Below are 57,671 nucleotides of genomic sequence, written 5' to 3' on the forward strand. Positions count from 1 at the left end.
GGCTCGCACAAGGTGTCCCTGGACAAGGTCATCAAGACCATGAAGGACACCGGCGCCGACATGAAGGTCAAGTACAAGGAGACGGCCCGGGGCGGGCTGGCCGTCAACGTCATCGAGTGCTGACGGCACGAGTGTCGGAAACGTCTTTCATGAACGAGCGTGACCGGGCCGGTGCGGGGACGGACGGCCCCCGGCCCGTCGGCACAGGAGGTTCGCCTCACGGGTGGCGAACCCCTGCTGCGCCGCGGTTCCGTCGGCATCGAGGAGCGGTGCGCCGCTCTCGCGCCACCCTGGCGCCGTCGCCGCCCGCCAACGGTGCCGGACGGGAGCGATGCCGGCGAACGGCGGTCGTCACCCACGAGCACAGAACCGGGAGCAGGACATGGGACGGGTCACCGAGCGACGGCGCGTGCTGCGCATCCGGGATGGTGGGACGAGCACCCGCCCGGACACCCTCGTCGCGGAGGAGCCGCTGGAGATCAGACTGAACGGCGAGCCACTGGCGATCACCATGCGCACACCCGGCGACGACTTCGCGCTCGCCACCGGGTTCCTGGTGAGCGAGGGCGTCCTCGGCAGTGCCGAGGACGTGGCCAACATCGCGTACTGCGCGGGGGCCGTGGACGGGGACGGGGCGAACACGTACAACATCGTCGACGTACGGCTGGCCCAAGGCGTGCCGGTGCCCGAGGTCTCGCTCGAGCGCAACGTGTACACCACCTCCTCGTGCGGGCTGTGCGGGAAGGCGAGCCTGGACGCCGTACGGACCACCGCCCGCTGGCCGGTCTCCGATCTGCCCCCGGTCCGCGTCACCTCCGGACTGCTGGCAACTCTCCCCGATCGGCTGCGGGCGGCGCAACGGGTCTTCGAACGCACCGGAGGCCTGCACGCCGCCGGGCTGTTCGCGCCCGGGGGCCGACTGCTGGATGTGCGCGAGGACGTGGGACGGCACAACGCCGTGGACAAGATCGTGGGCCGTGCGCTGCGGTCCGGCGATCTGCCGCTGTCCCAGAGCATCCTGCTCGTCTCGGGCCGGGCCTCCTTCGAGCTGGCCCAGAAGGCGGTCATGGCGGGCATCCCGCTGCTGGCCGCGGTTTCGGCGCCCTCCTCCCTCGCGGTGGACCTGGCCGGCGAGACCGGGCTCACGCTCGTCGGCTTCCTGCGCGGCGCTTCCATGAACGTGTACACGGGTGAGCAGCGGATCGACCTGCGGTCGGCGGACGGCAGAGCACGGCGACCCGAAGGGGGAGGGTCGGGGTGAGTCGGCACGTGTCGGCGGCCGAGGGGGGGCGCGACCCTGCCTCCGGCGTCCTCGCCGGCCCGCCCCGGCCGCGACCGGGCGGCGCCGCCCGCCGCCCGCGCCGTGTGGCGATGCTCTCCGTGCACACCTCCCCGCTGCACCAGCCCGGCACCGGCGACGCCGGCGGCATGAACGTCTACATCGTCGACCTCGCGCAGCGCCTGGCCGCCCTCGGGATCGAGGTGGAGGTCTTCACGCGGGCGACGGCCGGGGGACTCCCGCCTGCCGTCCGGCTCGCCCCCGGCGTCCTGGTCCGGCACGTCGACGCCGGCCCCTACGAGGGCCTCGCCAAGGAGGACCTCTCGGCCCAGCTGTGCGCCTTCACGCACGGCGTGATGCGGGCCTGGGCCGGTCACCGCCCCGGCTACTACGACCTGGTCCACTCCCACTACTGGCTCTCCGGCCATGTCGGCAGGTTTGGTCGGTCTGTTCTTCGTCAGCGGCGCCGACGCGGCCTCGGTAGTGCTCGGCATGCTCTCCTGCCGGGGCAGCCTGAACCCCGGCCGCCCGGTCGTGATCCTCTGGGGCGCGCTGACCGGCCTGGTGGCCGCCGTCCTGCTGCTGGCCGGCGGCCTGGACGCGGTCAAGCAGGTGGCCATCATCGCCGCTTTCCCGTTCCTCTTCGTGATGATCGGCCTGTGCGTCTCCCTGGTGAAGGCCCTGCGCAGCGAGCCGAGAGACGAACCGGCGCCCCGGGTGCCGGTCGCCGCCGTCGGTGACGAACAGGCACCGGAAGACAGTGTGTCGACGACCGGGGTGGCGGACTCGGAGGTCACCGGCCGGGCGGCCGGGGCCGGTCCGGAACCGGGCGAAACCGAGACCCTGCACACCTGATGGTGGTCGGCCCCTTGACCTCGTAGCTTCCCGTCATCGATCCTCAGTTGCGTATAGTGGTTCGTGTAGCTGATTAAGCAACACATAGTCGAGAGTTTTGGTCAGAGGAGTAGCCCATGGCTCACGAGGTTCGCGCCGTCGTCGCCCGAGAGAAGGGCGCCCCGGTCTCCGTCGAGACCATAGTCGTCCCCGACCCGGGGCCGGGCGAGGCGCTCGTCGCGATCGAGGCGTGCGGCGTCTGCCACAGCGACCTCCACTACCGGGAGGGTGGCATCAACGACGAGTTCCCCTTCCTCCTCGGGCACGAGGCGGCTGGCCGCGTCGAGGCCGTCGGAGAGGGGGTCAGCGGCGTCGAGCCGGGTGATTTCGTCGTCCTCAACTGGCGTGCGGTCTGCGGGCAGTGCAGGGCGTGCAGCAAGGGCAAGCCCTGGTACTGCTTCGCCACCCACAACGCGACGCAGCCGATGACCCTGCTCGACGGCACCCCGCTCTCGCCCGCGCTCGGCATCGGTGCTTTCGCGGAGAAGACGCTCGTCGCCGCGGGCCAGTGCACCAAGGTCGACCCGGCCGCTCCCGCCACCGCCGCGGGGCTGCTGGGATGCGGTGTGATGGCGGGCTTCGGCGCGGCCGTCAACACCGGTGCCGTGGGCCGAGGCGACTCCGTCGCGGTCATCGGCTGTGGCGGGGTCGGCATGGCCGCCGTCGCGGGGGCGAGGCTCGCCGGCGCCACCAAAGTCATCGCCGTCGACCTCGACCCGCGCAAGCTCGAGCAGGCCATGGCCATGGGCGCCACGCATGTGGTCGACGGCAGGGGTGCGGATGTCGTGGCGTCGGTCCGCGAGCTGACCGGAGGCCTCGGTGCGGACGTGGTCGTCGACGCGGTCGGCCGGCCCGAGACGTACGAGCAGGCCTTCTACGCCCGCGACCTGGCCGGCACGGTCGTCCTGGTCGGCGTGCCCACACCCGAGATGACCGTTGAACTGCCGTTGCTCGACGTCTTCGGCCGCGGAGGCTCGTTGAAGTCCAGCTGGTACGGCGACTGCCTGCCCTCCCGTGACTTCCCTGCGCTCGTCGACCTCTACCTGGCGGGGCGGTTCGACCTGGACGCGTTCGTGAGCGAGACCATCGGACTCGGCGACGTGGAGAAGGCCTTCGAGAAAATGCACCGCGGTGAGGTGCTGCGTTCCGTGGTGGTGCTGTGATGGCCGGCGCACTCCGCATCGAACGCCTCGTCACCAGCGGGACCTTCAGCCTCGACGGCGGCACCTGGGACGTCGACAACAACGTGTGGATCGTCGGTGACGACGACGAGGCACTGGTCGTCGACGCGGCACATGACGCCGACGCGATCCTGCGGGCCCTCGGCGACCGTCGTCTGTCGGCCATCGTGTGCACCCATGCCCACGACGACCACGTGAACGCGGCACCCGAGCTGGCGGACGCCACGGGCGCCCACGTCCTCCTGCACCCCGACGATGAGGTGCTCTGGGACCTGGCGCACCCGGACCGGCGGCCCGACGGCGCGCTCGCCGACGGCGAAGAGCTCAAGGTGGCGGGCATCGGCCTGCGAGTGCTCCACACGCCCGGACACGCTCCGGGGGCCGTGTCCCTGTACGCGCCCGACCTGGGCGCGCTGTTCAGCGGTGACACGCTGTTCGCCGGCGGGCCCGGCGCGACCGGGCGCTCGTACAGCGACTTCGGCGTGATCATCACCTCGATCCGTGACCGGCTGCTGGCGCTCCCGGCAGAGACGGTCGTCCACACCGGTCACGGCGAGACGACCACGATCGGCGCGGAGGCACCGTATCTCGCGGAGTGGGTCGCCCGCGGCTGGTGACGCGGTGCGGCCCCGCCCCTCGGGGCGCTCGACCGCCACGGTGCCCCTCGGGCGCCGGCCGCGGCCGGGCGCCCCGCCCGGCTCGCTCCGCCACCACCCGCCCCACCACCTCACTGGACGAACCATCGTGTACGACCTCGCCCCGCTGGCCCGCTTCGGCGGGCTCGTCGCCACCGGCCTGCGCGATGTGACCAGCGACCCCGCGGCTCTGGACTCCGCCGGCTTCTGGGCGGTCGTCGCGGACTTCGAAGGCCGTCTGGTTCGCGCCCGGTTCGATGACGTGCGCCCCGAGCCACCGCCCGCGCCGGCGGCCGGAGCCTGGCGCGGACCGGCCGCCGGCGACTGGACCTCGTCCCTGGACCGCGCCGCCTACACCGCGGGCGTGCGCCGCGTCCGCGAGCACATCGCGGCCGGCGAGATCTACCAGGCCAACACCTCTGCCGAGTGCTGTCCGCGCCGCTGCCCGGACCGGCCGCCGACGCCCTGACCGCCTTGCTCGCCCGTGGCAATCCCGCGCCGTACGCCGGTACGGTCCGGCTCCCCGCGCACGGCGTCGAGGTGGCCACCGCCTCGCCCGAGCTGTACCTGCGCCGTGTCGGCCGCACCATGGAGTCCGGGCCGATCAAGGGTACCGGACGCAGGGCGCGGGACCTGCGGGACAAGGACTACGCCGAGAACGTGATGATCGTGGACCTGGTCCGCAACGACCTGGGCCGCGTCTGCGTCACCGGGTCGGTGACCGTTCCGGCCCTGTGCGCCGTCGAAGAGCATCCCGGCCTGGTGCACCTCGTCTCGACCGTGCGCGGCGAGCTGACGGGCGGCACTGGGTGGGCCGCGCTGCTGGCCGCGACGTTCCCGCCCGGATCCGTCACGGGCGCGCCCAAGACCAGCGTGCTGCGCGTCATCTCCGCCCTGGAGACCGCGCCTCGCGGTCCGTGCTGCGGCGGCATCGGCTGGGTCGACGCCGACCGGGGCACCGGCGAACTGGCCGTGGGCATCCGCACGTTCTGGATCGACCGCGCGACCGAAGGAGGGCCGGTGCTGCGTTTCGGCACGGGCGCCGGCATCACGTGGCGATCCGATCCGGAACGGGAGCGGGACGAGACCGAACTGAAAGCCTTCCGACTGTCGAGCCTGGCCTCGTCGAGGCCGCTTCCTGCGGCCGTCCGTCCCCGCGCGGTCTGAACTCCCTCCGATCGGCTCGGGACACCAAACCCCCGGCGGCCGCAGCCGCCGGGGCCGCTCTCGCGTGCCGACGCCACCTCGGCTTCCTTGCCTGGCACGCCCGCGCGTGCGCACTACCCGGGGGCTTCGCCGTCCCCGGAGCCGCCGGTGCGGTACGCCTGCCCCCCTGTCCGTTCCGGCCCCGTCCGTGCCTTGACAGGAACTTCCCACCGCCCGCAGACTCGTTGCGTCAACCGCACTCTGTTTCTCTATATGCAACGAGGTGCCATGGTGATTCCCGTGTGCCGTCTCGACGACCTGCCGCGGGGCGAGTCCTGCCGGCTCGAGACCGACCCGCCCGTCGCGGTGTTCCACACCGAGGACGGCGAGATCCATGCCATCGACGACACCTGCACCCACCAGGACGCCTCGCTGTCCGACGGCTGGCTGGAGGGCTGTTGGGTCGAATGCCCGCTGCACGCCTCGAAGTTCGACCTTCGCACCGGGAGGGTGGACGCCCCTCCGGCCAGGCTCCCGGTGCGCACCCACGAGGTCGTCGTCCGGGACGGCGTGATCCACGTCGTGCTGTCCGACGCCCCTCCGAACCTGCCGCCGTCCTGCGTGGCCGCCCGGATGGCCGGAGGCGCCGTATGAGGACCGTGGCCGTCGTGGGCGCCTCGCTCGCCGGGCTGTCCGCCGCCCGCTCGCTGCGTGGACAGGGGTACGACGGGCGGCTCGTCGTCATCGGTGACGAACCCCACCGCCCCTATGACCGGCCCCCGTTGTCGAAGGAGTTCCTCGCCGGAGCGGTCACCGAGGCCGAGCTCTCCCTCGAGGCGGACGATGAGGACCTCGGTGCCGAGTGGCTGCTCGGCGCGCGAGCCGTCGGCCTGGGGACCCGGGAGCGTTCCGTGCGACTCGCCGACGACCGGGAGGTCCGTGCGGACGGCGTCGTGATCGCCACGGGGGCCACCGCACGGACCTTGCCCGGCAGCGCCGGCCTCACCGGTGTGCACGTGGTGCGCACCCTCGACGACGCCCGGGCCCTGCGGGACGATCTGGCGCGCGGTGGTCGGCTGGTGGTCGTCGGGGGCGGGTTCGTCGGCGCCGAAGTGGTCTCGACGGCGCGCGGTATGGGCCTGGAGGTGACGTTCGTCGTGGCCGGCCCCGCTCCGCTGTCCGGCGTGCTCGGACGGGACATGGCGGCGGCCGTCTCCCCGCTCCACGGCGACCACGGCGTTCGCCTGCTGTGCGGGACCGGTGTGCGCGGGGTGACGTGCGGACCGGGTGACCGCTCCGGAGCGGAGCGGGGGAGGGTGTCGGCCGTCCTGCTGGACGACGGACGCCGCCTCCCGGCCGACATCGTCGTCCTTGGGATCGGCGCCGTCCCCTGCACCGGCTGGCTGGAGGGCTCCGGCGTCGCGCTCGGCGACGGGGTGCGCTGCGGGGCAGACGGCACCACCAGCGTGCCGGGTGTTGTCGCGGTCGGTGACTGCGCCGCCTGGTACGACCCGGCCGCCGCCGTCCATCGTCGGATCGAGCACTGGACCGGAGCCAAGGAGCGCGCGCCGGCTGCCGTCGCCGCCCTGCTCTCCGGCGGTGCCGCCCCGTTCGCCACGCCTCGGCCGCCGTACTTCTGGTCCGACCAGTACGGCGTGCGCATCCAGTTCGCCGGGCACGCCGCGCATGCCGACACGGTGACCGTCGAGGACGGCGACCCGGCCGACCGGAGTTTCCTGGCCGTGTACCGTCGCGCCGGACATCCGGTCGCCGTGCTGGGTGTGGCCCGGACCAAGGAGTTCACCCGCCGTCGGCGGCAGCTGGCCGCCGACGCCGCCCGGACCGCAACCGCATGAGCACCGCGACGTGGACGGGCCGGGGAGTTCCCGCACAGCACCCGCGCGGGCTTCCCCGGCTGGACCGGACCCTGGTCATGGGGATCGTGAACGTCACGCCCGACTCGTTCTCCGACGGTGGGCGGTGGTACGACCCGCGCCGGGCCGTGGCGCACGGCCTGGCACTGGTCGACGAGGGCGCGGACATCCTGGACGTGGGCGGCGAGTCGACCCGCCCCGGGGCGGTGCGCCCGCCGGTCGAGGAGGAACTGCGGCGCGTGCTGCCCGTCGTCCGCGAACTCGCCGCAACCGGTGTGGCCGTCAGCGTCGACACCATGCGGGCCGAGGTTGCCGCTCGCGCCATCGAGGCGGGCGCGGCGCTGGTCAACGACGTCTCAGGGGGACTCGCCGATCCCGCCATGCTGCCGCTGGTGGCGCAGGCCGGGACGCCGTACGTCGCCATGCACTGGCGCGGGCACTCCGACGGCATGCAGGCCCGCGCCGGGTACGGCGATGTTGTCACCGAGGTGGCCGACGCCTTGCGGCTGCGTGTCGATGCGGCGCTGCACGCCGGCATCCCGCCGGACCGCCTGATCCTGGACCCGGGGCTGGGGTTCGCCAAGGACGCCGATCACAACTGGCAGTTGCTCGCCCGACTGAGGGAGATCGTCGCCCTGGGCCGGCCGGTTCTCGTGGGCGCGGCGCGGAAGTCCTTCCTGGGCCGCCTGCTGGCGGACCCGGTGACCGGCAGGCCTCGGTCGGCCGGGCTGCGGGACGCGGCCACGTCCGCGGTTTCCGTCCTGGCGGCCGCGCAGGGCGCCTGGTGCGTCCGTGTCCACGATGTCGCCTCGACATCGGACGCCGTGCGGGTCACGGCCCGTTGGGGCCGTCACGCCCCGACGGAGGCGGCATGGACCCTGACGCCGTGAACCCCCGGACGTGGTCGCCGCGAGGGTCCGTGAGCTTCTTGACAGGGCTTCGGGGCCGCCCTCACACTGGCGTTGCGTTCACCGCAATTCGTTTCGTTATACGCACCGAGGTGTCATGATGATTCCCGCGTGCCGTCTCGCGGAGCTCCCGCGAGGCGAGGCCTACCGGCTCGACACCGATCCGCCGGTCTCGGTGTTCCACACCGAGGACGGCGAGATCTACGCCATCGACGACACGTGCACCCACCAGGACGCCTCTCTCGCCGACGGCTGGCTGGAGGGCTGCGAGGTGGAATGCCCGCTGCACGCGTCGAAGTTCGACCTGCGGACCGGAGCCGTCGACGCCCCGCCGGCCCGACTCCCGGTCCGTACGCACGACGTCGTCGTCCAGGACGGCATGATCTACGTCCGGCTGTCCACGGACGCCCCCAACCTGCCGCCCTGCGTCGCGGCCAGGCTCGCGGGCGGTCGCACATGAGGGCCGTGGCCGTGGTGGGTGCTTCGCTGGCGGGTCTGTCAGCAGCGCGTTCGCTGCGGAACCAGGGCTTCGACGGGCGGCTGATCGTCGTCGGCGAGGAACCGCACCGCCCCTATGACCGGCCGCCGCTGTCCAAGGAGTTCCTGGCCGGCAAGACCGGTGAGGCCGACCTCGCGCTGGAGCGGGACGGCGAGGACCTGGCGGCCAAGTGGCTGCTCGGGGCCCGCGCCACCCGGCTCGTGAAAGAGCGGCGCGCCGTGCGCCTCGCCGACGGCAGGGAGGTGCGGGCCGACGGCATCGTCATCGCGACCGGTGCGGCCGCGCGGACGCTCCCGGACGCCGGCGGCTTGGCAGGTGTGCACACCCTGCGCACCCTCGACGACGCCCGTGCCCTGCGGGACGATCTGGCCCTGGGCGGCAGACTCGTGGTGATCGGTGGCGGGTTCATCGGCGCGGAGGTCGCCTCCACCGCTCACGCCCTCGGGCTCGACGTAACGGTGGTCGAGGCGGCGTCCACCCCACTGGCCGGACCGCTCGGTGAGACGATGGGCGGGATCGTCTCCGCCCTCCACGCGGATCACGGCGTACGGCTGCTGTGCGGCGTGGGCGTCAAGGGTCTGATCGGTGGGACCCGGGTCGATGGAGTTGTCCTCGACGACGGCCGTACCGTCCCCGCCGACACGGTCGTCGTCGGTGTCGGGGCGCGCCCGTGTGTCGAGTGGCTGGAGGGTTCCGGCGTCGCGCTCGGCGACGGGGTGCGCTGCGGGGCAGACGGCACCACGAGCGTGCCGGGCGTCGTCGCGGTGGGTGACTGCGCCGCCTGGTACGACCCGCGGGCCGGGACGCACCGGCGTATCGAGCACTGGAGCGGTGCGCGGGAGCGGGCGGACGCGGCTGTCGCCGCCCTGCTGTCGTGGGGCGCGAAAGAACCGGGCGTGCCCCGGCCGCCTTACTTCTGGTCCGACCAGTACGGCGTGAAGATCCAGTTCGCCGGTCATGCGGCGGGCGCGGACAGCGTGACGATCGCGGAAGGCTCCCCGCAGGACCGTGACGTCCTGGCCGTCTACCGGCGTGCCGGGCGCCCGGTAGCCGTGCTGGGCATGAACAGACCACGTCAGTTCATGCGATGGCGCAAGCAGCTGGCCGCCCCACCGCCCTGACATGCCGACCGGCCTGCCCCGCCGTTGCCGCGGTGACCTCGGTCCGCGCCGTCTCAGCCCAGGTAACCCATGCGGTGACTGACCTCCTCGGCGCCCTTGACCAACACCGGGGCGAGTTCGTGGATGCGCTCCTCGGTGAGCCGGTAGGCGGGTCCGGAGGCGCTCAGCGCCGCGATGACCTTCCCCTCCCGGTCGCGGACCGGCGCGGCCATGGCGTGCAGGCCCTCCTCGAACTCCTCCAGGCTCCAGGAGTAACCGCGCTCCCGGGCCACGGTGAGGTCCTTCTCGAGCTTCGTCTTCGTCGACAGGGTGCGCGGGGTCACCTTGTTCAGGCCGACCTCCGACAGCAGCACGGCGCGCTCCTCGCGGGGCATGTGGGCCAGCAGGATCTTGCCGCTGGAGGTCGCGTGCAACGGGGTCAGCTGGCCGACCCAGTTGTGCGCGGTGACGGCGCCGGGGCCGCGCACCTGGTAGAGGTTGATCGCGTAGTGCTCTTGCATCACGGCGATGTTGACGGTCTCACCGATCTCCTCGGCGAGACGCTCGCAGACCGAGCGGCTCTGCTGGGTGATGTCGATCCGGCCGGTGACCGCACCGGCGAGGCGCACGAGACCGAAGCCGAGGCGGTACTTGCCGCGCTCACCCGCCTGCTCCACCAGGCCCCGTGCCTCCAAGGCGCCGAGCAGTCGGAACGCGGTGGACTTGTGTACGTCGATCTCGGCGGCCACCTCGCTGACTCCGGCCTCACCCCGCTGGGCCAGGATCTCCAGCACGGTGATGGCGCGATCGACGGACTGCACGCCGCCGGCCGGAGAACTGGTGGTTTCGTATTCCGGACTGAAGTTGCTCATGGCGAAACTATACGCCCGGTAAACATGGCGGACAGAGGTGTGCGTCGAGGGCCGGCGCGGATGCATGAGCGTGCGCAACTCGATGCATACGGTGAGGGCTCCCCTCGCCCGGATCGCGAAGGAAGGTGCGATGAGCGGCGAATTCTTCCGCGAGCTGCTGGAGGGCGTCCGTTACGAGGTGCTGCCCGCGAAGACGACCGAGGACAAGGTCCTCGCCGAAGTTCCCCGCGGCATCGCCGTCACCGTGACGGCGTCGCCGGTCAAGGGCCTGGAGCCCACGCTCGACCTCGCCACCCGGCTCGCGGTGCACGGCCACCGCGTCGTTCCGCACGTGCCCGCCCGGCTGGTACGGGACGACGCGCATCTGAAGGACGTCGTCGACCGGCTCAGGGGCGCGGGCGTCGACGACGTCTTCGTCCCGGCGGGTGACGCCGATCCGCCGGCCGGGCCCTACGGCAGTGCGCTGCCGCTGCTGCGCAGACTCGACGAGCTGGGCAGTCCCTTCTCGCAGGTCGGTATCACCGGGTATCCCGAGAGCCACCCGTTGATCGACGACGACCGCCTCGTCCAGGCGATGTGGGACAAGCGGACGCACGCCACGTACATCGTCAGCAACCTCTGCTTCGATCCGGTGGTTCTCGGCGGCTGGGTGGGCCGGATGCGACGTCGCGGCGTGACTCTGCCCCTGCGGATCGGCGTCGCGGGGCCCGTGCAGCGGACCAAGCTGCTGTCCATGGCGGCGAAGATCGGGGTGGGGGAGTCGACCCGGTTCCTGACCAGGCACCCCTCCTGGTTCCTGCGCTTCGCGGCCCCCGGCGGCTACTCGCCGAACCGGCTGCTCGCACGCAGTGCCGGAGCGCTCGCCGCACCCTCGGCGGGAGTGGCCGGCCTGCACGTGTTCACCTTCAACCAGATCGCCGAGACCGAGCGCTGGCGCCGTGCCCTGCTCGACCGGCTGGGCGGCTGAGCCGCAGTCGGCGCGAGCCGCACACGACAGGTGGCAGGTCCCGGCAGGCCCTCGGCGGCCTGCCGGGACCTGCCGTGTTCCGGCCCGTTCTCCGACGTCACGGGCCCCTTGACACTCACCCCCTCGACGGGCACATTGAGTTGCGCAACGCGAACTCTGTTGCGCAGAAAGCAACCAGAACGTTTCTCAACGTCGGAGGTGCGGCGATGGCGGGACCCCGGGTGGTCATCATCGGAGCGGGCGTCGTGGGAGCGGCGCTCGCCGACGAGATCTCCGAGCGAGGCTGGACCGAAGTGACGGTGGTCGACCAGGGCCCGCTCCCTGCCACGGGGGGATCGTCGTCGCACGCGCCGGGCCTGGTCTTCCAGACCAATCCGTCGAAGACCATGACCGAGATGGCTCGCTACACCGTCGAGAAGTTCAGCTCGCTCGAGGTCGACGGGAAGCCCTGCTTCCTCCAGGTCGGCGGCCTGGAAGTGGCGACCAGCCTCGAGCGCGTCGCGGAACTCCAGCGGCGCCACGGCTGGCTCACCTCCTGGGGCATCGAGGCCCGACTGCTCGGCCCCGGGGAATGCGTCGAGCAGCACCCGCTGGTGAACCCGGACAAGGTCCTCGGCGGCCTGCTGATCCCGACCGACGGACTTGCCAAGGCGGTCCTCGCCGTCGAGGCGCAGATACGGCGGGCCACCGAACGGGGCGTGCGTTTCCTCGCCCGTCACGAGGTCCTGGACATCCGGCACAGCGAGAGCCGGGTGACCGGCGTTCTCACCGACCGGGGCGAGATCCCCGCCGACATCGTCGTGTGCTGCGCCGGTATCTGGGGCCCGAAAATCGCCCGCATGGCCGGCATGAACCTGCCGCTCACGCCGCTCGCCCACCAACTGGCCTGGACCGGCCCCGTCCCGGCGCTGGCCGGCCGGACCGAGGAGGCAGTGCTCCCGATCCTGCGTCACCAGGACGCCGACCTCTACTACCGCGAGCGCTTCGACGGCCTGGGCATCGGCTACTACGGCCACCGCCCCATGCCGGTCTCCGCCGACGACATCCTGTCCGTGGACGACGCCGAAGAAATGCCCTCGGTGCTGAAGTTCACCGAGGAGGACTTCGAGGACGCCTGGGCCGAAACCCGGTCACTGCTCCCCGCCACCCGGGAGGCCAAGGTCGAGGAAGGCATCAACGGCCTGTTCTCGTTCACCACCGACGGCCTGCCCCTCCTCGGCGAGTCCCCGGACGTCAAGGGCTTCTGGGTCGCGGAGGCCGTGTGGGTCACCCACTCCGCCGGCGTGGGACGGGCCATGGCCGAGTGGCTGGTCGACGGCCACTGTTCGTCCTTCGACCTGCACGAGTGCGACGTCAACCGCTTCGAGCCGCACCAACTGGCCCCGGAGTACGTGCTGGCCCGCGACTGCCGGAACTTCGTCGAGGTCTACGACATACTGCACCCCCTCCAGCCGCCGGAGGACCTGCGTCCCCTGCGCACCAGCCCCTTCTACGACCGTCAGCAGGAACTCGGCGCCTTCTTCCTGGAGGCGAACGGCTGGGAGCGCCCTCAGTGGTACGAGGCCAACGCCGGCCTGGTCGAAGGCCGTTCTCTCGGGAGGCCCAACGATTGGGCGGCGCGCTTCTGGTCGCCCGTCGTCGGCGCGGAGGCCCAGGTCACCCGAGAGACCGTGGCCCTGTACGACATGACGGCCCTCAAGCGCCTGGAGGTGAGCGGGCGGGGCGCCGCCGCCTTCCTGGAGCGGCTGTGCACCGGCAAGGTCGACAAGTCCGTCGGCTCCGTCACCTACACCTTGCTGCTCGACCGCGACGGCGGCATCCGCAGCGACATCACCGTCGCCCGGCTGGCTCCCGACCGCTTCCAGATAGGCGCCAACGGCAACCTGGACCTCGACTGGTTCACCCGGCACCTGCCCGCCGACGGGTCCGTCGCCGTCCGTGACATCACCGCCGGAACCTGCTGCGTCGGACTGTGGGGGCCGCTCGCGCGGCAGGTGCTCCAGCCGCTCACCGACGAGGACTTCTCGCGCGAGGGCCTGAAGTACTTCCGGGCCAAGCAGGCGTACATCGGCTCGGTGCCCGTCACCGCCATGCGACTGTCGTACGTCGGCGAACTGGGCTGGGAGCTGTACACCACCGCCGACCAGGGCCGGAAGCTGTGGGACACCCTGTGGGAGGCGGCCCGGCCGCTGGGCGGCATCGTAGCGGGCCGCGGCGCCTTCAACAGCCTCCGACTGGAGAAGGGCTACCGCTCCTTCGGCACCGACATGACCTACGAGCACGACCCCTACGAGGCCGGGGTCGACTTCGCCGTGAAGCACGACAAGGGCGACTTCATCGGCAAGGCCGCACTCGAGCGGCGCAGGGCCGACGTGCGGCGCAAGCTGACCTGCCTCACCATCGACGACCCGCACGACGTCGTCATGGGCAAGGAGCCGGTGTACGACGGCGACCGCCCCGTCGGCTATGTCACCAGCGCCGCCTTCGGCTACACGATCGGCAAGGGGATCGCCTACGCGTGGCTCCCGGCGGAGCTCGCCACCCCCGGCCACACCCTGCGGATCGGCTACTTCGACCGGCGCGTCGAGGCGGTCGTCGCCGAGGAACCCCTGTTCGACCCCACCATGTCCCGTCTCCGTGGCTAGCGCACAGGGCCGACGTACGAGGAAGAGGAGCACTGCCGGTGAACGCACAGCTGCTCGACGGCAAGGCGACCGCCGCCGCCGTCCGCCGCGAACTCGCCGAACGGGTGGCCAAGCTGACCGCCACCGCCGGCCGCCCGCCCGGGCTCGGCACCGTCCTGGTCGGTGACGACCCCGGCAGCCGCGCCTACGTGGCGGGAAAGCACCGGGACTGCGCGCAGGTGGGCATCGCCTCCCTGCGCCGTGAACTGCCCGCCGACGCCACCCAGCGGCAGGTCGAGGAGATGGTCGACGAACTGAACGCCGATCCGGCCTGCACCGGCTACATCGTTCAGCTCCCCCTCCCACGCCACCTGGACGCGAACGCGGTCCTGGAGCGCATGGACCCGGCCAAGGACGCCGACGGCCTGCACCCCGTCAACCTCGGCAGGCTCGTCCTCGGCATCGACGCCCCGCTGCCCTGCACACCGCGCGGCATCGTCGAACTGCTCCGCCGCCACGACGTGCCGCTCGCGGGAGCGCGGGTGTGTGTGGTCGGACGGGGCATCACGGTCGGGCGGCCCATCGGACTACTGCTCACCCGCAGGTCGGAGAACGCCACCGTGACCCTGTGCCACACCGGCACCAAGGGGCTGGCCTGGCACGTGCGCGAGGCGGACGTCGTCGTCGCCGCGGCCGGCTCGCCCGGCCTGATCACCAAGGACATGCTGCGCCCCGGCGCGGCCGTCCTGGACGTCGGCATCACCCGCACCGGACAGGGGCTGGTCGGAGACGTCCACCCGGAGGCGGCCACGGTCGCCGGGTGGCTGGCGCCGATGCCCGGTGGGGTGGGGCCCATGACCCGAGCCATGTTGCTCGCCAATGTCGTCGAGGCAGCCGAGAGGAACCTGAGCACCGTATGAACGCGCTGAACACCCCCTTGGCGGAGCTGGACCCCCAGGTCCACGCCGCGCTCCGCGCCGAACTCCACCGCCAGCAGTCCACCCTCGAGATGATCGCCTCGGAGAACTTCGCATCCACCGCCGTGATGGAGGCCCAGGGGTCGGTGGCGACCAACAAGTACGCCGAGGGCTACCCCGGCCGCCGCTACTACGGCGGCTGCGAGCACGTCGATGTCACCGAGCAGCTGGCCATCGAGCGGGTGAAGTCCCTCTTCGGCGCGGGCTTCGCCAATGTGCAGCCGCACTCGGGTGCCCAGGCGAACACCGCCGTCTTCTTCGCCCTGCTCCAGCCCGGGGACACCGTCCTCGGCCTCGACCTCGCGCACGGCGGGCACCTCACCCACGGCATGCGCATCAACTACAGCGGCAAGATGCTCGACGTCGTGCCGTACCACGTCTCCGAGGCCGACAACCTCGTCGACATGGACGAGGTCGAACGCCTCGCCAAGGAACACCGCCCCAAGATGATCATCGCGGGCTGGTCGGCCTACTCGCGGCAGCTGGACTTCGCGGCCTTCCGCAGGATCGCCGACGAGGTGGGGGCGCTGCTGATGGTCGACATGGCGCACTTCGCGGGCCTGGTGGCCGCCGGACTGCATCCCAACCCCGTGCCGCACGCGCACGTCACGACCACGACGACGCACAAGACCCTCGGCGGGCCTCGCGGCGGAGTCGTCCTCACCGACGACCCCGACCTCGCGAAGAAGATCAACTCGGCGGTGTTCCCCGGCATGCAGGGCGGGCCGCTGGAGCATGTCATCGCCGCCAAGGCGGTCGCGTTCAAGATGGCCGCGTCCGACGAGTTCGCCGAACGCCAGGCCCGGACCCTCGCGGGCGCCCGCATCCTGGCCGAGCGGCTCACCCGGCCGGACACGGCGGCCGCCGGAGTGCGGGTCCTCACCGGCGGCACCGACGTGCACCTGGTCCTGGTCGACCTGCGCGACTCCGAACTCGACGGCAGGCACGCCGAGGACCTCCTTCACGAGATCGGCATCACGGTCAACCGCAACGCCGTGCCCTTCGACCCCCGGCCGCCCATGGTGACGTCGGGGCTGCGTATCGGCACCCCCGCGCTGGCCACCCGCGGCTTCGGCGACGAGGACTTCGCCGAGGTAGCCGACGTCATCGCCCGGGCGCTCCAGCCCGAGCCCGACATCGCGGCACTGCGTGCCCGCACCGAGGCGCTGGCCGCCGAACACCCGCTCTACCCGCACCTTTCCGAAGCAGAAGCCGGAGACGCCCGATGAGTCCCCGAACCCCCGGCGCCGACCTCCCGGACCACCCCGACTGGCTGTGGCGTACGCCCGAGCCCAAGCGGTCGTACGACGTGATCATCGTCGGCGGCGGTGGCCACGGCCTGGCGACCGCCCACTACCTGGCGAAGAACCACGGCATCACAGACGTCGCCGTACTGGAGAAGGGCTGGCTCGCGGGCGGCAACATGGCCCGCAACACCACCATCATCCGGTCCAACTACCTGTGGGACGAGAGCGCCGGCATCTACGAGCACGCGCTCAAGCTGTGGGAAGGGCTGGAGGACGAGCTCGACTACCCCATCCTGTTCTCGCAGCGCGGCGTGCTGAACCTCGCGCACAGCCTCCAGGACGTGCGCGACAGCGTCCGCCGCGTCGAGGCGAACCGGCTCAACGGCGTGGACGCCGAATGGCTGGACGCCCGGCAGGTCCAGGAGGTCTGCCCGATCGTCAACATCTCCGAGGACGTCCGCTACCCGGTGCTGGGCGCCACCTACCAGCCGCGCGCCGGCATCGCCAAGCACGACTACGTCGCCTGGGGCTTCGCCCGCTCCGCCGACGCGGCCGGGATCGACATCGTCCAGAACTGCGAGGTCACCGGCATCGACGTGGTCGACGGCAGGGCCGTCGGAGTACAGACCACGCTCGGCCCGATCGCGGCGGGGAAGGTCGCGCTGTGCTCGGCCGGACACACCTCCGTGCTCGCCGCGATGGCCGGCATCGACCTGCCCGTCCAGAGCCACCCGCTGCAGGCGCTGGTCTCCGAACTCCTCGAACCGGTGCACCCGACCGTCGTCATGTCCAACGCGGTCCACGTGTACGTCAGCCAGGCGCACAAGGGCGAGCTGGTGATGGGCGCCGGCATCGACGCGTACAACGCCTACACCCAGCGCGGCGCCTTCCACATCATCGAAGAGCAGATGTCGGCCGCCCTGGAGCTCTTCCCCGTCTTCGCCCGCGCCCATGTGCTGCGGACCTGGGGCGGCATCGTCGACGTCAGCCCCGACGCCTCACCGATCGTCGGGCTCAGTCCCGTCGACGACCTCTACCTCAACTGCGGCTGGGGCACCGGCGGCTTCAAGGCCACCCCGGGCCTCGGCTGGGTCCTGGCCCACACCATCGCCCACGACAGCCCCCACCCGCTCAACGCACCCTTCTCGCTCGACCGTTTCACCACCGGCGCGCTCGTCGACGAGCACGGCGCGGCCGCGGTAGCCCACTAGGGAGCCGAACCCATGCTTCTCATCCCATGCCCCTGGTGCGGGCCCCGTGACGAGGCCGAGTTCCACTACGGCGGCCAGGCGCACGTCCCCTACCCCGAGGACCCCGCGGCCCTGACCGACGAGGAGTGGGCGCGCTACCTCTTCTTCCGCGACAACCCCAAGGGCCCGTTCGCCGAACGCTGGAGCCACGCGGCCGGCTGCCGCCGCTGGTTCAACGCGGTCCGGGACACGGCGACGAACGAGGTCCTGACGGTCTACCGCCCCGGTGAGGACCGCCCGGCGACGACCGAACGGCGCCGCGTGGCCGACGGGCCGCTCGGAGTGACGTCCGCCCCGCGCCCGGTGACTTCTCAGGCCGGTGCGGCCCGTCCGGACTCCGAGGAGGGGGCCCCTCCAGGGCCGAAGCGGGGGGCCGTCGGCGCGGCCCTCGGCGCAGCGGAAGGGGCTGAGTCCCTCCCGGCCGGGACGGGCACGGGCGCCGGTGGCGCGGAATTCTCCGGCGGCTCCGCCGCGGGCCAGCCGTTCCGTCACCCCACCCGCGGCCGGATCCGCCGCGACCAGCCGCTCACCTTCACCTTCGACGGCATCGAATACCAGGGCTACCGAGGCGACACCCTCGCCTCCGCACTTCTCGCCAACGGAGTGATCCGGGCCGGCACGAGCATCAAGCTCGGCCGCCCGCGCGGCATCTTCTCCGCGGGGGTCGAGGAACCCAACGCCCTCGTCCAGATCGAGGCCCCCTTCCCCGAGCCGATGCTCCCCGCGACGACGGTCGAGCTGTACGAGGGCCTGGTGGCCACCAGTCTGCCCGGCCAGGGCCGCCTCGCCGCCGAACCGGACCCGGCCCGCTACGACGCGGTACACGCCCACTGCGACCTGCTGGTCGTAGGAGCGGGTCCGGCCGGTCTGGCAGCGGCCGCGGCGGCCGCGAGCAGCGGGGCCCGCGTCATCGTCGCCGACGACCGGCCCGAACCGGGCGGCAGCCTGCTGGGCACGGGCGAACTGCTCGACTGGGTGGCCGAGACCGGGCAGAAGCTCGCTGCCGCACCCGAAGTGCGAGTGCTGCGCCGGACGACCGTGTTCGGCCACTACGACGACAACCACCTGCTGGCCGTCGAACGCCGCACCAACCACCTCGGCGCACAGGCCCCCGAGCATGTCTCCCGCGAGCGCGTCTGGCGCATCCGCGCCCGGCACGTCGTCCTGGCCACCGGGGCGCACGAGCGCTCACTGGCCTTCGCCGACAACGACCGCCCCGGCGTGATGCTGGCGGCGTCGGCCCGCGCACACGTCAACCGCCACGGCGTCCTGCCCGGCCGCCACGCCGTCGTCTTCACCACCAACGACAGCGCCTACGCCGCCGCCGTCGACCTCGCCGAGGCGGGCGTGGAGATCGCGGCGATCGTCGACACCCGGTCCGAACCGGGCCGGTGGGCGGACCGCGCCAGGGCAGCCGGGATCGAGGTGCTGCCCGGACACTCCGTCATCGGCACGGAGGGCGGAGAGCGGCTCACCGCCGTGACCGTCGCCCCGTACGGGGAGTCCGCGCCACGCAGGGAGTTCGCGGTGGACCTGCTGCTGGTCTCCGGCGGCTGGAACCCCGTGGCACACCTGTTCAGCCAGGCGGGCGGCAAGCTGCGCTACGACGACACGCTCGGTTCCTTCGTCCCCGGCACCTGCCGCCAGGCCGTCGAGGCGGCCGGCGGCGCGAACGGCACCCTGGACCTCGCCGGGGCACTCGCCGAGGGCGCCGCGGCGGGCGCCCGCGCGATCGAGGCCGCGGGCTACACCGCCGCGGAGCTCCGCCTGCCCGACGTGACCGCCGTGCCGCCGTCACCGCCCATGCACGTCTTCCTCGTCCCCGGCGAGGCCGGCGCGCCCCGCTTCGTCGACCTCCAGCGCGACGTCACGGTCGACGACCTGGCCCGCGCGACCCGCGCGGGTCTGCGCTCGGTGGAGCACACCAAGCGCTACACCACGGCAGGCACCGCCAACGATCAGGGAAAGACCTCCGGTGTGCTGTCCAGCGGCATCGTCGCCGAACTGCTCGGCGTGGACATCTCCGCCCTCGGCACCACCACGTTCCGGCCGCCCTACACGCCGGTCTCCTTCGCCGCCCTCGCCGGTCGTGACCGGGGCCGGCTGCTCGACCCCGTCCGGGTCACGGCGCTGCACCAGTGGCACGTCGACCACGGCGCTCTGTTCGAGAACGTCGGGCAGTGGAAGCGGCCCTGGTACTACCCCCAGGGTGGTGAGGACATGGACGCGGCTGTGTTGCGCGAGTGCCGGGCGGCCCGGGAGGGCGTGGCGTTCATGGACGCGTCCACGCTCGGGAAGATCGAGGTGCAGGGCCCGGACGCGGGCGTGTTCCTGGACCGCCTGTACACCAACATGATGAGCACCCTGAAGGTCGGCATGATCCGCTACGGCGTGATGTGCCGTCCGGACGGGATGGTCTTCGACGACGGCACCGTCATCCGCCTGGCACCGGACCGCTTCCTGGCCACCACGACCACGGGCAACGCCGCGGCCGTGCTGGACTGGATGGAGGAGTGGCTGCAGACGGAATGGCCGGAACTGCGCGTGCACTGCACCTCGGTGACCGAGCAGTGGGCCACGGTGGCCCTCGTCGGCCCGCGCTCCCGGGAGGTGCTGGCCGAACTCGCGCCGACGCTGGCGGTGGACAACGACAGTTTCCCGTTCATGGCGTGGCGGGACACGACGGTCGCCGGCATCGAGGCGCGAGTGTGCCGGATCAGCTTCTCGGGCGAACTGGCCTACGAGATCAACGTGTCGCCGTGGGAGGCGCCGGCACTCTGGGAAGCGCTGTACGAGGCGGGGCGACCGCACGGCATCACCCCGTACGGCACGGAGACGATGCACGTCCTGCGGGCGGAGAAGGGCTACCCGATCGTCGGCCAGGACACCGACGGCACGGTGACGCCGCAGGACCTCGGCATGAGCTGGGTGGTCTCCAAGAAGAAGCCGGACTTCGTCGGCAAGCGTTCCTTCGCCCGTGCCGACACCGTCCGCCCCGACCGCAAGCACCTGGTCGGCCTGCTGCCCGAGGACCCCGGGACCCTGCTCCCCGAGGGGACGCACCTGGTCACCGACAGTGTGCTGCCCGCGCCGCCCGTACCGATGCTCGGCCACGTCACCTCCAGCTACCGCAGCGCGGCGCTCGGCCGGACCTTCGCGCTCGCCCTGGTCAAGGGCGGCCGCGACCGCGTCGGAGAGCGGCTCTACGCCCCCGTCGGCGACCGGATGGTCCCCGTGACCGTCGCCGGCCCCGTCCTCTACGACCCCGAGGGAGCCCGCCGCGATGGCTGACGCCGTACCTCCCGTCCCGCGCCGCAGTCCCCTGGCGCACATGGCGGACCGCCTGGCCTGCGTCGGCAGGGACACGGGCGGAGCCCTGGAAGTCGCCGAAGTGCCGATGCTCGCCCAGATCAGCGTGCGGCTCGATCCGAAGGGGGCGGCAGCGGACGCCGTCGGGCTGGTGCTCGGCCTGCGACTGCCCGTCGAACCCGACACGGCCGTACACGCCGGGAACCTGACCGCTCTGTGGCTCGGTCCCGACGAGTGGCTGGTGCTCGGGCCGCCGGGCAGCCGGCAGGACCTGGAGAGCCGCATCCGGGAGGCCGGCGGTGACGAGTTCGTGTCCGTCGTCGACGTCTCCGCCCAGCGGACCACCCTCCTCGTCGCCGGACCACGTGCCCGCGACCTGCTGGCCCACGGCTGCTCGCTGGATCTGCACCCGCTTGCCTTTCCGGCCGGGCGCTGCGCCCAGACCACCCTGGCGCGCGCGCAGGTCGTGCTGGTCGCGCCGGACGGCCCCGGGGCCGGGTTCCGGGTGCTGGTCCGGTCGTCCTTCGCCGGCTACCTGACGGACTGGCTGCTGGACGCGTCCACGGAATGGAGGGCCTGAGGCCGGACACGCACCCCCCCCGGCCGCGCGGTCGACGAGAGGCCCGGCTTCTCACCGCCGGCCGCGCCCGTCCCGGTGGACCGCTGTGGCTCGACGCGGACCACCGGGACGGTTGTCGTCGCCGTTCGTGGCCGCTTTCCCACCCCCGGCCGCCTGCTCCCCTCCGTCCGTGCAGCACACGGAAGGCCGCCGGATGTGCGGCGGCCTTCCGTGTGTGTTCCTCCGGTAGCGGTCGTTCAGCGGAAGACGACCGTGCGGTTGCCGTTGATCATGATCCGGCTCCGGCTGTGCCACTCCACCGCCCGGGCGAGGACCTGCGCCTCGACGTCACGGCCCAGGGTGACCAGGTCGTCCGGGCTCTGCGAGTGGTCCACACGGACGACGTCCTGCTCGATGATGGGACCCTCGTCGAGGTCCGGGGTGACGTAGTGAGCCGTGGCTCCGATGAGCTTGACCCCCCGCTGGTGGGCCTGGGCGTACGGGCGTGCGCCCTTGAAGCTCGGCAGGAACGAGTGGTGGATGTTGATCGCCCGGCCTTCGAGCTGCTTGCACAGATCGTCGGACAGGATCTGCATGTAGCGGGCGAGGACCACGAGGTCGATGTCGAGTTCGTCCACGAGCTCCAGCAGCCGCGCCTCCGCCTCGGGCTTGGTCTCCGGAGTCACCGGGACGTGGTGGAACGGGATTCCGTGGCTCTCGGCGAGCGGTGCGAAGTCGCGGTGGTTGGAGACGATCGCCGGTACTTCGATGTTCAGCGCGCCGATGCTCCAGCGGAAGAGCAGGTCGTTCAGGCAGTGGCCGAACTTCGACACCATGATCAATGTGCGGGTGGGGGTCGCCGCGTGGTGCAGCTGCCAGGCGATCCGGTACGCCTCCGCCACCGGTGCGAAGCCGGCCCGCAGAACTTCCAGCGGCGTGCTCGCGTCCGAGACCTCGAAGTGCACGCGCATGAAGAAGCGGTCCTGGAGCCGGTCGTCGAACTGCTGGCTTTCCTGGATGTTGCCGGAGTGCCGGACGAGGAAGCTCGTGACGGCGTGGACCAGGCCGAAGCGATCAGGACACGAGAGGGTGAGGACGAACTCGCGGTCGGGGTGGGGTCGAAGAGACACTGAGCCCTCCTGAAGTGCGTATTACGCAACCGTGAGATTGATACGCAACATAGTCCGGCCGCAGCGGCTCATGGTCAAGGGGTGGATCCGGCGTTGGTCCGCGACGAGTTGGCGCGCCGGATCCTCTCTGTCGCCACGGCTCGCGTCTTCCCCGGGGCCGTGTGGCGTCGGCCTGCCGTGACCCCTTGACAGCGGTCCGGGCGGGCTGCACTGTTTGTTGCGCAAGTTGATGTGCGTTGCGCATAAGGCAACCAAGCCATGAAGTCCGAGGGGGCCGGCCGCGATGGCTGACACCACGACCCGTCGCAGTCCACTGGAACACGCCGATCGCTTCGCCGCCGTGACCCGGAACTCGCGCGGATCCCTGCGCCTGGCGGGACTCCCGTTCCTCGCCCAGGTCACCCTCCGGCTCGACCCGAAGAGTCCGGCCGCGGAGGCCGTCGGCCTGGCCCTGGGGGTGCCGCTGCCCCTGGCGCCGAACACCGTCAACCGCGGGGGTGAACTGGCCGTGCTGTGGCTCGGCCCCGACGAGTGGCTCGTCGTCGGGGCCGGCGCGGCGGCCGGCCTGGTCGAGCGACTGCGGTCCGCGATCGGCGACGAACACGGCGCGGTCGCAGACGTCTCCGCACAGCGCACAGCGCTGCTGGTCGCCGGGGCCCGATCCCGCGACCTCCTCGCCCGCGGCTGTTCTCTCGACCTGCACCCTCGGGTCTTCGGGGCCGGCCGCTGCGCGCGAACCACCCTGGCCCGCGCGCAGGTCGTCCTCGTCGCCCGTGACGGCCTCAGGCCCGGGTTCTGGGTGCTGGTCCGCTCCTCCTTCGCCGGATACCTCGCCGACTGGCTCCTGGACGCCGCCACGGAACACGTCGGGCGGCCGACCCTCCAGGCGGGCCGAAGCGGCCCCTGACCTCCCTGCCGTCGGACGACCTACCGCCCACGACATATCCCTCGAGGTGAACAATGACTACGACCGACCTGCCGGAGAGCCTGATCGCGACCCTCCCCGGTGATCACTACACGGACCCGGAGATCTTCCGGCTGGAGCAGGAGCGCATCTTCGAGGCCATGTGGTTCTGCGTGGCACGCTCGTCGGACCTGGCCAAGCCCGGTGTCTTCAGGACCGTGGACGTCGGGCGCGAGAGCATCCTGGTGACCCGGTCGCGGGACAAGTCCGTCCGTGCCTACTTCAACGTGTGCCGGCACCGGGGCGCCAAGCTCTGCACGGAGGAGTCCGGCGAGGTCAAGCGGGCGTTCCAGTGCCCGTACCACGCCTGGACCTACGACCTCGACGGCAAGCTCGTCGCGGCTCCGAACCTGACGAAGATGCCCGACGTGGGCCGGACCGAGTACGGCCTGGCGAGCGTGGCGGTGCGCGAGTGGCTGGGCTACGTGTGGGTGTGCCTGGCCGAGAACCCGCCCTCCTTCGAGGAGACGGTGACCGCGGACGTCATGGCGCGCCTGGGCGACGTGGAGTCCATCGACCGCTACGGCGTCGAGGGCCTGGAGGTCGGCAGGCGGATCGTCTACGACGTTCGCGCGAACTGGAAACTGATCATCGAGAACTTCATGGAGTGCTACCACTGCGCGACGATCCACCCCGAACTCACCGAGGTCCTGCCCGAGTTCGCCGACGGCTACGCCGCCCAGTTCTACGTGGGACACGGCGCCGAGTTCGGAGACGACGTCCAGGGTTTCACGGTCGACGGATCGGAGGGACTGGACCGCATCCCCACGGTCTCCGAGGACCAGGACCGCCGGTACTACGCCATCACGGTCCGACCGCAGGTGTTCGTCAATTTGGTCCCCGATCACGTGATCTTCCACCGGATGTACCCGGTGGCGGTCGACCGGACCATCGTGGAGTGCGACTGGCTGTATCTGCCGCACGTCGTGGAGAGCGGCAAGGACGTCAGCAGGTCGGTGGAGCTGTTCGACCGGGTCAACCGGCAGGACTTCGACGCGTGTGAGCGCTGCCAGCCGGCCATGAGCTCCCGTCTGTACGCCAAGGGCGGCGTCCTGGTGCCGAGCGAGCACCACATCGGCGAGTTCCACGAGTGGGTCCAGACCCGACTGGGCACCCGGCTGTCCCAGTAGTCGCCAGGGGTGAGCCGGCAGCCCGGGAACGGTGCCGGGCGCAGAGCCGGATTCCTGCTCCGCCCGGCACAGGCTGCCCCGGCCTTCCCCGCGACACCCACTGCCCTCCCGTACCCCCGTACCCCCCTTTCCGACACAGCGGAGCGCTGCCGATGACCCGCAAGGCACCTGCCGAGGACCCTGGTGACTCCCGTCTGCGGGTGGGGCCGCCGAAGGACTACGCCGCAGGCATTCCGGCGGTCACCTCCTCGTTGCGCCACGCCCACACGCAGATGGGTGCCCGCCGCAGTCTGCTCACCCTGCTGAGCGTCAACCAGAAGGAGGGATTCGACTGCCCGGGATGCGCCTGGCCGGAGCCCGAGCACCGACATCGTGCGGAGTTCTGTGAGAACGGCGCCAAAGCGGTGGCGGAGGAGGCGACCGTGCGCCGGGTCACCCCCGAGTTCTTCGCCGAGCACACCCTGGACGCCCTCGCCGAACGCAGCGACTATTGGCTTGGCCAGCAGGGACGCCTCACCCGTCCCATGTACCGCCCCGTGGGCAGCGACCGGTACCGGGAGATCTCCTGGGACGACGCGTTCCAGGTCCTCGCCCGGGAACTGCGAACGCTCGACTCACCGGACCAGGCCGCCTTCTACACATCCGGACGAGCGAGCAACGAGGCCGCGTTCGTCTACCAGCTCTTCGTTCGGCTGTTCGGCACCAACAACCTGCCGGACTGCTCGAACATGTGCCACGAGTCCAGCGGTTCCGCCCTGGTGGAGACCATAGGCATCGGCAAGGGCAGCGTCCGGCTGGAGGACCTGTACGAGGCCGACCTGATCCTGGTCGTGGGGCAGAACCCGGGGACCAACCACCCCCGGATGCTCTCGGCCCTGGAGAAGGCGAAGAAGCGCGGGGCCCGCGTCATCTCGGTCAACCCGCTGCCGGAGGCGGGGCTCCTGAGGTTCAAGAACCCCCAGCGCCCCTCAGGCGTGGTCGGCGGCGGAACCCGGCTGTCCGACCGGTTCCTGCAGATCAGGCTCGGCGGCGACCAGGCCCTGTTCCAGGCCTTCAACCGCATGCTCCTCGAGGCCGAGGACGACGCTCCGGGAGCAGTGCTCGACAGCGACTTCATCGCCGCGCACACCCACGGCTTCGAAGCCTTCGCCGAGCAGGCCCGCAAGGCCTGTTGGGACGACATCCTGGAAGCCACCGGTCTCCCGGCGCAGGAGATCGAGGAGGCGTTCCAGGACGTGCTGGCGGCCGAGAAGATCGTCGTCTGCTGGGCGATGGGCCTCACCCAGCACCGCCACTCCGTACCGACCATCCGCGAGGTCGTCAACTTCCTCCTGCTGCGCGGCAACGTGGGGCGCCCCGGCGCCGGACTCTGCCCGGTGCGAGGCCACTCCAACGTCCAGGGCGACCGGACCATGGGCATCCACGAGAAGCCGGAACCCTCCTTCCTCGACGCGCTCGGTGCCGAATTCGGTTTCGTGCCCCCCGCCCACCACGGCCACGACGCGGTGGAGACCATACGGGCGATGCGCGACGGGCGGGTTCGGGTCTTCGTGGCGCTCGGCGGCAACTTCGTCGCAGCAGCCCCCGACACCTACCTCACCGAGCGGGCCCTGCGCACCTGCGACCTCACGGTGCAGATCTCCACCAAGCTCAACCGCTCCCACGCGGTGGCCGGCCGCCAGGCGCTCATCCTGCCCTGCCTGGGGCGCACCGAGGCGGACCTTCGGCCCACCGGGCCCCAGCTGGTGACGGTCGAGGACTCCATGGGCATGGTCCACCTCTCGCGAGGACGGCTCGCGCCGGCGTCGGAAGCCCTGCTGAGCGAGGTCGCCATCATCTGCCGGATGGCGCGGGCGGCCCTCGGGGACGACGCTGTGCGGGTGCCCTGGACGGAGTTCGAGGCGGACTACGACCGCATCCGGGACCGGATCGAAAGGGTCGTCCCCGGCTTCGCGGACTTCAACGCCCGCGTGCGCGAGCCGGGCGGCTTCGCGCTGCCCCACCCACCCAGGGACGAGAGGCGCTTCCCCACCACGACCGGGCTGGCCAACTTCACCGTCAACTCACTGGACGTGCTGCGCGTGCCGCAGGGACGGCTCATCCTCCAGACCCTTCGCTCGCACGACCAGTACAACACCACCATCTACGGCCTCGACGACCGCTACCGCGGCATCCACCAGGGCCGCAGGGTGCTCTTCGTCCACCCGGACGACCTCGCCGCACACGGCCTGTCGGACGGCGACCTGGTCGATGTCGTCAGCGAGTTCTCCGACGGTGTCGAACGCCGGGCACCGTCCTTCCGCACGGTCGGGTACCCCACGCCTCGTGGCTGCTGTGCGGCCTACTTCCCGGAGACCAACGTCCTCGTCCCCCTGGACTCCACGGCCGAGGTGAGCAACACCCCCACGTCCAAGTCCATCGTGGTCCGGCTCGAATCGAAACCAGCTACGTGATCCACCCGCTCCCGAGTCCCGCCGAGCGCCCAGTTCCGCAGCCGGCTGGGGTGCCCGCCGGGGGGTCTGTCAAACGATCGGTGTAACTGGGGTAGTTGGGGCTACTGGCGGGCGGCTGACAGGCGGCCGTCGAAGGTGATGTCGAAGGCGTTCAGTGCGGTCTTCCAGCGCATGGTCCAGCGGGCCTGGCCCTTGCCCGTGGGGTCGAGGGACATGATCGCCATGTAGACGCACTTGAGGGCGGCCTGCTCGTTGGGGAAGTGGCCGAGGGCCTTGACCGCACGGCGGATCCGCGCGTTCACCGACTCGATCGCGTTCGTTGTGCAGACGATCCGGCGGATCTCGGTGTCGAACCGCAGGAAGGGGGTGAACTCTTCCCAGGCGTTCTGCCACAGCTTCACGATCGCCGGATACTTCCGGCCCCAGGCGCCGGCGAACTCCGCGAACCGCTCCAGGGCGGCCTCCTCCGTCGGAGCCGTGTAGGCGGGCTTGAGGAGGCGGGCGATCTTGTCCCAATCCTGGCGGGCGACATAGCGGAAGGAGCTCCGCAGCAGGTGCACCACGCAGGTCTGCACGATCGTCCTCGGCCAGACGGTCTCCACCGCCTCGGGCAGGCCCTTGAGCCCGTCGCAGACCAGCATGAGGACGTCGCTGACGCCGCGATTCTGGATCTCGGTGAGGATGTGCAGCCAGTGCTTGGCACCCTCGCCACCGTCGCCGGCCCACAAGCCCAGGATCTCCCGCCGGCCCTCGACCGTGACCGCGAGGGCCACTAGATCGGCCGGTTGGCGACCCGCCGTCGCGGATCTTCACGTGGATGGCGTCGATGAAGACGACCGGACAAACGGCGTCGAGGGGCCTGCTCTGCCACTCGGCCATGCCCTCGAGGACCTTGTCGGTGATGGCGGAGATGGTCTGCCGGGAGACCCCGGCGTCATAGACCTCGGCCAGGTGGGCCTGCACCTCGCCGGTGGTCAGGCCCTTCGCGGCCAGCGGGATGACCATCTCGTCGACGCCGGTCAGGCGCTTCTGTCGCTTCTTGACGATCTTCGGCTCGAAGGAGCCGTCGCGGTCGCGGGGCACGACGATCTCCACCGGGCCGACGTCGGTCAGCACGGTCTTGGAGCGTGTGCCGTTGCGGGAGTTGCCGCCGTTCCTGCCCGCCGGATCGTGCTTGTCATAGCCGAGGTGGTCGGTGATCTCGCCCTCCAGGGCGGACTCCAGCAGTCGCTTGGTCAGCTGCTGCAACAGCCCGCCCTCGCCGGTCAGCTGCAGAGCCTCGGCCTGGGCCCGGCTCACCAGCTCGTCGATCAGCTGGTCATCCACGGTCTTCGCCGACACAGCCGCTGCGGACTCGGCAGCGTCCTGCTCGGCCACGTTCTCACTGGTCATCGATGCATCCTCCATGATCGGGAGTTACACCGAACGATTTGCAGTCCCACGGCGGGACGGCGGGGTGCCGTGGAGGGGGGGCGAGGAGCTAGATCGGGTGGACGACAGGAACGTCCGGCGTGGCGACGGATCTGCAGCAGGCAGTCCGCGTTGACCGTGACGATCACTTCTAGCTAGGCGGTCGAACTCGTCGACGGCGAGGTGTTGGTACCAGTCAGATCGTTCGCCTCGGCGCTTACCGCTCGTTGTACCGCACCGACAGGCCCAGAGTGCGCCGGGCCTGTCGGTGCGGGTGGTGGCTGACCGGGTGCGGCGGAACGACGAGTGGGTGTAGCTGTCACGGACGGCGAAGCGTCCGGCGTTTGCGCAGACCGGACGCCGCTGGGGGACCGCGGTATGGAGCGGACTGCGCCCGTCAGGGGAGTTGATAGTCGCGATGAAGGGGACGACGGTGTCGTTGGTCCCTTCCGGGGTTACCTTGAACGCACGAGGCCGGAGCCCGAGACCGGCTACGACTACTGTAGTTCGCGGCGGCAGACGAGGATGCTGCCCAGACAGTGGATCTCGATTGCCCCATGCCGGGCGATGCGTTCCTCCAGGGTGGTGCGGGCCCGCTCGAACGTGGTCTCGAAAGGCACGTCGTGCTGGTCCGCCCACGCTTGGTACGAGGCCATGTGCGCCACCACGGGTCCGGCATCGCAGACCGTGATAGTGCCAGGAAGTTCGATACTAGCGGGATGCCCACCAACGGGTGACGGACACACGGTGCCTTCTTGGTTTCCTGGAGACAGGGATGCCCGAGGACGAAGGCACTCAGCGTCCCAGGGCCGGAACCACGGATGTGAGGAAGTCACGCACCGTCCCTTCGATGTCCACAGACTCCCTGTCGTAAAGCCACTGCAGCTGTAGGCCGTTGATGAGCGAGATCGTCATGGTCGCGAGTTGGGGCGGCGGGAACGGAGCACGGAGGCCGCCGCGCTCGGCGAGGGCGGCGAACGCCTGGGTGTAGAGCTCGCGAAGGTGCTGGTACCGCTTGACGTAGTAGCCGTGCGCCGGATGGTCGGGGGACGTCGCTTCGCCTGAGAGCACGGTGTGCAGTTCGATCATTCCGGGGCTCTGCCTGTTCTCACGGAGGATCGCCAGCTGGCCCCGGAGCGCGTCCAGCGGATCCGTCTGCGGTGTACGGGCGTTCAGTTCGGTCAGCAGCTGCGAACTGCGCTCGGCGCGCAGTTCGAGGAGGGCGATGAGTAGATGCTCCTTGGTGGGGAAGTGGTGGCGAAGCCCGGTGTGACTGATCCCGGCGCGCCGAGCGATGTCCTTGGTACTCGCGCCATGGAAGCCGGCATCCCCGAAGGCATCGACACAGGCCTGCAGGATTTTGCGCCGCACCTCGGCGCTCTTGGCGTAGGGGCCACGTTCCGTCGTCGCCACAAAAAACTCCCGTCGAAATTAGTATCACATTGCTGTTTTGGTGGTACGGTCACGCTACCACCCACAGTTGTGACATAGGCCGCAGTTTCAGCCAGCAGGCCCACGAGCCCATCGCGACTGCAAATCTGACGGACACGTGAGGCCCCGCCCCCGGGCCCGAACGGACACGTCCAGTCCCACGCCATCAGCGTTCCAGCACCCCATATCCCTCCCGAGCCGCCTCTGACTGGAGAGAACATGCTGAAGCCCAAGGCCACCAGCACGCGTGAAGTCGTGTCCCTCGACGGACTGTGGCTGTTCGCCCTCGACACGGCGCTCGGCGCCGAGCCGTGGCGAGGCCCACTGGACACCCCCCTGGAAGCCCCCGTACCCGCGAGCTACAACGACCTGTTCACCGATCGGGCGATCCGCGACCATGTCGGCTGGGTCTGGTACCAGCGCACGGTCCGGGTGCCGCGTGGCTGGGCCGGGGAGCAGATATTCGTCCGGGTGGACGCGGCCACGCACACCGGCCGGGTATACGTCGGTGATGTGCTGGTCACCGAGCACGCCGGCGGCTACACCCCCTTCGACGCCGAGATCACCGAAGTAGTGTGCGCCGGGGAGGAGTTCCGACTCACCATCGCGGTGAGCAACGAACTCACCAACACCACCATTCCGCCCGGCAGTGTCACCGTCGGCGAGGACGGCCGCCGCCAGCAGAAGTACCTGCACGACTTCTACAACTACGCCGGACTCGCCCGCTCGGTCTCGCTGCACTGCGCCCCCACCGTGCGGGTCGGGGACATCACGGTCGTCACGGACATCGCAGGGACGACCGGGCTCGTCGACTACTCCGTCGTCACCACCGGCCCGGCCGATGTGCGCGTGCGCCTGCTCGACGCCGACGGCACCGAGGTGGCCGCCGGCTCCGGCGAGCAGGGCGTGCTGCGGGTCCCGGAGGCCACGCTCTGGCAGCCCGGCAAGGCGTACCTGTACGAACTGGTCACGGAAGTCGCCGAGGGGGAGACGGTGATCGATAGCTATCCGCTGGCCGTGGGCATCCGCAGCGTCGAGGTGCGTGACACCCAACTCCTCATAAACGGTGAGCCGTTCTATTTCACTGGCTTCGGGAAGCACGAGGACGCACCCGTGCGTGGCAAGGGCCACGACAACGCCTACCTCGTCCACGACTTCGAGCTGATGCGCTGGTGCGGCGCCAACTCCTTTCGCACCACTCACTATCCGTACGCTGAAGAGGTCCTCGACCTCGCCGACCGGCAGGGATTCGTCGTCATCGATGAGTCGGCGGCCGTTGGGATCAACCTCTTCATCGAGGGCGGCATAGCCAACCCCAACAAGCGGCCCACCTTCTCGCCCGACACCATGAACGACCAGACCCGTGCCGCCCACGCGCAGGAGTTGCGGGAGCTGATCGCCCGCGACAAGAACCACCCGAGCGTCGTCATGTGGTGCATATCCAACGAGCCCGCCTCCCATGAGAGCGGCTCGCGTGAGTACTTCGAGCCTCTAGTCGACCTGGTCCGCGAGCTCGATCCGGGTCGCCCCGTCACGTACGCCAGCTTCATGTTCGCAAGCCCCGCCAACGACAAGATCGCAGATCTCTTCGATGTCCTCTGCCTCAACCGCTACCACGGCTGGTATCGGGACAACGGCGACCTCGCCACGGCCGAAGCCGCCCTGGAGGCCGAGCTCACGGACTGGGTGAAGGTACACGGCAAGCCGATCGTCATGAGCGAGTACGGCGCCGACACCGTCAGCGGTCTGCACTCGGTCTGGGACATCCCATGGACCGAGGAGTACCAGAAGGACCTCCTGGAGATGCACCACCGTGTCTTCGACCGCTTCGACGCGGTGATCGGCGAACAGGTCTGGAACTTCGCCGACTTCCGTACATCGAACGGCATCCACCGGGTCGACGGCAACAGAAAGGGTGTCTTCACCCGCGAGCGTCTACCGAAGGCTGCGGCCCACGCCCTGCGAGCCCGTTGGCAGAAGAACGGATCGCGCAAGCCCACCGCGTGACCGCGCCAGCGTCCCGATCAGCACTCCTGAACAGCCCATTGGATCGTTCCCGGACAAGGAAGTTCGTGACATGCCCAGAACACTGAACAGGAATCACCGTCACACCTCCGCCGTCGCCGCCGCGACGGTCGCGCTGATCACTGTGCTGTCCGCCTGTAGCGGGGGTGACTCGTCCGACGGCGCCGCGCAGGGCACCGACGCGCTGAAGTTCGCCATCCAGACCCCGCCGAACTCCCTTGATCCGTCCCAACTCACCGTTGGGGAGAACGCGTTCATTTGGTCCGCGCTCTACGACACGCTCCTGTACATGGACAACAACGGTGAGCTCAAGCCCAATGCGGCGGAGAGCTGGAAGTACAGCGACGACCGCCGCACCCTCACCTTGAAGCTCCGCGAAGACCTCACCTTCAGCAACGGCGGCAAGGTGGACGCCAATGCAGTGAAGGCAACCGTCGAGCACACGATGAGGACGCCGGGCCCGTCCCGCGCCCTGTTCAAGAGCGTCGACAAGGTCGAGGCCTTCGACAAGCGCACCGTGGTGTTCTCCCTCACCAAGCCGGACGCGGTGCTGCTCTACGCGCTCGCCGCCGAAGGCGGAGTGATCGCGGACCCGAAGACGGTCGACGACAAGCGGACGGTACGCAATCCCGTCAGCTCCGGCCCGTACGTCCTGGACGAGGCGAAGACCGAGGCCGGCACGGTCTTCTCGCTCAAGCGGCGCGACAACCACTGGAACGCGGACGCCTTCCCGTTCCGCACTGTAGACATCCGTCTGATCCGGGACCCCGGAGCGTACACCAACGCCCTGCAGTCGGGGCAGCTCAACGCCGGCAGTGTGCGGGTCGAGGACCAGGCGCGCGTCAAGGCGGCAGGATTCACCGGGACGGAGGTCAAGGCCAACTCCCTCGCCATGCTTGTCATCGGGGACCGTGCGGGCGAAGTGGAACCGGCTCTTGGTGATGTCCGGGTGCGGAAGGCCATCGCCATGGCCTTCGACCGCGAGAAGATCATCAAGCAGCTGTTGAAGGGCGTTGGCGAACCGGCCACACAGCAGTTCAGCCCTGGCGGACCGGCACACGATCCCGAGCTGGGCGGGCTGCTCGACTACGACCCGCAGCAGGCCAAGAAGTTCCTCGCCGAGGCCGGATATCCCGACGGCTTCTCCCTCCGGATGCCGGAGATCATATACGCCAAGCCGTTCGTTCCGACGATCACTCAGTCGCTCGCGGATATCGGCATCGAAGTCAAGTGGGACGCCATCCCTCCACAGCGCACGTACAACGCGTACTCCTCGAAGAAGTACCCCGTGTACTTCACTGTTGAGTCCGCCAATGCCTTCCCACGCGAACTCAACTGGCACATCCCGACCAACACTTCCCACAACCCGTGGGGGACCCGCGACCCGAAGCTCGACGACCTGATGGCGAAGTACCATGCCGAACCGGACACCGACCGGGGCACCGAGCTCGCCAAGGAGATGAACGGCATCCTGACCCGCGAGGTGTGGGACGCGCCGCTGTTCACGCTGGACCGCCAGTGGTTTACCAAGGACGGCATCACTGTGCTCAATACGGGCAAGAGTAGTGTGCCCACCCTCCGCTGGTTCGGTGTCTCGGGCGAGGGAGCGGACCGGTGATCAGCTACGCGCTGCGCAGGCTCGCGGCCGGCCTGGTGCTCGCACTTCTCGTCTCCGTCATCACCTTCTGGCTGCTGAGTTACAGCTTCGAATCCGTCGTCGCGAGCCTGCTCGGCTCCGGTGCCACGGACGCCGAGGTCCAGGCCAGGATGACCGACATGGGCATGGACCGGCCCGTCCTCGCCCAATACGCCGACTGGCTTGGCGCCGCTCTCACCGGCGACCTCGGCGACTCCTACTTCACCAACGAACCCGTCATCGGCGCCCTCACGGACCGGCTCGGCGTCACCCTGTCGGTCGTCGTCACTGCGCTGCTGATCACCGCCGTGGTCAGCGTGCTGCTCGGCGTCACCGCCGCCACCCGGGGCGGCGGCGCCGACCGGGCCGCTCAGGGCATCTCTCTGGTCGGCTACCTGGTGCCCTCGCTGCTGCTTGCCATCGGCCTGGTATACGTCTTCGCGATCAAGCTGAAATGGCTGCCGGCCACCGGGTTCACCCCGTTGTCGGAGAATCCCGGGAAGTGGGCACAGAGCATCGTCATCCCGGTGGCGGCGCTCATGATCGCTGGCATTGCCACCCTCACCGCCCAGGTGCGCGGCGCCATGATCGACGAGCTGCGCAAGGACTATGTACGCACGCTGCGCACCCGAGGGCTCTCACCGCGCCGTATCGTCCTGCGCCATGTGCTGCGCAACGCCGCCGGGCCCGCGCTGACCGTGCTCTCGCTGGAGTTCCTCACCATGCTCGGCGGCTCGCTCGTCATCGAGAACGTCTTCGCGCTGCCCGGCTTCGGAAGCTTCGCCTTCAACGCCTCCCTGCAGGGCGACATCCCGGTGATCATGGGCGTCATGATCCTCGCCGTGCTGATGGTGATCGTCGTCAACCTGGCCGTGGACCTGATGAACGGCTGGCTCAACCCGAAAGCGAGGGTGCGATGACCGCCGACACGACCACCGCGAACACGGCCCCCGAGTCAGTCGCTCAGCGGATCTCGACCTTGCGGCGCCTGGCCCGCAACCCCCAGGCCGTCATCACCGCTTCGACCCTGATGGTCATCGTCGTGGCGGGCCTGCTCGCCTCTGTGATCAGCTCCCACGGCCCCAGCCACGCCTCCCTCGACGCGATCAACGCCGGGATCGGCACCGACGGCTACCCGCTCGGCGCCGACAAGGACGGCCGCGACATCCTGGCCCTGCTCCTGCACTCCATCAACACGAGCGTGGTCACGGCACTTATCGGCACGGGCCTCGCGCTGGCCGTCGGTGTACCTGCCGGCCTCATCGGCGGCTACTTCGGCAGCCGCGTCCGGGCCGCCACCGAGTGGCTCTTCAACCTGATCATGACGTTTCCGGGGCTGCTGCTCCTGATCGTCCTGATGCCGGTCACCAAGGGCGACTTCCGGGCCACCATGGCGCTGTTCGGCGTGCTGCTCGCCCCGAACGTCTTCCGCATCGTGCGCAACCAAGTGCTCGGCGTGAAGAACGAGCTCTACGTGGACGCCGCACGCGTCTCGGGGCTCCCCGACCGTCGCATCCTGGCCCGGCACGTCCTGTTCGCCGTGCGCGGCCCCGTCGTCATCGCCTCGGCGTTCCTGGCCGGTACGTCCATCAGCGTCCAGGCCGGGCTCGCGTTCCTCGGCGTCGGCAACAGCGAGGTGCCCAGCTTCGGTGCCATGATCCACTCGGGCTTCGCCAACCTGTACGTCGCCCCGTCCCAGTTCGCCATCCCGAGCCTGCTGCTCGGCATCATCACCGCCTCGCTCGTGCTGTTCGGCAACGCACTCCGCGACACCTTGGAGGGCAGCCCGCGCAAGCCGCAGCCGATCGTCACGCCCACCCCGCGGGCCGCGACGGGCACGTCCGAGCGGGCCGAGGGGCTGCTTGTGGTCGAGGACCTCGCCATCTCTTACGAATCCCCTGACGGCAAGCCCAACGAGGTGGTCCGTGGCTCCGGCTTCACCGTCCAAGCCGGGGAGACACTCGGACTGGTCGGCGAGTCAGGCTCCGGCAAGACACAGACCGCGTTCGCCGTGCTCGGCGTGCTGCCCCCGGCGGCACGAGTGACGCGCGGATCGGTCCGGCTCGACGGCCGCGAGCTCCTCGGCCTGCCCGACCGCGAGATGCGCAAGATCCGGGGGCGGACCATCGCGTACGTGCCCCAGGAACCCATGTCGAACCTGGACCCGTCGCTCACCGTGGGCGCCCAACTCGCGACCTCCATACGGGCAGTGGAACCGATGCCGCGCGCCGAGGCCCGGCAGCGCGTCCTCCCCCTGCTCGGCCAGGTCGGCATACCCGACCCCGAGCGAGTGGCCGGCAGCTACCCGCACCAGATATCCGGCGGCATGGCCCAGCGCGTTCTGATCGCCGGAGCTGTGGCCGGGCGCCCACATGTCCTCATCGCCGACGAACCCACGACCGCCCTTGACGTGACCGTTCAGGCCGAGATCCTGGACCTCCTCCACGACCTGCGCAAACGCCTGAACATGGCGGTCGTGCTCGTCACCCACAACTTCGGCATGGTCGCCGACTTCTGCGACCGGGTCGCCGTCATGCGCCAAGGGGAAGTCGTCGAGACGGGCACGACCACCGAGACCTTCGACGCTCCGCGGCACGAGTACACCCGCATGCTGCTCGACTCGATCCTCGACGACACGACGACCCGTAGCGACGCGCCTCCGCGTGCCGACGCGCCGCCACTCGTCGACGGCCCCCAGCACACCGACGCGCCCATCGGCGGGAAGAGGACCTCATGACCGGCACCCTGCTCGACATCGACGGTCTTGAGGTCACCTTCCCTGGCCGCGGTCTGCGCTGCCGCCCCCACCAGGTGCTCCACGGCGTGTCACTGGACGTGGCCGCCGGCGAGACACTCGGGCTCGTGGGCGAGTCCGGCTCCGGGAAGACCACCATCGGCCGAGCGGTCCTCGGACTCGTGAAGCCCAGCGGCGGACGGATCACCTTCGCCGACGTCGACATCACCCATGCCGCCGGCGCACGGCGGCGCGCCCTCGCCCGCGACATCCAGGTCGTCTTCCAAGACCCCTACAGCTCGCTCAACCCGTCGCTGACCATCGGCGACATCCTCGGCGAACCCCTCGTCGTGCAAGGCGTCGGCCGTAAAGAGGCCAACGCCCGGATCACCGCCCTCCTCGATCAGGTCGGGCTGCCCGTCAACAGCGCGGCCCGGCTGCCCCGCGAGTTCAGTGGCGGCCAGCGGCAGCGGGTCGCCATCGCCCGCGCCCTCGCGCCCCGGCCCAAGCTGGTGGTCTGCGACGAACCGGTCTCCGCACTGGACTTGTCCACCCAGCGCCGGGTGTTGGAACTTCTTGTGGACATCCAGCGCGACACGCAGGTCGCCTACCTGTTCATCTCCCACGATCTCAGCGTCATTCGCCACATCAGCCACCGCGTCGCCGTGCTGTACCGGGGCGACCTCGTGGAGACCGGGGAAGCCGCGAAGGTAACAGCGACCCCCGACCACCCGTACACCAGGCGCCTTCTGCTCGCCGCACCGGTCGCCGACCCGGCGGAGCAGCAGCGCCGCAGAGAGGAACGATGGCGATTCGCCGAGCGGGACGCGGACAGGAGCGCGGCATGACGGACACCCGCGAGATCAGAAAGGTCCTCGCGACCGTCCCGTACGCCGAGGCCGAACTCGACCGGCTGCGGGAAGCGTTCGCACCCGCCGAAGTCGTCGCCGTCTCCTTCCGGGACAACGAGGGCATCGCGGCAGCGCTGGAGGAGGTCGATGTCGCGGTCACCCTGGGTGACCTCGACGACCGCCATCTCGCCGCGCCCCACCTGAAGTGGGTTCACTGCGACCACGCCGGACTGACGCGGTCCGCGCGCCCCGAGGTCTTCGAGCGGGGACTGATCGTCACCGGCTCGGCAGGCCGCTCGGCAGCCGCGCTCGCCCAGCACGTCTTCTTCTTCGCGCTCTCGCTCGCCTTCGACAGTTACGGCCTGCACGACGACCACCGCCGCCGCGTCTGGGGCGGCATCGAGGGCTACCACGACCGGCTGAGCCTGTGGGGCCGTACCATGGGGATCATCGGGCTCGGACACACGGGCCGGGAAGTCGCCAAACTCGCCGAGGCGTTCGGCATGCGCGTGATCGCCTACCGTCGGCAGGACACCCCGGCGACCGCGCCCGTGGAGCGCCTCTACTCGGCCGAACGCGGCGACACCGTCGAGCCTTTGCTGCGCGAGAGCGACGTGGTGGTGGTCGCGGCGCACCTCAGCGACGAGACCTACCACCTCATCGGCGCCCGCGAGCTGAAGTCGATGAAGCCGTCTGCATACCTGATCAACATCGCGCGCGGGGCGATCGTCGACGAAAACGCGCTAGTGGTGGCACTCGAGGCCGAAACGATCGCGGGGGCGGCATCGGACGTCTTCGAGACCGAGCCCCTGCCGCCGGACGCCCCGATCTGGAACGCGCCCAACATGCTGATCACACCCCATGTCACGCCGCGTCTGCCGGACCGCACTCAGCGCTCCATCGACATCATGGCGGAAAACGCCCGCCGCTACCGCGCAGGTGAGCCGATGCTCAACAGGCTCGAACCGCACCACGTCTTCAGCCGCAAGACCGACAAGTACGCAAACCGCACCGGAACGACCCGATGGGGGACGGAGTCATGACTCAGTGGTGGCAGCAGCGTCCGATGCGCCTCGTGCAGACCAATTTGCGGGAGATCGACGTCACCGCGGACCCGGACCGGTTCGTCGAGTCGCTCAAGGAATTCTCTGCGAACGTCGTCCTTTTCAACGCCGGCGGCATCGTCGCCAACTACCCGACCTCTCTGCCCTTCCACTACCGCAACCCACACCTGACCGGTGACTTCCTCGGCGAGGTGATGGAACGAGTCCAGGCGGCCGGCATCCGCCTCATCGCCCGCTTCGACTTCAGCAAGGTCAACGAGTCCATCGCGTCCGCCCACCCGGATTGGCACTACAGGAGCTTCAAGGGTGAGTCGGTCACGTACAACGGACAGGTCCATTGCTGCCTGAACGGCGCCTACCAGCAGGAGCACTCCCTGGAGATCCTCGCCGAGGCCGCCTCCCGCTATCCGATCGACGGCGTGTTCATCAACATGCACGGCTACGAGGTGCGCGACTACAGCCGCGTCGTCCACGGGTTCTGCCAGTGCGACAACTGCGCCCGCCGGTTCGCCGAGGAGGGCGCAGGAGCACTGCCCCGCTCGCTCGACGACCCGAGCTACCCCGCCTACCTGAAGTTCCAGGCCCGCACGGTCGCCGAGCTCTTCCAACGCCGGGCCGCCGTGGTCAAGGACATCCGGCCGTCCATCGCCACCTGCAACTACACCCCGTCGGGCACCGACATCCACCGCCTGGAGTCCGGCACGCAAATGGCCGACGGCATCCCCGACTTCACGTACTCCGCCAGCCACCACGTGAAGATGGTCACCGATACCTTCGCCGGCATGGCCGTCAGCAACGCCGCCGTCCACTTCGTCGACTTCCCGATACGTCACGCAGCCGTCTCGCCGCACCTGACCTCCCTGCGCCTGGCCCAGGACGCGGTGCACGGCGGCTGGCTCGACTTCTACGTCCTCGGCACCCTCGACGGGCAGCCGGACCGCCGCTGCTTCGACCAGGTCCGCGAGCTGTACGCCTTCCACGCCGAACACGAGCGCTACTACACCGGTACGCGGCCGGTCTCGGACGTCTGCCTGGTCCAGCCGCCCAGCCGCGGACGCGACTCGAAAGAGTTCCTCGGCGTCTACCGCATCCTCGCCGAGAACCACGTGCAGTTCGACGTCATCAGCGCGAAGGAGGCCACACGGGAGCGACTGCGCGGCTACGCGGCCGTCATCGTCCCCGCCGCCGGTATCGACATCGACACCGACCGTCCGGTCCTGCGCACCGGCACCACCAGCACGGTGCCCATCCAGGGCGCGTACTTCGCCATCCGCCCGGACGACAAGAAGACGTTGACCGGCCTGGACGACCTCGACCTGGTGTACCTCTACGGCGCATTCGAGCCCATCGAGCGCGAGGGCGACGGTTACCTGGCGTACATCCCGCCGCACATGTTCGGCCCGCCGGAAAAGTGCTACTACACCGAGGTCACCGACATCCCCGGCATGGTCCGCACCCCCGACGGCGACGTGGTCATCCCCTGGAACCTCGGCACGCACTATGAGGAGTACGCCCACGACGGCCACGCCCGCTTGGTGCTCGCTGCGCTGCGTGACCTGCTCGCCGTGAAGCCGAGCCTGACCACCGACGCCCCGGCCACGGTGGAGGTCTCCACGCGCGACAACCCTGGCGCCGGATGTCGCCTGGTCAACCTCGTCAACGTCACCGGCCAGCTGGGCACCGCCTTTCACGCGCCGGTCCCGGTCCGCGACATCACGGTGCATCTGACGCTGCGCCGCACCCCGGTCCGCGCTCACGCCCTGCGCTCGGACGAGGACATCCACCTGGCCATCGACGGCGACACGGTGTCGCTGACCGTCCCCGAGACGGGGCTCTTCGAGACCGTGGTCATCGAGTACGGCGAACTATGATGACGATGGACTCCTCCATCATCGGCGAGTTCACTGAGGCCGTCGGCCGGAGTACGTTCTCACCGAACCGACCGACCTGCGCACGTACGAGTGCGACGGACTGACCGGCTACCGTGTGGTGCCCACGTTGGTTGCCCTGCCGGCGTCGGCGGCGGAAGTGGCGGCCGTGGTCGCGGTCTGCGCCCACCGTGGCATTCCCTTCGTGGCTCGTGGCGCCGGCACCGGACTGTCCGGCGGCGCCCTGCCGGTCGCGGACGGCGTGGTCATCTCCCTGCAGCGTCTGCGCCGCGTACTCGAGGTCGATCCGGCCAACCGGCGGGCCGTGGTCGAGCCGGGTGTCACCAACCGCGAGATCAGCCGGGCCGCGGCACCGTACGGTCCGTACTTCGCACCGGATCCGTCCAGCCAGCAGGTGTGCACGATCGGCGGGAACGTGGCGGAGAACTCCGGAGGCGCCCACTGCCTCAAATACGGATTCACCGTCCACCACGTGCTCGCCGCCGAGGTTGTACTCGCCGACGGCACCGTGACCACGCTCGGCGGGGACGCACCCCAGCAGCCCGGATACGACTTGCTCGGCGCGTTCATCGGTTCCGAGGGCACGCTCGGTGTGGTCACCAAGGTTGTGGTCCGGCTGCTGCCCAAGCCCGCGACGGTCTCGACGGTCGTCGCCGACTTCGCCGCAGTGGCCGCGGCCTGTGACACCGTGTCTGCGGTGATCGCGGCGGGCATCGTCCCTGCGGCCATCGAGATGCTCGACAACCTCACCATCCAGGCGGTGGAGTCTGCGGTCGGCGCCGACTACACCACCGACGCCGCGGCCGCGCTCGTCGTCGAACTGGACGGCCCGGCCGACGAGGTCACCGAGCAGTTCGACCAGGTGCTCGCACTCTGCCGACGGCACGGCAGCACCAAGCTGCGGGTGGCCGAGAGCCCAGCCGAGCGGGAGCTGATCTGGCGCGGCCTGCGCGCGCTCGACGGACTGCTTCCGCCCGTGCGCCTGCGCGCTCTGTTCTCACGTTCCCCCGCACTGGTCCGGGCGCAGTCTCAACGGCGCCTGCGCGTCGCCCTGTTGAGTGGCTGCGCGCAGCGGGTCTACTTCAGCCATGTCAACGAGGCCACCGCACGGGTGCTCGCAGCCGAGGGCTGCGAGGTCGTCATCCCGCCCGGCCAACCGTGCTGTGGAGCACTCGGCGTGACGTTGAGGCCGGACGGATTCGGCGCGACAAGCGCGAGGAAACGGCGAGGCCCGCACGGCCGGCTCGCCAACATGTTCACGGTCGATTTGTTCGACCTTCACGAGGCTCCAGACCGGGATGGGCCGTACCTTCGCGCTGCCCCTTCCCTACCAGGCAAGCCCCGTTCCCCACGGTCGCGAGGTCCAACCGCAGGTCGTCGGAGCGGTCGAGGCCGCGACGAGCAGGTGCTTCTTGGTCGGGAAGTGATGGGGCACCGTCGCTTCGGCCGACCCCGACCGGTCGGCGACGAGCGCGGTGGTGATTCCTTCGTGACCCAGCTCGTCCACCAGTTTCCGCTCCGGGCCGATAGTAGGCGAAAGGTTTCCGGAGTTCTGGTCGGTACATATCGACTTCACTCAGGAGTAGCCCAACCACTCAGTGCCAGTGGCTCTCCGTGACCTCGTCCACCAATCCCCAGCACAGTGCCTCCGTCACGGTCAGCGAGGCACCGGACAACGCCAGGTAGGCGGTCCGTTCCCGTCCGACACGGACGGGCAGGCTCGCCGTGCCCCCGGCGCCGGGGATCAGGCCCATCCCGATCTCGGGCAGGCGGATCACCGTGCTGGGCGCGGCCGTCACCCGCCCGGCGAACGCCGCCAGTTCGATGCCCGCACCCACACAGGCGCCGTGCAGGTGTGCGGTCACCTTGGCGGCGCAGCGCTCAAGCAGCGCGGCGGGACTGCGGGATACCCGCACCCGGTGCGCCTCGGCGGTGTCCCGCGAGGTGCCGAACTCGGTGAGGTCGCCCCCGGCGCAGAACGCGGGCCCCGCGCCGCGCATGTCTACGCGGGTGATCGTCGGATCGGCCGCGGCGACGTCGAGCGCTTCGCAGAGGGCGTCCCGGGTGGCCGCGTCGAAGGCGTTGCGTGCCCACGGGCGGTCGAGTACGACGTCCAGGCGGTCGCCGTCGCGACTGAGGCGCACCGGTTGCGCCGAGGGCCGCGGCCTGCGGGGTGGGGAGGCGGACAGCCAGGCGCGGAAGTCCGCACCGCCCTGAAGCGCCGAGTAGGCGAGGGATTCGACCAGCAGCCTGTCCGGTGGGGCGAGCGCCGGACCCATCCGTAGCACTTGGACGAGGGCGACGGAGGCGGCGGGGTGCCGTTCCACCTCGGCGGCGATGCGGCGCGCGGTGGCCCAGGGATCGGCGCACGCGACCCATGGGCGGGGTGCGCCGGTGCCCTCGGTCAGGAGGACGTCGAAGGCGGCCGGGGCCTCACCCGGCCTGTTGGCCACCCCCACCAGAACCTGGTCGTGCGCACGGGGTGGCGGTGGTGTCGAAGGGGCGAGGGCGATCACGCGGCACGGCGACTCCATGGCCGCCTGAGTGTAATCTTCCTATCTGCCAGAGAGAAGGGAATTCACGTGCCCAAGAATGACGCTCTCGCCCTCGGCCCGTGGATGTCCGGCGTCGCGCCGTACCTCGTCCCGCTCCGGGCCGTCGCGGACGGCCTGGAAGCCCGTACCGGCGTCGTCGTGGACCTGCCCACGGCCCTCTTCCTGCGGGCACGGCTCGCCGGGCTGCCCTCACCGGGCCGGACGTCGGCAGGCGGCTCCTGCCGACTCCTGCGGACCGCCGACGGATGGGCCGCCGTCAACCTGGCCCGACCCGACGACCACGCGTCACTGCCCGCGCTGCTGGCCCTTCTCGGCGCGCGGGACACGGACCTGGACGGCGGTGCCCGCACAACCACCGCCTTCCGACTCGCCGCCGCCGCGCAGAGGGTGGGCATCCCCGCCGCCGCCCTCGCAACGGCCTGTTCCGGTCGCGCCCCCGTACGCGCCCGGTCCTACGGTGAGCGGCTGCGTCGCCCGCTCACCGGCCTGCGCGTACTCGACCTGTCCGCCCTCTGGGCCGGACCTCTGTGCGCGCGACTGCTCGGCCTGGCGGGGGCACAGGTGACCAAGGTGGAGAGCACCACCAGACCGGACGGCGCACGGTCGGGGCATCCGGAGTTCTACCGCTGGCTGCACGAGGGACACGACAGCCTGGTCCTGGATTTCGCCTCCGGCGCCCTGGCGGACGCCGTGGACCGGGCGGACGTCGTCATCGAAGCCTCCCGGCCGCGAGCGCTACGTCAACTGGGGCTGTTCGCAGAGGAGTTCCTCACCGCGCGTCCCGGACGGGTCTGGGTCAGTATCACCGGGTACGGTCGCGACGACGACCGGATCGCCTTCGGGGACGACGCGGCGGTGGCGGGCGGCCTGGTCGGCCGCGACACGCACGGCGACCCCGTGTTCCTGGGGGACGCCCTCGCCGACCCCGTCACCGGCCTGTACGCCGCGCACGCGGCCGTCCGGTCCCTCGCCGCCGGCGGCGCGGAGCTGCTGTGCGTGTCCATGGCTGCCTGTGCCGCCGCGCTCGCCGACTCCCGGACGGCACCGTGCTGATCCGGAACGTGGAGGTCGAGGGGTACGCCCCTACAGACGTACGGATCGGTGCCGACGGGCGGATCAGCGAGATCGGGCGCCGTCTCGCCGGGGAGAGCCAGGTGGACGGAGGCGGAGGGGCGTTGCTGCCCGGACTCCACGACCACCACGTCCACCTCATGGCACTGGCCGCCGACGCTTCCTCGGTCCACGTGGGCCCGGCCGACGTCCGTACACCCGCCGGATTCGCTCAGGCCCTGCGGAGCGGACCGCCTGGTGAATGGGTACGAGCGGTCGGCTACCACGAGAGTGTCGCGGGGGACCTGGACCGCTCCGTACTGGACGCGATCGTCGCCGACCGGCCCGTGCGGGTGCAGCACCGCAGCGGGGCGATGTGGTTCCTCAACACCCCTGCGCTGCGGGCGGCAGGGTTGGACGGCGATGGCAGGCTGTGGCGGGAGGACGAGCGGCTGCGGCAGCTGATCCCGCCGGTGCGGCTCGATCTGGCGGCTCTGGGCCGACGCGCCGCGCGCCTCGGCGTCACGGGCTTCACCAACGCCGACCCCCGGCCCGCGCCCGGCCTGCGGCGGACCCTGTCGGTGCTGCCGCAGCGGCTCACCGTCATGGGCGTCGATTCCCCGGTCAAGGTTATGCTCGATGACGCCACCCTGCCCACACCGGGTGAACTCGCCACCCTGGTGCGCGAGGTGCGGCCCCGACCCGTGGCCGTGCACTGTGTCACGCGTGTGCAGCTGCTCGTCACCCTGCTCGCCGTGCAGGAGGCCGGCCCGGTCGCCGGGGACCGCGTCGAGCACGGCGCGGTGATTCCGGCCGAGACCGTCCCCTGGATCCGGCGACTCGGGCTGACGGTCGTCACCCAGCCGCACTTCCCGGTGGAGCGGGGCCGCCAGTACGCCGCCGAGGTCCCTCCGGACGACCACCCCCTTTACCGGTGCCGGAGTCTGGCCGAGGCGGGCATCCCGCTCGCCGCCGGCACCGACGCGCCGTACGGGACCGACGACCCGTGGGCGGTCATGCGGGCCGCGGTCGGCCGGGAGGACGGCGAGGGGGTGACACCGGAGGCCGCCCTGGGGCTCTTCCTCGGCGCGCCCGACCGGCCCGCCCGCGCACGCCGGCTGTCGGCCGGTGCGCCGGCCGACCTGTGCCTGCTCCACGTGCCTCTGCGGGAGGCGCTCCACGTCCTGTCCGCCGACACCGTACGGGCCGTGTACGTCGGCGGCCGTCGGATCGCTCCCTGAACCAGTTCGTGCTCAGACGCTGTACCCACCGTCCACCCCCAGTGCCTGCCCGGTGATGAACCCGGCCCGGTCGGACGCGAGGAACGCGACCGCCTCCGCGATGTCCCGCGCCTGCCCGAACCGGCGCATCGGAATGTTGCGCCGCGTGACGGCGAGAGCGTCCTCGTCCAGTTCCCCGGTGCTGATCAGCCGCCCAGCGATGCCGTCCGTGAGCATGCCAGGGGCGACACAGTTGACGCGGACGCCGTACCGTCCCTCCTCGGCGGCCAGCGCCCGGGCCACCGCCTCGACCGCTCCCTTGACGCCCGAGGACAGCCCGTCCCGCACCGGGAACCGCCGGGTGGCGACCGACGTCACGGCGACGACACTGCCCCGGCTCTTCCGCAGCAGCGGCAGCGCCGGGTGGACGAGACTGAAGAACGCCACCGCGTCGGCCTCCAGTTGCGCCCGGTACCGGCCGGGCGTCACCTTGCTGAGATGCGTCATGGGCACATGCGGCCCGGCCGCGTACACCACCGTGTGGAGTCCGCCGAAGTCCGCCGCCGCGTCGCGCACCGCCCGCGCGGTCGCCTCCTCGTCGGTCAGGTCGAGCTGGACGGCCACGGCCCAGCGCCCGGCCGCCTTCACCTCGTCGGTGAGCGCGTACGCGGCCTCCTGACTGGCCCGATAGGTGAGCACGACGTCGCTGCCGCGGGCCGCGAGCATCCGTACGACGGCCGTCCCGATGCCACCGGTACCGCCCGCGACAAGGGCGGTGCCGGGACGGGAGGAGAAGTCTTCCATTTCCTCACAACCCCAGGGACTTGGCGATGATGACCTTCATGACCTCACTGGTCCCGGCGTAGATGCGGGTGATGCGCGCGTCCGCGTACAGCCGGGCGATCGGATACTCCAGCATGTAGCCGTACCCGCCGAACAACTGGAGGCACCGGTCGACGGCGCGGGCCTGTACCTCGGTGCAGAACAGCTTGACCTTGGCGGCGTCGGCGCCGGAGAGCCGGCCGTCGACGAGTTCCAGCACGGCCCGGTCGACGACGGCCTGCGCGGCCTCAACCTCGGCGGCCACGGCTGCGAGCTCGAACTTGGTGTTCTGGAACGAGGCGACGGCGGTGCCGAACACCTTCCGCTCCTTCACGTAGGCGAGGGTCGCATCGAGCGCCGCCCGCGCCTGAGCCACCGAGCCGACCGCCACGGTCATGCGCTCCTGCGGCAGGTTGTGCCCGAGGTAGGAGAAGGCCGCACCCTCCTCGCCGAGCCGGTTGACGACGGGCACACGGACGTCGTCGAAGGCCAGTTCCACGGTGTCCTGCGCCTTGATGCCCATCTTCTCCAGCACCCGCCCCCGCGTGAACCCGGGCATCCCGTCCTCCACCACCAGCAGCGTCAGCCCCGCCCGCCGGTCGCCGGGATCCTGAGCGGTACGCGCCACCACGATCACGAGATCGGCCAGCAGCCCGCCCGTGATGAAGGTCTTCGCGCCGTTGAGGACGTAGGCGTCCCCGTCCCGTACCGCGGTGGTGCGCATCCCCGCCAGGTCGGAACCGGTGCCGGGCTCGGTCATCGCTATGGCGGTCAGCAGCCGGCCGGAGGCCAGGCCGGGAAACCAGCGCGCCCGCTGCTGCCGGTCCGCGTAGGCGAGGAAGTAGGGCAGCACCACGTCGAGTTGGGTGCGGACGGTGCCCAGCGTGACGAGGGCGCGGGCCGCCTCCTCCTGGAGAACGACGTTGTAGCGGTAGTCGGACTGTCCGCCGCCCCCGTACTCCTCGGGTATCGCCATGCCGAGCAGACCGATCGAGCCAAGCCGCTCGAAGAAGGAGCGGGGCAGCCGCCCGGCCCGTTCCCACTCGGCGTAGTGCGGGGCCACCTCCTTGGCCACGACGTCCCGGACCAGCTCCCGGAAGTCCTCGTGGTCGGCGGTGAAGACGTCTCTGCGCACGGCGACACCCTTCGTCAGTCGGCGAGTTCGACGACGGTGGCGTTCGCGGTGCCGCCGCCCTCGCACATGGTCTGGAGGCCGTAACGGATGCCGTGCGCGCGCATGTGATGGATCATGCGGGTCATCAGCACCGCTCCCGACGCCCCCAGCGGGTGGCCGAGCGCGATGGCGCCGCCGAGGGGGTTCAGCCGCTCCGCGTCGGCACCGGTTTCGGTGAGCCAGACCAGCGGGATCGGTGCGAACGCCTCGTTCACCTCGAAGACGCCGATGTCCCGGACGGCGAGGTTTGCCCTGCGCAGCACCTTCTCGGTCGCCGGGATCGGCCCGGTGAGCATCAGCACCGGGTCGGAGCCGACGACCGCGCCGGCCCGGTAGCGGACCAGGGGAGCGAGCCCCAGTTCCCGCGCCCTGTCGGCGGTGGTGACGAGCAGGGCGGCCGCTCCGTCGGAGATCTGCGAGGCGTTGCCCGCGTGGATCACACCGTCCTCCTGGAAAGAGGGCTTGAGCTTCGCGAGCGTGTCCACGCTCGTGCCGCGCCGTATCCCCTCGTCGGCGTCGGTCCCCGCCACGGGGACGATCTCCGGCCCGAACGCTCCGGCGTCCTGCGCCGCCGCGGCGCGCTCGTGCGAGAGCGCCGCGTACGCGTCGAGCTCCTCGCGCGAGAAGCCCCACTTCCGCGCGATCAGCTCCGCCGAGGTCCCCTGGTTGAAGGAGAAGCCCCGGTAGCGGTCGAGGGCCCGCGGGCCGTACGGCGTCCCGTCGGCCTTCGCGGCCCCCAGCGGCACCCGGCTCATCACCTCGACGCCGCCCGCCACGACCACCTCCTGCTGTCCCGACAGGACCGCCTGCACGGCGAAGTCCAGCGCCTGCTGGCTCGACCCGCACGCCCGGTTGACCGTCGTCCCCGGGACGCTCTCCGGCCAGCCCGCCGCCAGCACCGAGTACCGGGCGATGTTGCTCGACTGGTCGCCGATCTGGGACACACAGCCCCAGACGACGTCGTCCACCACCCCCGGATCGATCCCGGTCCGCTCCGCGAGGGCTCGAAGCACGGCCGCGGACAGGTCCGCGGGGTGGACGTCGGCCAGTCCACCGCCCCGCTTGCCGACGGCGGTGCGGACCGCCCCGACGATCACCGCTTCCCGAGTCACGTCTCGTCCTCCGATCGTCCGGCACTCGTACCGGGCACCGCCCAGCGGCCGGTGAAATGGGCATCGCGCCGGTCGGCGAAGGCCGCGTAGGCCTCGCGCACGTCGGCGGTCGCGAAGTTCGCCGCCTGCGCCCGCGCCTCGCCGGCGAGCGACTCGCGCAGGGTGCGGTCGGTGTTCTCGTTCAGCAGTGCTTTGGTCTGGGCCAGCGCCACGGGCGCGCCGGCCGCCAGGCGCGCCGTGAGGCCGTCGACGAAGGCGTCCACCTCCGTGCCGTCCACCACCCAGGTCACCAGGTTCAGGGCGCGGGCCTCCTCGGCGCCGATCGTGTCCGCCAGCAGCGCGAGCCGTTTGGCCTGCTGGAGACCGACCAGCCGGGGCAGCAGCCAGGAGCCGCCGCAGTCGGGGGACAGCCCACGCCGCGTGAAGATCTGCGAGAACCTCGCCTCCGGGGTCGCCACGACCAGGTCGCAGCCCAGGGCGAGGTTCCAGCCCGCGCCCACCGCCACCCCTGTCACCTTGGCGACCGTCGGCACCGGCAGTTCGTGCAGCAGCATCGTCACGTCGGTCAACGGACGCATCCGGTAGAGGGGGTGGGCGCTGCTGAGCCCCTTGGAGATGTCCGCTCCCGAACAGAAGTCACCGCCCGCGCCGGTGAGGACCAGGGCACGCACGCTCTGGTCCCGACCGGCGTCGTCGAGGGCGGCGCGCAACGCCTCCCACAGCTCGGCGTCGATCGCGTTCCTGCGGTGCGATCGGTCCAGCGTCAGGGTCCGTACGCCGTCGGCGTCGTCGATGAGGAGACCGGTCACCGCACGGCCCTCCGCTCGCGGAGCGCCGCGATCTCCTCGGCGGCGAAACCGAGTTCGCCGAGCACGGCGTCCGTGTGTTCGCCCAGTGCCGGCACCGCCCCCATCGGCGGTTCGTATCCGGCGATGACGGGAGGCGGGAGCAGGGCGGGTACCGGCCCGCCCGGAGTGCCGATCTCCCGCCAGCGGTCGCGGGCGGTCAGATGAGGGTGCGCCAGGACGTCGGTCTGGGTGTTGAAGCGGGAGTTGCCGATCCCGGCGGCGTCCGCGCGGTCCTGGATGTCCGCCAGGTCGTGCCGCGCGCACCAGGTGCCGATCTCGGCGTCCAGGACGGCCCGGTGCTCGACTCGTCCGGCGTTGGTGTGGAACCGCTCGTCGTCCGCCAGGTCCGGCCGGTCGAGCAACTCCCGTGCCAGGCGCTGCCATTCGCGGTCGTTGGTGGTGCCGAGGACCACCGTGTGCCCGTCGGCGGTGGGGTGGGCGCCGTACGGGGACACGGCGGGCGAGCTCATTCCGAGCGGCTGCTGTTCGACGCCGGAGTGCCTGGTGTACGTCAGCGGGTAGCCCATCAGCTCCGTCATCGTGTCGAACAGGCTCACCGCGACGGAGGCGGTGGGCCGCCCCCGTCTCCTGCCGTGCAGCAGGGCCAGGACGGACAGTGCCGCGTACAGGCCGCTGCACACGTCGGCTACCGGCGGACCCGGTTTCGCGGGTGCGCCCGGGTGCCCGGTCACCGCGCACGCCCCCGACTCGGCCTGGACCAGCAGGTCGTAGGCGCGTTTGTGGGACAGGGGGCCGCCGGCGCCGTACCCGTCGATCTCCACGGCGATCACGTCCGGATGGCGGACCTCCAGATCGGCGGGGGACAGGCCCAGCTTGGCGGTCGTGCCGGGGGTGAGGTTGGAGACCAGCACGTCGGCGCGTTCCAGCAGTCGGTGCAGCACGGCGAGGCCCGCGTCGGTCTTCAGGTCCAGCGCGACGGACTCCTTGCCCCGGTTGACCCACACGAAGTGCGCCGCGAGGCCGCCCACCACGTCGTCGTAGTGCCGGGCGAAGTCCCCGCCCCGGGGATTCTCCACCTTGATCACACGCGCGCCGAAGTCACCGAGGGTGCGGGTGCACATCGGTGCCGACACGGCCTGCTCCAGTGCGACCACGGTGACGCCGGCCAGCGGTCCGTCACTCATCGGCGCTCACCGTCCTCGTAACGGGCACGCAGGTCGTCCTTGAGGACCTTCAGGCCCGCGTTGCGGGGCAGCGCCTCCACGAACCGCACGTGCCGGGGCACCTTGAAGTTGGCCATGTGCTCGCGCGCCCACGCCACGACGTCCTCCTCGGTGAGGTCGGCACCCGGCGCGGGGACCACGAAGGCGCAGCCCACCTCGCCCATGCGCGCGTCGGGTACCCCGATCACCGCCACCTGCGCGACGTGCTCGCAGCCGAGCAGCAGTTTCTCTATCTCGGCCGGGTAGGCGTTGAAGCCGCCGACGATGTACATCTCCTTCTTGCGGTCGACGATCACGAGGTTGCCCGCCCCGTCGAGGTGGCCGATGTCACCGGTGTGCAGCCAGCCGGTGCCGTCGATCGCCGCGGCGGTGGCCTCCGGGTCGTCCCAGTAGCCGCGGGTGACGTTGTAGCCGCGTACCAGGATTTCCCCGTCCTCCCCCGGTGGCAGCTCCTGCCCCGAGGCGTCGGTGAGACGGATTTCGACGTCGGGGATGGGACGGCCGGTGGTGCGGGCCACCGTCTCCTCCGTGTCGCCGACGCGGGTGCTGGTCACCAGCGCCGTCGACTCGGTGAGCCCGTAGGCGCTCAGCACGATGTCGAAGGTCAGGTCCTTCTTCATGGCGCGGATCAGGGCCTCGGGGATGGTGGTGCCGCCGGTCATGGACACCCGCAGTGACGACAGGTCGCGGTGCGGGCGGCCGGGGTGGTGCAGCAGGTCGTGGAAGATGGTGGGCGGGCCGAGCAGGATGCTGACCTGCTCCCGCTCGATCAGCTCCAGCGCGCGTCCCGCGTCGAAGACCGCCATCGGGATCACCGTCACACCGTGCAGGAACGAGGCGAGCCAGCCCGCCTTGTACCCGAAGCAGTGGAAGAACGGCGGGATGACCAGGAAGCTGTCCGAGGCGCCGAAGCCGTACTCCGAGGACATCCAGCCGTAGGCTCGCAGGGACTGGCCGTGGGTGAGCGTGACGCCCTTGGGGTGGCCGGTGGTGCCGGAGGTGAACATCACGTCGCTGACCTGCTCGGGGGTGAGCCGGTCGATCGCCTCGTGCGCGGCCGACGGCCCGGTGCCCAGGTCGAGGAACTCGTCCCAGGTCATGTCGGCGGGGCCGCGGTCCCCCAGCAGTGACACGGTGATGCGCAGCGCGGGCAGCCCGGGGTCGGACCGTTTCAGGTCCGCCGTGTAGTCCGTGCCGAGGAAGGACGCCGCGGCGAACAGGGCCTTGGCCCCGGACTTGCGCAGGATGTAGGAGAGCTCCCGCTGCTTGAAGCGGGTGTTGAGGGGGACGACGATCCCTCCGGCCCCTTGGATGCCGAGGGCCGCCACGATCCACTCCACTGAGTTGGGGGCGCACAGGCCCACCCGGTCGCCCGGACCGATGCCCAGGGCCCGCGCCGAGGCGACGGCGCGGAGCATGAAACCCTCCAGTTCGCGAAACCCGATGCGTCGGTTCCCGTCGACGAGGGCGGTCGCGTCACCGAACCGCCGCGCGGCGGCTCTGACCACGTTGGGGATGCTCCGGAATTCCTGGTCGTGTCGCATGACGGGTCTCCGTTCAGCCACGGCCGTCGGCCGGCAGGCGCAGCAGTCGCTTGGCGATGATGTTCCGCTGGATCTGAGAGGTCCCGCCGTAGACGGACGCGGCACGGGAGTAGAGGTAGTCGCCGAAGATCTCCCCGCCCGCGCCGTGCAGTTCCTCGGGGAAGACCTTCAGTGCCGTCTCGTACAGCCGCTGCTCGGTCCGGGTCATCAGCAGTTTGTCGACCGACGACTCCGGGCCCGCGGACCGGCCGGCCAGGCGTTCGGCGGTGCGACGACGGGAGTGGGCGACCAGGACCCCGTAGTCGACGACGCACCGGCCGATGTCCGACAGCAACCCGTCTGGAAGACTGCCGCGACGCTCGTGGGCGCGGCGGCGCAGCCGCTCGACCAACAGCCCGTACGTGGACAGGTGGCCGGTGTCGAGTGCGTTGCGCTCGTACGAGACGGTCGTCATCGCCAGTTTCCATCCGGCGCCCTCGGCACCGATGAGGTCCGCTTCGGTCAGGCGGACGTCGTCGAGGAACAGCTCGCAGAACTCGTCGTCGCCGTTGGCCGCGCGCAGGGGGCGTACCGTCACGCCGGGGCGGTCCAGCGGGAGCACGAACGCCGAGAGGGAGGTGTGCGCGGACGCGCTGGGACCGGTGCGGGCCAGGAGCAGGCAGAGGCCGGAGTACTGGGCGTAACTGGTCCAGAGCTTCTGACCGTTGACGGTGTAGTGGCCGTCCGCTCCGCGGTCGGCGCGGGTGCTCATGCTGGCCAGGTCCGAGCCGGCGCCCGGTTCGCTGAAGCCCTGGCACCAGACGTCGTCGCCCGCGAGCATGCGCGGCAGCAGGCGGCGGCGCTGCTCCTCGGAGCCGAACTCCAGCAGGGCGTGCGCGAGATAGCCGATGCGAGGGACTCCCGGTGCGCCCCGGGCCCCCAGCTCGTCGCTGACCGCGACCTGGTGCAGTGGGGTCAGTCCACGTCCGCCGTACTCCCGCGGCACGTCGAGACCGACCCAGCCGCCCGCGTGCAGCATGCGGTGCCAGCGGTGCAGGAAGACGGGCACCGGCTCGTCCGCGCCGCGTGCGGGAAGGGGGTGGTCCGCGAGCCAGGCGCGGAAGTCGTCGCGCAGACGTTCCAGGTCGGCGGGGTCGCCGAAGTCCAGGAGGAGGTCAGTCATCGGGTCGTCTCCGGTTCGTCCGCGGTGGGAGTGGGCGCCCCGGTATCGGCGGGCGGGGACTCGGCAGGGGCGGGCTCGGCCAGCGTGGTCAGGAGGTCGGCCGTGGTCGCCAGCAGGTCCGCCCCCACGAGGACGCGGCGCAGATACAGATGGGCGACGTGCTCCCAGGTCTGGGCGATGCCGCCGAACACCTGCATGCCCGTGTACACCGCCTCGACCGCCGAGGCGTTCACCTCCGCCTTGGCCACGCGGGCCGCCGCCAGCGCCCGGCCGGCCGGCTCGTGGTCCAGGCACCAGGCGGCGTACCGGGTGGCACTGGCGCACGCCTCGACCAGGACCCTCGCGTCGGCGAGCAGGTGCTGCACCGCCTGGAAGGAACCGATTCGTTTCCCGTACTGCCTGCGGTCACGGGCGTAGTCCGTGCTCAGCTCGACGAAGGCGTCCACCGCCCCGACCAGTTCGGCGGTGACGACGACCAGTGCGTACGACTGCCAGCGCTGCCCGGCCTCGGCACCGAGGCGTCCGACGATCTCGCCCTCGCCGTCGTGGGGGACCGCGCGCACACTGCGCAGCAGGTCGGCGGTCCGGGTGGGCGGGCCCAGTGCGACCTGCCGTACGGTCCCGTCGGGGGCGACGTGCAGCGCACTGTCCGCCGCGTCGCAGTCCCAGGCGACCAGCGGTGACGGGTGCTGCCCCGGAAAGCGCAGGTCGCGGGCGAGTGCGATCGTGGGGAGGGACGCCGGGGCCGTGATCCCGAGCAGGCGCGACAACTCGGGGGCGAGGAGGGCGGTACCGAGCAGAGACGTCGTCAGCGGCTGCCTGCCGTGCTCCTCGGCGAGCAGCGCGCACTCCTGGACCGTGGCGGCGGGCGGGGTGGAGCGGCGCAGCCCGGCGAGGCCCAGCTCGTCCAGCGCCTGCCGCGCGGCGGCACGGGTCCGCGGCGTCAGCTCGTCGGCGGACCCGACGCGGTGCCGGGTCGCGAACGACCGCAGCATGTCCCGGACCAGGGTGAATTCCTCGGTCTGCACGCTCAGTCCTCCTCGGAAGCGGCTGTGCGACGGCGGGTGCGGGAGGCCAGCTCGTTGACGATCCGGATGTGGTCGGGGCTGGTCATCGTGGACCGCTCGGCCAGCAGAGCCGCCTCCATGCCGCCTCGGGACATCTGCTCGACCACGGCAGCCAGGGCCGCCTTGGTGGCACGCAGCGCCTCCGCCGGCTGGGCGGCGAGCCGGTGAGCCAGCTTCAGAGCCTCGCTCATCAGGTCACCGGCCGGACAGCGGCGGTTCGCCAGGCCCAGCTCGACCGCCGTGGCCGCCGGGATCCGGTCGCCGGTGAACAGGTACTCCTTGACCCGCAGCAGGCTCGTCAGCAGCGGCCAGAGGGTCACCCCGCCGTCGCCCGCCACCAGCCCGACCGACACATGAGGGTCGGCCAGGTAGGCGTCCTCGGCCATGAGGACCAGGTCGCACCCGAGGGCCAGGCTGCAACCCAGTCCGACCGCCGGGCCGTTGACCGCCGCGATCAGCGGGAGGGGGAAGCGGATCATCTCGGTCTGGATGATCCGGTCGAGCCGGATCGAGCGTTCGCGCAGCGCAGGGTCGTCGTGGTGGCGGAGCAGGTGGTCGAAGTCGCCGCCCGCGCTGAACGCCCGTCCCGCTCCGGTCAGCACGACCGAGCGCGCCCCGGGGTCCTCCGCCAGCTCCCGCCACACCTCGGACAACCGGCGGTGCAGTACTTCCGACACTCCGTTGAGGTGCTCCGGCCGGTTCAGTGTGACGATGCGGACGTCGCCGTCGGCGGCCACGGTCAGGACGGGGCTCACGTCGCTCATGCGGCGATGGTAGTAAAGGTCAGACCGATATTGTCAATGGTGTTGCTGAAAAACGAGAACGTCATTCTCGTCTGTGTGCGGCGCTTCCTGCCGCCCGCCTACGGACGGGCGGGCCTCCGTCGGCCGTCAGTCGTCGGCTTCCGGCAGGTCCACCAGCTCCCGGCCGTCCACTTCGGCGGCGGCGCGGGCGAAGCCGCACACATGGCGGCTCATCCGCCGGTGGGCCGCTTCCTCGTCACCGGACCGGATGGCTTCCGTGATCCGCGCGTGGGCGCGCGCGGTGAGCCGGCGGATGCGGACGTCCATGAACTGTGCCAGGTCGGTGGAGGCGTGGATGGACTCCGAGAGGGCGTCCAGGAAGCCGATGAGCAGTTCGTTGCCGCCCGCTCTGGCCACGGCGTTGTGCCACTGGATGTTGGCACGCAGGAATCGCGGGACGTCGTCGCCCGCTCCGACCAGCTCGGCGTGGGCGGTGTCCAGATTCGCCAGGTCCCGCTCGGTGCGTCGCCGGGCCGCGAGCCCCGCGCAGGCCGGCTCGATCGCCTCACGTGTCTCGTGCAGCGCCTCCAGCCTGATCCGCTGTCCCCGGATCACCAACTGCACCGTGCTGGCGAGGGATTCGCGGCCCGGCCGGTGCACGAAGGCGCCGCCTCCGCGCCCCGGCCGGATGTCGACCAGCCGCTCGACCTCCAGAATGCGCAGCGCCTCGCGCACCGTCGCCCGGCTCAGCCCCGTCTGCTCCACGAGCTGACGTTCCGGCGGCAGCGCCGTGCCTTCGCCGAACTCTCCCGACAGGATGCGCTCGCGCACCTCGGCCGCCAGCACGTCCGACGCCTTCGGCACGCTGAGCGGCTCGAAGCGCGGGGCGGGTGGGATGAAATCGGCGCTGGACACGGTGCGGGCCTCTCGTCGGGCGTCCCTTTCGGCTGAACCATTCAACACAGCCCGGGGGAGACCTGTCACATGACCATGCCCCCGTCCACGGGCAGGACCTGGCCGGTGACGAACGAGGCGGCGTCCGAGGCGAGGAACACGAATGCCCCGGCCACCTCCTCCGGTTCGGCCCACCTGCCGAGCGGGATGCGCGTGAGCATGCGCTCCGCGAACTTGGGATCGGTGCGGATGGTCTGGGTCATCGGGGTCGCCGCCAGCGGCGCGAGGGCGTTGACCAGGATGCGCCTGCGGGCGAGCTCCCTGGCGAGGGACTTGGTGAGCCCGATGATGCCCGCCTTCGCCGCAGAGTAGTTCACCTGGCCGAGGGTGCCGGTCAGACCGGCAGACGAGGTGACGTTGATGACGCGTCCGGTGCCGTCCGTCGCGAGGAACGGCAGGGCCGCCTGCGTGCAGTGGAAAGCGCCCATCAGATGGATGTCGATCAGTCGCCGGACGGACTCCTCCTCCAACTTGTCGAACATGGCGGGCGCGGTGACACCGGCGTTGTTGACGAGGATGTGCAGCGTCCCCTCGGCCAGTGCCGCGGCCCGGGACACCGCGTGGTCGGCGGCGGTCCGGTCGGTCACGTCGAGAGCCGCGCTGTCGGTGCTCAGGCCGGCGGCGGACAGCTTCCCGGCCACGGCCGCCGCCGCCTCGCCGTCCACGTCGGTGACGAGCACCGCGGCTCCGGCGCGGGCGAGCGCCCCCGCCACCGCGGAACCGATCCCGCCGGCGGCACCCGTGACGAGCGCGGAGCGCCCCGTGAGATCGAACAGTCCCGTACGGTCGGTCATCCCTGGCTCCTGGTCGTCGATGGTGCGGGTCAGTAGCTGCGCGGCAGTCCCAGGGCGTGGGACCCCAGATAGTTCAGAACCATCTCCTGGCTGACCGGCGCGATGCGCATCAGCCGGGCCTCACGGAAGAAGCGGGCCACGGGGTACTCCTCGGAGTAGCCCATCCCGCCGTGCGTCTGGAGCGCGCGGTCGGCGGCCGTGAATCCGGCGTCCGCGCACAGGTACTTGGCGGTGTTCGCCTCCCGCCCGCAGGGCCGCCCCCGGTCGTACAGCCAGGTCGCCTTGCGCAGCACCAGCTCCGCCGCGTCGAGCCGGGCGAGCGAGTCCGCGAGCGGGAACTGGATGCCCTGGTTCATACCGATGGGCCGCCCGAACACCTCACGGTCACAGCCGTAGGCCACCGCCCGGTCCAGCGCCACCCGCCCGATGCCCAGGGCCTCGGCGGCGATCAGCATGCGCTCGGGGTTGAGGCCGTCGAGCAGATAACGGAATCCCTGGCCCTCCTCGCCGACCCGGTCCCGGGCCGGGACCCGCAGCTCGTCGATGAACAGCTCGTTTGAGGTGACGGCGTTGCGCCCCATCTTCGGGATCGGCCGGATGTCCACGTGGTCGCGGTCGAGGTCGGTGAGGAACAGGGTCATGCCGTCAGTCGGCTTCGCGACCTCGTCCCGCCGGGAGGTGCGGGTCAACAGCAGGATCTTCTCCGACTCCACGGCCTTGGAGATCCACACCTTGCGGCCGCTGACGACGTAGTGGTCGCCGTCCCGCCGGGCGTACGTCGTGATACGCGTCGTGTCCAGGCCCGCACCGGGCTCGGTCACCCCGAAACAGACGTGCAGGTCACCGTCCGCGACGCGGGGGAGCGTGCGTCGCTTCAGTTCGTCGGAACCGTGCACCACGACCGGGTGCATGCCGAAGATCGACAGGTGGATGGCGCTGGCGGCATTCATCCCGCCTCCCGAGCGGGCCACTTCCTCCAGCAGAAGCGTGGCCTCGGTGATGCCGAGGCCGTGGCCGCCGTACTCCTCGGGGATCGCGATGCCGAGCCAGCCGCCGTCGGCGACGGTGGCGTAGAACTCCTCGGGGAAGGCGTGGTCGCGGTCCTTCTCCATCCAGTACCGGTCGTCGAAGTCGCGCAGAAGACCGGCCACAGCCTTGCGGATCGTCTCCTGGTCCTCGGTCAGCTCGAAATCCACGGCGGGGAACCCCTCTGCCGGTTGCTGATGTGTGAAACATATCAAAGGTCAGACCGAAAGAGGCGTCAACTGCCCTGACGTATCGGGCGGTTGCAGTGCGGGAAGTGATCAGTGAGGCACGAGACGAGGGGCCCGCACGGGTGCGGGCCCCTCAGTTGGAACGACGGGTGGCGTCAGGCCTTGGTGCGCGTGGCGCCCTTGGGGGCGG

48 protein-coding genes and 3 pseudogenes (1 of these 51 running past the window's edge) are annotated in these 57,671 nt (G+C 70.8%); 32 read left to right on the forward strand and 19 right to left on the reverse strand.

From position 1 onward, the window contains the following. The 12 genes and pseudogenes from IE142_RS23015 to IE142_RS23070 all read left to right on the forward strand — a co-directional run. The coding region (locus tag IE142_RS23015) for an L-serine ammonia-lyase, iron-sulfur-dependent, subunit alpha (protein WP_191887507.1) at positions 1–123 on the forward strand (123 nt) is incomplete at its 5' end. Between the two features lie 259 nt (positions 124–382). After that, the gene (gene fdhD / locus IE142_RS23020; protein WP_191887508.1) at positions 383–1,261 is read left to right on the forward strand and encodes a formate dehydrogenase accessory sulfurtransferase FdhD; all 879 of its coding nucleotides are present in this window, start codon (positions 383–385) and stop codon (positions 1,259–1,261) included. Further along, a pseudogene (locus IE142_RS23025) lies at positions 1,258–1,734 on the forward strand (glycosyltransferase); the annotation flags it as partial. The gene fdhD and the pseudogene IE142_RS23025, both read left to right, overlap by 4 nt. 37 nt (positions 1,735–1,771) lie before the next feature. Next, positions 1,772–2,134, forward strand: a complete 363-nt coding sequence (locus IE142_RS37555) for a BCCT family transporter (RefSeq protein ID WP_368857239.1) — start codon at positions 1,772–1,774, stop codon at positions 2,132–2,134. A 116-nt stretch (positions 2,135–2,250) separates the two neighbouring features. Continuing rightward, positions 2,251–3,336 (forward strand): S-(hydroxymethyl)mycothiol dehydrogenase, encoded by a 1,086-nt coding sequence (locus IE142_RS23035; RefSeq protein ID WP_191887510.1) that lies wholly within the window; start codon positions 2,251–2,253, stop codon positions 3,334–3,336. Continuing rightward, complete coding sequence (locus IE142_RS23040; RefSeq protein WP_191887511.1) at positions 3,336–3,971, forward strand: MBL fold metallo-hydrolase; 636 nt, start codon at positions 3,336–3,338, stop codon at positions 3,969–3,971. The genes IE142_RS23035 and IE142_RS23040 overlap by 1 nt, the downstream gene beginning before the upstream one ends. 127 nt (positions 3,972–4,098) lie before the next feature. After that, positions 4,099–5,156: pseudogene (locus IE142_RS23045) on the forward strand (chorismate-binding protein). 267 nt (positions 5,157–5,423) lie between these two features. Next, positions 5,424–5,789, forward strand: a complete 366-nt coding sequence (locus tag IE142_RS23050; RefSeq protein ID WP_191887512.1) for a bifunctional 3-phenylpropionate/cinnamic acid dioxygenase ferredoxin subunit — start codon at positions 5,424–5,426, stop codon at positions 5,787–5,789. Beyond that, entirely contained in the window at positions 5,786–6,991 is a 1,206-nt protein-coding gene (locus tag IE142_RS23055; RefSeq protein ID WP_191887513.1) for an NAD(P)/FAD-dependent oxidoreductase, read from the forward strand. The genes IE142_RS23050 and IE142_RS23055 overlap by 4 nt, the downstream gene beginning before the upstream one ends. Next, a complete protein-coding gene (gene folP, locus IE142_RS23060) occupies positions 6,988–7,899 on the forward strand; it encodes a dihydropteroate synthase (protein WP_191887514.1) in 912 nt (303 codons plus the stop codon). The genes IE142_RS23055 and folP overlap by 4 nt, the downstream gene beginning before the upstream one ends. A 115-nt stretch (positions 7,900–8,014) precedes the next feature. Next, positions 8,015–8,377 carry a bifunctional 3-phenylpropionate/cinnamic acid dioxygenase ferredoxin subunit gene (locus tag IE142_RS23065; protein ID WP_191887515.1) on the forward strand — a complete coding sequence of 121 codons (363 nt, stop codon included), beginning with the start codon at positions 8,015–8,017 and terminating at the stop codon, positions 8,375–8,377. Then, a complete protein-coding gene (locus IE142_RS23070) occupies positions 8,374–9,537 on the forward strand; it encodes an NAD(P)/FAD-dependent oxidoreductase (protein WP_191887516.1) in 1,164 nt (387 codons plus the stop codon). The genes IE142_RS23065 and IE142_RS23070 overlap by 4 nt, the downstream gene beginning before the upstream one ends. A 53-nt stretch (positions 9,538–9,590) precedes the next feature. Here the strand turns inward: IE142_RS23070 and IE142_RS23075 are convergent, their stop codons facing one another. After that, positions 9,591–10,388 carry an IclR family transcriptional regulator gene (locus IE142_RS23075; protein ID WP_191887517.1) on the reverse strand — a complete coding sequence of 266 codons (798 nt, stop codon included), beginning with the start codon at positions 10,386–10,388 and terminating at the stop codon, positions 9,591–9,593. A gap of 130 nt (positions 10,389–10,518) precedes the next feature. On the opposite strand from IE142_RS23075, the gene IE142_RS23080 reads away from it, so the two are divergent. The 7 genes from IE142_RS23080 (at position 10,519) to IE142_RS23110 (ending at position 21,342) form a co-directional block, all read left to right on the forward strand. Further along, positions 10,519–11,355: a methylenetetrahydrofolate reductase gene (locus IE142_RS23080; RefSeq protein WP_191887518.1), complete on the forward strand. Its 837-nt coding sequence runs from the start codon at positions 10,519–10,521 to the stop codon at positions 11,353–11,355. 206 nt (positions 11,356–11,561) lie between these two features. Further along, positions 11,562–14,000, forward strand: coding sequence for a GcvT family protein (locus IE142_RS23085; RefSeq protein ID WP_191887519.1), 2,439 nt, complete (start codon positions 11,562–11,564; stop codon positions 13,998–14,000). Between the two features lie 38 nt (positions 14,001–14,038). Next, positions 14,039–14,899, forward strand: a complete 861-nt coding sequence (locus IE142_RS23090; RefSeq protein WP_191887520.1) for a bifunctional methylenetetrahydrofolate dehydrogenase/methenyltetrahydrofolate cyclohydrolase — start codon at positions 14,039–14,041, stop codon at positions 14,897–14,899. Beyond that, entirely contained in the window at positions 14,896–16,185 is a 1,290-nt protein-coding gene (glyA, locus tag IE142_RS23095) for a serine hydroxymethyltransferase (RefSeq protein ID WP_191887521.1), read from the forward strand. Before IE142_RS23090 ends, glyA begins: the two co-directional genes overlap by 4 nt. Beyond that, positions 16,182–17,414, forward strand: a complete 1,233-nt coding sequence (locus tag IE142_RS23100) for a sarcosine oxidase subunit beta family protein (protein ID WP_191887522.1) — start codon at positions 16,182–16,184, stop codon at positions 17,412–17,414. The genes glyA and IE142_RS23100 overlap by 4 nt, the downstream gene beginning before the upstream one ends. A 12-nt stretch (positions 17,415–17,426) precedes the next feature. Next, positions 17,427–20,744 (forward strand): sarcosine oxidase subunit alpha family protein, encoded by a 3,318-nt coding sequence (locus tag IE142_RS23105; protein ID WP_191887523.1) that lies wholly within the window; start codon positions 17,427–17,429, stop codon positions 20,742–20,744. Beyond that, positions 20,737–21,342, forward strand: a complete 606-nt coding sequence (locus tag IE142_RS23110) for a sarcosine oxidase subunit gamma (protein ID WP_191887524.1) — start codon at positions 20,737–20,739, stop codon at positions 21,340–21,342. Before IE142_RS23105 ends, IE142_RS23110 begins: the two co-directional genes overlap by 8 nt. 236 nt (positions 21,343–21,578) lie before the next feature. Here IE142_RS23110 and purU read toward each other — a convergent pair whose 3' ends face one another. Further along, positions 21,579–22,451 (reverse strand): formyltetrahydrofolate deformylase, encoded by an 873-nt coding sequence (purU, locus tag IE142_RS23115; protein ID WP_191887525.1) that lies wholly within the window; start codon positions 22,449–22,451, stop codon positions 21,579–21,581. A gap of 283 nt (positions 22,452–22,734) precedes the next feature. On the opposite strand from purU, the gene IE142_RS23120 reads away from it, so the two are divergent. The 3 genes from IE142_RS23120 to IE142_RS23130 all read left to right on the forward strand — a co-directional run bounded on the left by IE142_RS23120 (position 22,735) and on the right by IE142_RS23130 (position 26,998). Next, complete coding sequence (locus IE142_RS23120) at positions 22,735–23,358, forward strand: sarcosine oxidase subunit gamma (protein WP_191887526.1); 624 nt, start codon at positions 22,735–22,737, stop codon at positions 23,356–23,358. A gap of 53 nt (positions 23,359–23,411) precedes the next feature. Further along, positions 23,412–24,545, forward strand: a complete 1,134-nt coding sequence (locus IE142_RS23125; RefSeq protein WP_191887527.1) for an aromatic ring-hydroxylating oxygenase subunit alpha — start codon at positions 23,412–23,414, stop codon at positions 24,543–24,545. A gap of 152 nt (positions 24,546–24,697) precedes the next feature. Further along, positions 24,698–26,998, forward strand: a complete 2,301-nt coding sequence (locus IE142_RS23130) for an FdhF/YdeP family oxidoreductase (protein ID WP_191887528.1) — start codon at positions 24,698–24,700, stop codon at positions 26,996–26,998. 101 nt (positions 26,999–27,099) lie between these two features. Here the strand turns inward: IE142_RS23130 and IE142_RS23135 are convergent. From IE142_RS23135 to IE142_RS23145, 3 genes and pseudogenes are all read right to left on the reverse strand, one after another. Then, positions 27,100–28,390, reverse strand: a pseudogene (locus IE142_RS23135) (IS256 family transposase). A 515-nt stretch (positions 28,391–28,905) separates the two neighbouring features. After that, positions 28,906–29,064 (reverse strand): hypothetical protein, encoded by a 159-nt coding sequence (locus IE142_RS23140; protein WP_229830786.1) that lies wholly within the window; start codon positions 29,062–29,064, stop codon positions 28,906–28,908. 139 nt (positions 29,065–29,203) lie between these two features. Then, entirely contained in the window at positions 29,204–29,821 is a 618-nt protein-coding gene (locus tag IE142_RS23145; RefSeq protein WP_191887529.1) for a TetR/AcrR family transcriptional regulator, read from the reverse strand. 237 nt (positions 29,822–30,058) lie between these two features. Between IE142_RS23145 and uidA the strand changes: the two genes are divergently transcribed. The 8 genes from uidA (at position 30,059) to IE142_RS36890 (ending at position 41,656) form a co-directional block, all read left to right on the forward strand. Continuing rightward, positions 30,059–31,846, forward strand: coding sequence for a beta-glucuronidase (gene uidA / locus IE142_RS23150; protein WP_191887530.1), 1,788 nt, complete (start codon positions 30,059–30,061; stop codon positions 31,844–31,846). A 70-nt stretch (positions 31,847–31,916) separates the two neighbouring features. Beyond that, complete coding sequence (locus IE142_RS23155) at positions 31,917–33,482, forward strand: ABC transporter substrate-binding protein (RefSeq protein ID WP_191887531.1); 1,566 nt, start codon at positions 31,917–31,919, stop codon at positions 33,480–33,482. Continuing rightward, on the forward strand, positions 33,479–34,420 hold the full coding sequence (locus tag IE142_RS23160; protein ID WP_191887532.1) for an ABC transporter permease: 942 nt from the start codon (positions 33,479–33,481) through the stop codon (positions 34,418–34,420). Before IE142_RS23155 ends, IE142_RS23160 begins: the two co-directional genes overlap by 4 nt. Continuing rightward, positions 34,417–36,237, forward strand: a complete 1,821-nt coding sequence (locus tag IE142_RS23165) for a dipeptide/oligopeptide/nickel ABC transporter permease/ATP-binding protein (RefSeq protein ID WP_191887533.1) — start codon at positions 34,417–34,419, stop codon at positions 36,235–36,237. Before IE142_RS23160 ends, IE142_RS23165 begins: the two co-directional genes overlap by 4 nt. Next, positions 36,234–37,082 carry an ATP-binding cassette domain-containing protein gene (locus tag IE142_RS23170; RefSeq protein ID WP_191887534.1) on the forward strand — a complete coding sequence of 283 codons (849 nt, stop codon included), beginning with the start codon at positions 36,234–36,236 and terminating at the stop codon, positions 37,080–37,082. The genes IE142_RS23165 and IE142_RS23170 overlap by 4 nt, the downstream gene beginning before the upstream one ends. Further along, a complete protein-coding gene (locus IE142_RS23175) occupies positions 37,079–38,128 on the forward strand; it encodes a D-2-hydroxyacid dehydrogenase (RefSeq protein WP_229830789.1) in 1,050 nt (349 codons plus the stop codon). Before IE142_RS23170 ends, IE142_RS23175 begins: the two co-directional genes overlap by 4 nt. Next, positions 38,125–40,020 carry an alpha-amylase family protein gene (locus IE142_RS23180; RefSeq protein ID WP_191887536.1) on the forward strand — a complete coding sequence of 632 codons (1,896 nt, stop codon included), beginning with the start codon at positions 38,125–38,127 and terminating at the stop codon, positions 40,018–40,020. The genes IE142_RS23175 and IE142_RS23180 overlap by 4 nt, the downstream gene beginning before the upstream one ends. Before the next feature lie 118 nt (positions 40,021–40,138). Beyond that, complete coding sequence (locus IE142_RS36890; RefSeq protein WP_268252971.1) at positions 40,139–41,656, forward strand: FAD-binding oxidoreductase; 1,518 nt, start codon at positions 40,139–40,141, stop codon at positions 41,654–41,656. Here IE142_RS36890 and IE142_RS23195 read toward each other — a convergent pair. After that, positions 41,634–42,572, reverse strand: coding sequence for an enoyl-CoA hydratase/isomerase family protein (locus tag IE142_RS23195; protein WP_191887537.1), 939 nt, complete (start codon positions 42,570–42,572; stop codon positions 41,634–41,636). The two genes, IE142_RS36890 and IE142_RS23195, sit on opposite strands and share 23 nt — an antisense overlap. 48 nt (positions 42,573–42,620) lie before the next feature. On the opposite strand from IE142_RS23195, the gene IE142_RS23200 reads away from it, so the two are divergent. After that, positions 42,621–43,646 (forward strand): CoA transferase, encoded by a 1,026-nt coding sequence (locus IE142_RS23200; protein WP_229830797.1) that lies wholly within the window; start codon positions 42,621–42,623, stop codon positions 43,644–43,646. After that, positions 43,640–44,884: an amidohydrolase family protein gene (locus tag IE142_RS23205; protein WP_191887538.1), complete on the forward strand. Its 1,245-nt coding sequence runs from the start codon at positions 43,640–43,642 to the stop codon at positions 44,882–44,884. The genes IE142_RS23200 and IE142_RS23205 overlap by 7 nt, the downstream gene beginning before the upstream one ends. 12 nt (positions 44,885–44,896) lie before the next feature. Here IE142_RS23205 and IE142_RS23210 read toward each other — a convergent pair whose 3' ends face one another. The 13 genes from IE142_RS23210 to IE142_RS23270 form a co-directional block, all read right to left on the reverse strand. Beyond that, positions 44,897–45,667, reverse strand: a complete 771-nt coding sequence (locus IE142_RS23210) for an SDR family NAD(P)-dependent oxidoreductase (protein ID WP_191887539.1) — start codon at positions 45,665–45,667, stop codon at positions 44,897–44,899. 4 nt (positions 45,668–45,671) lie between these two features. After that, on the reverse strand, positions 45,672–46,820 hold the full coding sequence (locus IE142_RS23215) for an acyl-CoA dehydrogenase family protein (RefSeq protein ID WP_191887540.1): 1,149 nt from the start codon (positions 46,818–46,820) through the stop codon (positions 45,672–45,674). A 14-nt stretch (positions 46,821–46,834) separates the two neighbouring features. Beyond that, positions 46,835–47,971, reverse strand: a complete 1,137-nt coding sequence (locus IE142_RS23220; RefSeq protein ID WP_229830800.1) for a thiolase family protein — start codon at positions 47,969–47,971, stop codon at positions 46,835–46,837. Continuing rightward, the gene (locus IE142_RS23225) at positions 47,968–48,780 is read right to left on the reverse strand and encodes an enoyl-CoA hydratase/isomerase family protein (RefSeq protein WP_191887541.1); all 813 of its coding nucleotides are present in this window, start codon (positions 48,778–48,780) and stop codon (positions 47,968–47,970) included. The genes IE142_RS23220 and IE142_RS23225 overlap by 4 nt, the downstream gene beginning before the upstream one ends. Then, positions 48,777–49,964, reverse strand: a complete 1,188-nt coding sequence (locus tag IE142_RS23230) for a CaiB/BaiF CoA transferase family protein (RefSeq protein WP_191887542.1) — start codon at positions 49,962–49,964, stop codon at positions 48,777–48,779. The genes IE142_RS23225 and IE142_RS23230 overlap by 4 nt, the downstream gene beginning before the upstream one ends. Continuing rightward, the gene (locus tag IE142_RS23235) at positions 49,961–51,547 is read right to left on the reverse strand and encodes a FadD3 family acyl-CoA ligase (protein WP_191887543.1); all 1,587 of its coding nucleotides are present in this window, start codon (positions 51,545–51,547) and stop codon (positions 49,961–49,963) included. Before IE142_RS23235 ends, IE142_RS23230 begins: the two co-directional genes overlap by 4 nt. Before the next feature lie 13 nt (positions 51,548–51,560). Next, a complete protein-coding gene (locus tag IE142_RS23240; RefSeq protein WP_191887544.1) occupies positions 51,561–52,709 on the reverse strand; it encodes an acyl-CoA dehydrogenase family protein in 1,149 nt (382 codons plus the stop codon). Continuing rightward, complete coding sequence (locus IE142_RS23245; protein ID WP_191887545.1) at positions 52,706–53,737, reverse strand: acyl-CoA dehydrogenase family protein; 1,032 nt, start codon at positions 53,735–53,737, stop codon at positions 52,706–52,708. The genes IE142_RS23240 and IE142_RS23245 overlap by 4 nt, the downstream gene beginning before the upstream one ends. 2 nt (positions 53,738–53,739) lie before the next feature. Then, a complete protein-coding gene (locus tag IE142_RS23250; RefSeq protein ID WP_191887546.1) occupies positions 53,740–54,540 on the reverse strand; it encodes an enoyl-CoA hydratase/isomerase family protein in 801 nt (266 codons plus the stop codon). Between the two features lie 126 nt (positions 54,541–54,666). Beyond that, positions 54,667–55,434 carry a FadR/GntR family transcriptional regulator gene (locus tag IE142_RS23255; protein WP_191887547.1) on the reverse strand — a complete coding sequence of 256 codons (768 nt, stop codon included), beginning with the start codon at positions 55,432–55,434 and terminating at the stop codon, positions 54,667–54,669. A 65-nt stretch (positions 55,435–55,499) separates the two neighbouring features. Next, the gene (locus tag IE142_RS23260; RefSeq protein WP_191887548.1) at positions 55,500–56,267 is read right to left on the reverse strand and encodes an SDR family oxidoreductase; all 768 of its coding nucleotides are present in this window, start codon (positions 56,265–56,267) and stop codon (positions 55,500–55,502) included. A 29-nt stretch (positions 56,268–56,296) separates the two neighbouring features. Next, positions 56,297–57,463: an acyl-CoA dehydrogenase family protein gene (locus IE142_RS23265; protein ID WP_191887549.1), complete on the reverse strand. Its 1,167-nt coding sequence runs from the start codon at positions 57,461–57,463 to the stop codon at positions 56,297–56,299. A 173-nt stretch (positions 57,464–57,636) separates the two neighbouring features. Then, positions 57,637–57,671: the 3' portion of a TetR/AcrR family transcriptional regulator gene (locus tag IE142_RS23270; RefSeq protein ID WP_191887550.1), read on the reverse strand. The gene runs 754 nt beyond the window's last position; the window shows 35 of its 789 coding nt (coding positions 755–789); its start codon lies off the right edge, out of view — the gene reads right to left on this strand; its stop codon occupies positions 57,637–57,639.

The sequence above is a fragment of the Streptomyces mutabilis genome, from assembly GCF_014649815.1.
GTDB lineage: Bacteria > Actinomycetota > Actinomycetes > Streptomycetales > Streptomycetaceae > Streptomyces > Streptomyces mutabilis.

Coding starts and splice junctions, on each gene's coding strand:
- IE142_RS23100 (WP_191887522.1), top strand. CDS start 16,182: ATGAGTCCCCGAACCCCCGGCGCCGACCTCCCGGACCACCCCGACTGG.
- IE142_RS23125 (WP_191887527.1), top strand. CDS start 23,412: ATGACTACGACCGACCTGCCGGAGAGCCTGATCGCGACCCTCCCCGGT.
- IE142_RS23035 (WP_191887510.1), top strand. CDS start 2,251: ATGGCTCACGAGGTTCGCGCCGTCGTCGCCCGAGAGAAGGGCGCCCCG.
- IE142_RS23120 (WP_191887526.1), top strand. CDS start 22,735: ATGGCTGACACCACGACCCGTCGCAGTCCACTGGAACACGCCGATCGC.
- IE142_RS23065 (WP_191887515.1), top strand. CDS start 8,015: ATGATGATTCCCGCGTGCCGTCTCGCGGAGCTCCCGCGAGGCGAGGCC.
- IE142_RS23175 (WP_229830789.1), top strand. CDS start 37,079: ATGACGGACACCCGCGAGATCAGAAAGGTCCTCGCGACCGTCCCGTAC.
- IE142_RS23170 (WP_191887534.1), top strand. CDS start 36,234: ATGACCGGCACCCTGCTCGACATCGACGGTCTTGAGGTCACCTTCCCT.
- IE142_RS23260 (WP_191887548.1), bottom strand. CDS start 56,267: ATGACCGACCGTACGGGACTGTTCGATCTCACGGGGCGCTCCGCGCTC.
- folP (WP_191887514.1), top strand. CDS start 6,988: ATGAGCACCGCGACGTGGACGGGCCGGGGAGTTCCCGCACAGCACCCG.
- uidA (WP_191887530.1), top strand. CDS start 30,059: ATGCTGAAGCCCAAGGCCACCAGCACGCGTGAAGTCGTGTCCCTCGAC.
- IE142_RS23085 (WP_191887519.1), top strand. CDS start 11,562: ATGGCGGGACCCCGGGTGGTCATCATCGGAGCGGGCGTCGTGGGAGCG.
- IE142_RS23070 (WP_191887516.1), top strand. CDS start 8,374: ATGAGGGCCGTGGCCGTGGTGGGTGCTTCGCTGGCGGGTCTGTCAGCA.
- fdhD (WP_191887508.1), top strand. CDS start 383: ATGGGACGGGTCACCGAGCGACGGCGCGTGCTGCGCATCCGGGATGGT.
- IE142_RS23155 (WP_191887531.1), top strand. CDS start 31,917: ATGCCCAGAACACTGAACAGGAATCACCGTCACACCTCCGCCGTCGCC.
- IE142_RS23140 (WP_229830786.1), bottom strand. CDS start 29,064: ATGGCCTCGTACCAAGCGTGGGCGGACCAGCACGACGTGCCTTTCGAG.
- IE142_RS23130 (WP_191887528.1), top strand. CDS start 24,698: ATGACCCGCAAGGCACCTGCCGAGGACCCTGGTGACTCCCGTCTGCGG.
- IE142_RS37555 (WP_368857239.1), top strand. CDS start 1,772: ATGCTCTCCTGCCGGGGCAGCCTGAACCCCGGCCGCCCGGTCGTGATC.
- glyA (WP_191887521.1), top strand. CDS start 14,896: ATGAACGCGCTGAACACCCCCTTGGCGGAGCTGGACCCCCAGGTCCAC.
- IE142_RS23235 (WP_191887543.1), bottom strand. CDS start 51,547: ATGCGACACGACCAGGAATTCCGGAGCATCCCCAACGTGGTCAGAGCC.
- IE142_RS23240 (WP_191887544.1), bottom strand. CDS start 52,709: ATGACTGACCTCCTCCTGGACTTCGGCGACCCCGCCGACCTGGAACGT.
- IE142_RS23050 (WP_191887512.1), top strand. CDS start 5,424: ATGGTGATTCCCGTGTGCCGTCTCGACGACCTGCCGCGGGGCGAGTCC.
- IE142_RS23195 (WP_191887537.1), bottom strand. CDS start 42,572: ATGGAGTCGCCGTGCCGCGTGATCGCCCTCGCCCCTTCGACACCACCG.
- IE142_RS23180 (WP_191887536.1), top strand. CDS start 38,125: ATGACTCAGTGGTGGCAGCAGCGTCCGATGCGCCTCGTGCAGACCAAT.
- IE142_RS23075 (WP_191887517.1), bottom strand. CDS start 10,388: ATGAGCAACTTCAGTCCGGAATACGAAACCACCAGTTCTCCGGCCGGC.
- IE142_RS23250 (WP_191887546.1), bottom strand. CDS start 54,540: ATGAGCGACGTGAGCCCCGTCCTGACCGTGGCCGCCGACGGCGACGTC.
- IE142_RS23110 (WP_191887524.1), top strand. CDS start 20,737: ATGGCTGACGCCGTACCTCCCGTCCCGCGCCGCAGTCCCCTGGCGCAC.
- IE142_RS23055 (WP_191887513.1), top strand. CDS start 5,786: ATGAGGACCGTGGCCGTCGTGGGCGCCTCGCTCGCCGGGCTGTCCGCC.
- IE142_RS23105 (WP_191887523.1), top strand. CDS start 17,427: ATGCTTCTCATCCCATGCCCCTGGTGCGGGCCCCGTGACGAGGCCGAG.
- IE142_RS23210 (WP_191887539.1), bottom strand. CDS start 45,667: ATGGAAGACTTCTCCTCCCGTCCCGGCACCGCCCTTGTCGCGGGCGGT.
- IE142_RS23040 (WP_191887511.1), top strand. CDS start 3,336: ATGGCCGGCGCACTCCGCATCGAACGCCTCGTCACCAGCGGGACCTTC.
- IE142_RS23165 (WP_191887533.1), top strand. CDS start 34,417: ATGACCGCCGACACGACCACCGCGAACACGGCCCCCGAGTCAGTCGCT.
- IE142_RS23080 (WP_191887518.1), top strand. CDS start 10,519: ATGAGCGGCGAATTCTTCCGCGAGCTGCTGGAGGGCGTCCGTTACGAG.
- IE142_RS23230 (WP_191887542.1), bottom strand. CDS start 49,964: ATGAGTGACGGACCGCTGGCCGGCGTCACCGTGGTCGCACTGGAGCAG.